Source organism: Mycobacterium sp. P4_H6 (assembly GCF_056400845.1).
The window spans coordinates 1-56,420 of the sequence record NZ_JBFUKN010000016.1; the positions used below are offsets into that span (position 1 = coordinate 1).

At 67.7% G+C, this 56,420-nt stretch carries 56 protein-coding genes, 2 tRNA genes and 1 pseudogene; 26 read left to right on the forward strand and 33 right to left on the reverse strand.

Annotated features, from left to right (window positions below; genetic code table 11):
* The 3 genes from AC1DTF_RS08920 to AC1DTF_RS08930 all read right to left on the reverse strand — a co-directional run.
* Positions 1-1,088, reverse strand: a 1,088-nt coding sequence (locus AC1DTF_RS08920) for an MFS transporter (protein ID WP_477473814.1), incomplete at its 3' end; no start/stop codon positions are given.
* Positions 1,085-1,648 (reverse strand): TetR/AcrR family transcriptional regulator, encoded by a 564-nt coding sequence (locus tag AC1DTF_RS08925; protein WP_057171005.1) that lies wholly within the window; start codon positions 1,646-1,648, stop codon positions 1,085-1,087. The genes AC1DTF_RS08925 and AC1DTF_RS08920, both read right to left, overlap by 4 nt.
* Before the next feature lie 55 nt (positions 1,649-1,703).
* Entirely contained in the window at positions 1,704-2,468 is a 765-nt protein-coding gene (locus AC1DTF_RS08930) for an RDD family protein (protein WP_477473815.1), read from the reverse strand.
* 27 nt (positions 2,469-2,495) lie between these two features.
* Here AC1DTF_RS08930 and AC1DTF_RS08935 point away from each other — a divergent pair, with 27 nt between their 5' ends.
* Entirely contained in the window at positions 2,496-3,488 is a 993-nt protein-coding gene (locus AC1DTF_RS08935) for a stage II sporulation protein M (protein WP_477473816.1), read from the forward strand.
* On the opposite strand, the gene AC1DTF_RS08940 is transcribed toward AC1DTF_RS08935, so the two are convergent.
* From AC1DTF_RS08940 to AC1DTF_RS08960, 5 genes are read right to left on the reverse strand one after another with little or no spacing between them, the layout of a single operon-like run.
* Entirely contained in the window at positions 3,485-4,807 is a 1,323-nt protein-coding gene (locus AC1DTF_RS08940; RefSeq protein ID WP_477473817.1) for a DUF58 domain-containing protein, read from the reverse strand. The two genes, AC1DTF_RS08935 and AC1DTF_RS08940, sit on opposite strands and share 4 nt — an antisense overlap.
* Entirely contained in the window at positions 4,804-5,769 is a 966-nt protein-coding gene (locus tag AC1DTF_RS08945; RefSeq protein WP_057171001.1) for an AAA family ATPase, read from the reverse strand. The genes AC1DTF_RS08940 and AC1DTF_RS08945 overlap by 4 nt, the downstream gene beginning before the upstream one ends.
* Entirely contained in the window at positions 5,766-6,869 is a 1,104-nt protein-coding gene (locus AC1DTF_RS08950) for a DUF4350 domain-containing protein (RefSeq protein WP_477473818.1), read from the reverse strand. Before AC1DTF_RS08950 ends, AC1DTF_RS08945 begins: the two co-directional genes overlap by 4 nt.
* Positions 6,866-7,465, reverse strand: a complete 600-nt coding sequence (locus tag AC1DTF_RS08955; protein WP_477473819.1) for a DUF4129 domain-containing protein — start codon at positions 7,463-7,465, stop codon at positions 6,866-6,868. The genes AC1DTF_RS08950 and AC1DTF_RS08955 overlap by 4 nt, the downstream gene beginning before the upstream one ends.
* Position 7,466: 1 nt before the next feature.
* Positions 7,467-8,516 (reverse strand): DUF7847 domain-containing protein, encoded by a 1,050-nt coding sequence (locus AC1DTF_RS08960; protein ID WP_477473820.1) that lies wholly within the window; start codon positions 8,514-8,516, stop codon positions 7,467-7,469.
* A 34-nt stretch (positions 8,517-8,550) separates the two neighbouring features.
* Here AC1DTF_RS08960 and AC1DTF_RS08965 point away from each other — a divergent pair, with 34 nt between their 5' ends.
* A complete protein-coding gene (locus AC1DTF_RS08965; RefSeq protein WP_477473821.1) occupies positions 8,551-9,015 on the forward strand; it encodes a GatB/YqeY domain-containing protein in 465 nt (154 codons plus the stop codon).
* On the opposite strand, the gene AC1DTF_RS08970 is transcribed toward AC1DTF_RS08965, so the two are convergent.
* The 9 genes and pseudogenes from AC1DTF_RS08970 to AC1DTF_RS09010 all read right to left on the reverse strand — a co-directional run bounded on the left by AC1DTF_RS08970 (position 8,986) and on the right by AC1DTF_RS09010 (position 17,725).
* Positions 8,986-9,195: a three-helix bundle dimerization domain-containing protein gene (locus tag AC1DTF_RS08970; protein WP_477473822.1), complete on the reverse strand. Its 210-nt coding sequence runs from the start codon at positions 9,193-9,195 to the stop codon at positions 8,986-8,988. The genes AC1DTF_RS08965 and AC1DTF_RS08970 overlap by 30 nt on opposite strands.
* 58 nt (positions 9,196-9,253) lie before the next feature.
* Positions 9,254-10,039, reverse strand: a complete 786-nt coding sequence (locus AC1DTF_RS08975) for an acyl-CoA thioesterase (RefSeq protein ID WP_477473823.1) — start codon at positions 10,037-10,039, stop codon at positions 9,254-9,256.
* Between the two features lie 74 nt (positions 10,040-10,113).
* Positions 10,114-11,592: an aldehyde dehydrogenase family protein gene (locus AC1DTF_RS08980; protein WP_057170994.1), complete on the reverse strand. Its 1,479-nt coding sequence runs from the start codon at positions 11,590-11,592 to the stop codon at positions 10,114-10,116.
* 93 nt (positions 11,593-11,685) lie between these two features.
* Complete coding sequence (locus tag AC1DTF_RS08985; RefSeq protein ID WP_057170993.1) at positions 11,686-13,170, reverse strand: amino acid permease; 1,485 nt, start codon at positions 13,168-13,170, stop codon at positions 11,686-11,688.
* Between the two features lie 201 nt (positions 13,171-13,371).
* Positions 13,372-14,274 carry a serine/threonine-protein kinase gene (locus AC1DTF_RS08990; protein WP_057170992.1) on the reverse strand — a complete coding sequence of 301 codons (903 nt, stop codon included), beginning with the start codon at positions 14,272-14,274 and terminating at the stop codon, positions 13,372-13,374.
* Positions 14,275-14,362: 88 nt separating this feature from the next.
* Positions 14,363-15,151 carry a bestrophin-like domain gene (locus tag AC1DTF_RS08995; protein WP_477473824.1) on the reverse strand — a complete coding sequence of 263 codons (789 nt, stop codon included), beginning with the start codon at positions 15,149-15,151 and terminating at the stop codon, positions 14,363-14,365.
* A 134-nt stretch (positions 15,152-15,285) separates the two neighbouring features.
* Positions 15,286-16,834 (reverse strand): annotated as a pseudogene (arsB, locus tag AC1DTF_RS09000) (ACR3 family arsenite efflux transporter).
* Positions 16,831-17,190 (reverse strand): ArsR/SmtB family transcription factor, encoded by a 360-nt coding sequence (locus tag AC1DTF_RS09005; RefSeq protein WP_477473825.1) that lies wholly within the window; start codon positions 17,188-17,190, stop codon positions 16,831-16,833. The pseudogene arsB and the gene AC1DTF_RS09005 overlap by 4 nt, the downstream one beginning before the upstream one ends.
* Positions 17,191-17,257: 67 nt before the next feature.
* The gene (locus tag AC1DTF_RS09010) at positions 17,258-17,725 is read right to left on the reverse strand and encodes an ArsI/CadI family heavy metal resistance metalloenzyme (protein ID WP_477473826.1); all 468 of its coding nucleotides are present in this window, start codon (positions 17,723-17,725) and stop codon (positions 17,258-17,260) included.
* Between the two features lie 103 nt (positions 17,726-17,828).
* Here AC1DTF_RS09010 and AC1DTF_RS09015 point away from each other — a divergent pair, with 103 nt between their 5' ends.
* Positions 17,829-18,188 carry an Rv2640c family ArsR-like transcriptional regulator gene (locus tag AC1DTF_RS09015; protein ID WP_057170987.1) on the forward strand — a complete coding sequence of 120 codons (360 nt, stop codon included), beginning with the start codon at positions 17,829-17,831 and terminating at the stop codon, positions 18,186-18,188.
* A gap of 139 nt (positions 18,189-18,327) precedes the next feature.
* Here the strand turns inward: AC1DTF_RS09015 and AC1DTF_RS09020 are convergent.
* The 4 genes from AC1DTF_RS09020 to ponA2 form a co-directional block, all read right to left on the reverse strand.
* Positions 18,328-18,401 (reverse strand) — tRNA-Pro (locus AC1DTF_RS09020).
* A gap of 225 nt (positions 18,402-18,626) precedes the next feature.
* Complete coding sequence (gene cds1, locus AC1DTF_RS09025; RefSeq protein ID WP_057170986.1) at positions 18,627-19,730, reverse strand: L-cysteine desulfhydrase Cds1; 1,104 nt, start codon at positions 19,728-19,730, stop codon at positions 18,627-18,629.
* Complete coding sequence (locus tag AC1DTF_RS09030; protein WP_477473827.1) at positions 19,727-20,674, reverse strand: metallophosphoesterase; 948 nt, start codon at positions 20,672-20,674, stop codon at positions 19,727-19,729. The genes cds1 and AC1DTF_RS09030 overlap by 4 nt, the downstream gene beginning before the upstream one ends.
* Positions 20,675-20,694: 20 nt before the next feature.
* A complete protein-coding gene (ponA2, locus tag AC1DTF_RS09035; protein ID WP_057170984.1) occupies positions 20,695-23,139 on the reverse strand; it encodes a transglycosylase/D,D-transpeptidase PonA2 in 2,445 nt (814 codons plus the stop codon).
* 255 nt (positions 23,140-23,394) lie between these two features.
* Here ponA2 and AC1DTF_RS09040 point away from each other — a divergent pair, with 255 nt between their 5' ends.
* Complete coding sequence (locus AC1DTF_RS09040; RefSeq protein WP_057171209.1) at positions 23,395-23,721, forward strand: WhiB family transcriptional regulator; 327 nt, start codon at positions 23,395-23,397, stop codon at positions 23,719-23,721.
* Here the strand turns inward: AC1DTF_RS09040 and bagB are convergent.
* A complete protein-coding gene (gene bagB / locus AC1DTF_RS09045; protein ID WP_057170983.1) occupies positions 23,718-24,842 on the reverse strand; it encodes an ATPase BagB in 1,125 nt (374 codons plus the stop codon). The genes AC1DTF_RS09040 and bagB overlap by 4 nt on opposite strands.
* A gap of 28 nt (positions 24,843-24,870) precedes the next feature.
* Positions 24,871-25,899, reverse strand: coding sequence for an ATPase BagA (gene bagA, locus AC1DTF_RS09050; protein WP_477473828.1), 1,029 nt, complete (start codon positions 25,897-25,899; stop codon positions 24,871-24,873).
* 48 nt (positions 25,900-25,947) lie between these two features.
* Here bagA and AC1DTF_RS09055 point away from each other — a divergent pair, with 48 nt between their 5' ends.
* The 3 genes from AC1DTF_RS09055 to AC1DTF_RS09065 are packed head-to-tail and all read left to right on the forward strand — an operon-like array spanning position 25,948 to position 27,328.
* Complete coding sequence (locus AC1DTF_RS09055; RefSeq protein WP_105362063.1) at positions 25,948-26,109, forward strand: DUF4177 domain-containing protein; 162 nt, start codon at positions 25,948-25,950, stop codon at positions 26,107-26,109.
* On the forward strand, positions 26,106-26,561 hold the full coding sequence (locus AC1DTF_RS09060) for a RidA family protein (RefSeq protein WP_057170980.1): 456 nt from the start codon (positions 26,106-26,108) through the stop codon (positions 26,559-26,561). The genes AC1DTF_RS09055 and AC1DTF_RS09060 overlap by 4 nt, the downstream gene beginning before the upstream one ends.
* Positions 26,558-27,328: an MBL fold metallo-hydrolase gene (locus AC1DTF_RS09065; RefSeq protein WP_057170979.1), complete on the forward strand. Its 771-nt coding sequence runs from the start codon at positions 26,558-26,560 to the stop codon at positions 27,326-27,328. The genes AC1DTF_RS09060 and AC1DTF_RS09065 overlap by 4 nt, the downstream gene beginning before the upstream one ends.
* Before the next feature lie 54 nt (positions 27,329-27,382).
* Here the strand turns inward: AC1DTF_RS09065 and crp are convergent, their stop codons facing one another.
* Both crp and AC1DTF_RS09075 read right to left on the reverse strand, forming a co-directional pair.
* Positions 27,383-28,057 (reverse strand): cAMP-activated global transcriptional regulator CRP, encoded by a 675-nt coding sequence (gene crp / locus AC1DTF_RS09070; RefSeq protein ID WP_019510750.1) that lies wholly within the window; start codon positions 28,055-28,057, stop codon positions 27,383-27,385.
* 117 nt (positions 28,058-28,174) lie between these two features.
* A complete protein-coding gene (locus AC1DTF_RS09075) occupies positions 28,175-28,426 on the reverse strand; it encodes a hypothetical protein (RefSeq protein WP_082614522.1) in 252 nt (83 codons plus the stop codon).
* Between the two features lie 210 nt (positions 28,427-28,636).
* On the opposite strand from AC1DTF_RS09075, the gene nth reads away from it, so the two are divergent.
* Genes nth through marP form a run of 4 tightly spaced genes read left to right on the forward strand, consistent with a single transcriptional unit; the run spans position 28,637 to position 31,947 of the window.
* Positions 28,637-29,317: an endonuclease III gene (nth, locus tag AC1DTF_RS09080; protein WP_057170757.1), complete on the forward strand. Its 681-nt coding sequence runs from the start codon at positions 28,637-28,639 to the stop codon at positions 29,315-29,317.
* Complete coding sequence (locus AC1DTF_RS09085; RefSeq protein ID WP_057170758.1) at positions 29,314-29,964, forward strand: TlpA family protein disulfide reductase; 651 nt, start codon at positions 29,314-29,316, stop codon at positions 29,962-29,964. The genes nth and AC1DTF_RS09085 overlap by 4 nt, the downstream gene beginning before the upstream one ends.
* On the forward strand, positions 29,957-30,760 hold the full coding sequence (locus AC1DTF_RS09090; protein WP_477473829.1) for an NUDIX hydrolase: 804 nt from the start codon (positions 29,957-29,959) through the stop codon (positions 30,758-30,760). The genes AC1DTF_RS09085 and AC1DTF_RS09090 overlap by 8 nt, the downstream gene beginning before the upstream one ends.
* Positions 30,757-31,947, forward strand: coding sequence for an acid resistance serine protease MarP (marP, locus tag AC1DTF_RS09095; protein ID WP_057170760.1), 1,191 nt, complete (start codon positions 30,757-30,759; stop codon positions 31,945-31,947). The genes AC1DTF_RS09090 and marP overlap by 4 nt, the downstream gene beginning before the upstream one ends.
* Here marP and AC1DTF_RS09100 read toward each other — a convergent pair.
* Positions 31,935-32,879 (reverse strand): alpha/beta fold hydrolase, encoded by a 945-nt coding sequence (locus AC1DTF_RS09100; RefSeq protein WP_477473830.1) that lies wholly within the window; start codon positions 32,877-32,879, stop codon positions 31,935-31,937. The two genes, marP and AC1DTF_RS09100, sit on opposite strands and share 13 nt — an antisense overlap.
* An 11-nt stretch (positions 32,880-32,890) precedes the next feature.
* On the reverse strand, positions 32,891-33,397 hold the full coding sequence (locus AC1DTF_RS09105) for a phage holin family protein (RefSeq protein WP_057170762.1): 507 nt from the start codon (positions 33,395-33,397) through the stop codon (positions 32,891-32,893).
* Between the two features lie 161 nt (positions 33,398-33,558).
* Here AC1DTF_RS09105 and AC1DTF_RS09110 point away from each other — a divergent pair, with 161 nt between their 5' ends.
* Positions 33,559-34,212, forward strand: coding sequence for a S1 family peptidase (locus tag AC1DTF_RS09110; RefSeq protein WP_235571708.1), 654 nt, complete (start codon positions 33,559-33,561; stop codon positions 34,210-34,212).
* A 14-nt stretch (positions 34,213-34,226) separates the two neighbouring features.
* Here the strand turns inward: AC1DTF_RS09110 and acs are convergent, their stop codons facing one another.
* Positions 34,227-36,200, reverse strand: coding sequence for an acetate--CoA ligase (acs, locus tag AC1DTF_RS09115; protein WP_477473831.1), 1,974 nt, complete (start codon positions 36,198-36,200; stop codon positions 34,227-34,229).
* A gap of 125 nt (positions 36,201-36,325) precedes the next feature.
* Between acs and AC1DTF_RS09120 the strand changes: the two genes are divergently transcribed.
* A complete protein-coding gene (locus AC1DTF_RS09120) occupies positions 36,326-37,066 on the forward strand; it encodes a Fic family protein (RefSeq protein ID WP_477473832.1) in 741 nt (246 codons plus the stop codon).
* A gap of 402 nt (positions 37,067-37,468) precedes the next feature.
* Here the strand turns inward: AC1DTF_RS09120 and AC1DTF_RS09125 are convergent, their stop codons facing one another.
* Positions 37,469-38,344 (reverse strand): HAD-IB family hydrolase, encoded by an 876-nt coding sequence (locus AC1DTF_RS09125; RefSeq protein ID WP_477473833.1) that lies wholly within the window; start codon positions 38,342-38,344, stop codon positions 37,469-37,471.
* Between the two features lie 423 nt (positions 38,345-38,767).
* On the opposite strand from AC1DTF_RS09125, the gene ssd reads away from it, so the two are divergent.
* From ssd to AC1DTF_RS09160, 7 genes are read left to right on the forward strand one after another with little or no spacing between them, the layout of a single operon-like run.
* Positions 38,768-39,808 (forward strand): septum site-determining protein Ssd, encoded by a 1,041-nt coding sequence (ssd, locus tag AC1DTF_RS09130; protein WP_477473834.1) that lies wholly within the window; start codon positions 38,768-38,770, stop codon positions 39,806-39,808.
* Positions 39,805-40,965 (forward strand): TadA family conjugal transfer-associated ATPase, encoded by a 1,161-nt coding sequence (locus AC1DTF_RS09135; protein ID WP_477473835.1) that lies wholly within the window; start codon positions 39,805-39,807, stop codon positions 40,963-40,965. The genes ssd and AC1DTF_RS09135 overlap by 4 nt, the downstream gene beginning before the upstream one ends.
* Complete coding sequence (locus tag AC1DTF_RS09140; RefSeq protein ID WP_477473836.1) at positions 40,962-41,744, forward strand: type II secretion system F family protein; 783 nt, start codon at positions 40,962-40,964, stop codon at positions 41,742-41,744. The genes AC1DTF_RS09135 and AC1DTF_RS09140 overlap by 4 nt, the downstream gene beginning before the upstream one ends.
* Entirely contained in the window at positions 41,741-42,301 is a 561-nt protein-coding gene (locus AC1DTF_RS09145; protein ID WP_477473837.1) for a type II secretion system F family protein, read from the forward strand. The genes AC1DTF_RS09140 and AC1DTF_RS09145 overlap by 4 nt, the downstream gene beginning before the upstream one ends.
* Before the next feature lie 15 nt (positions 42,302-42,316).
* The gene (locus AC1DTF_RS09150; RefSeq protein ID WP_057170770.1) at positions 42,317-42,517 is read left to right on the forward strand and encodes a DUF4244 domain-containing protein; all 201 of its coding nucleotides are present in this window, start codon (positions 42,317-42,319) and stop codon (positions 42,515-42,517) included.
* A complete protein-coding gene (locus AC1DTF_RS09155) occupies positions 42,514-42,837 on the forward strand; it encodes a TadE family type IV pilus minor pilin (RefSeq protein ID WP_477473867.1) in 324 nt (107 codons plus the stop codon). The genes AC1DTF_RS09150 and AC1DTF_RS09155 overlap by 4 nt, the downstream gene beginning before the upstream one ends.
* 19 nt (positions 42,838-42,856) lie before the next feature.
* Entirely contained in the window at positions 42,857-43,174 is a 318-nt protein-coding gene (locus tag AC1DTF_RS09160; RefSeq protein ID WP_156409447.1) for an Rv3654c family TadE-like protein, read from the forward strand.
* Here the strand turns inward: AC1DTF_RS09160 and AC1DTF_RS09165 are convergent.
* Together AC1DTF_RS09165 and AC1DTF_RS09170 are read right to left on the reverse strand one after the other, a co-directional pair.
* Positions 43,171-44,274: a PAS domain-containing protein gene (locus AC1DTF_RS09165; RefSeq protein ID WP_057170773.1), complete on the reverse strand. Its 1,104-nt coding sequence runs from the start codon at positions 44,272-44,274 to the stop codon at positions 43,171-43,173. The two genes, AC1DTF_RS09160 and AC1DTF_RS09165, sit on opposite strands and share 4 nt — an antisense overlap.
* Positions 44,275-44,569: 295 nt before the next feature.
* Complete coding sequence (locus tag AC1DTF_RS09170; RefSeq protein WP_477473838.1) at positions 44,570-46,918, reverse strand: DEAD/DEAH box helicase; 2,349 nt, start codon at positions 46,916-46,918, stop codon at positions 44,570-44,572.
* Positions 46,919-47,203: 285 nt separating this feature from the next.
* On the opposite strand from AC1DTF_RS09170, the gene AC1DTF_RS09175 reads away from it, so the two are divergent.
* The 3 genes from AC1DTF_RS09175 (at position 47,204) to topA (ending at position 50,996) form a co-directional block, all read left to right on the forward strand.
* Entirely contained in the window at positions 47,204-47,407 is a 204-nt protein-coding gene (locus AC1DTF_RS09175; RefSeq protein WP_006243848.1) for a cold-shock protein, read from the forward strand.
* A 73-nt stretch (positions 47,408-47,480) separates the two neighbouring features.
* Positions 47,481-48,062 (forward strand): hypothetical protein, encoded by a 582-nt coding sequence (locus tag AC1DTF_RS09180; protein WP_057170775.1) that lies wholly within the window; start codon positions 47,481-47,483, stop codon positions 48,060-48,062.
* Between the two features lie 111 nt (positions 48,063-48,173).
* Positions 48,174-50,996 (forward strand): type I DNA topoisomerase, encoded by a 2,823-nt coding sequence (gene topA, locus AC1DTF_RS09185; protein ID WP_477473839.1) that lies wholly within the window; start codon positions 48,174-48,176, stop codon positions 50,994-50,996.
* Here topA and AC1DTF_RS09190 read toward each other — a convergent pair.
* Positions 50,993-52,567: an adenylate/guanylate cyclase domain-containing protein gene (locus AC1DTF_RS09190; protein ID WP_057170777.1), complete on the reverse strand. Its 1,575-nt coding sequence runs from the start codon at positions 52,565-52,567 to the stop codon at positions 50,993-50,995. The genes topA and AC1DTF_RS09190 overlap by 4 nt on opposite strands.
* Positions 52,568-52,647: 80 nt before the next feature.
* Between AC1DTF_RS09190 and AC1DTF_RS09195 the strand changes: the two genes are divergently transcribed.
* The 3 genes from AC1DTF_RS09195 to tnpB all read left to right on the forward strand — a co-directional run bounded on the left by AC1DTF_RS09195 (position 52,648) and on the right by tnpB (position 55,453).
* Positions 52,648-53,859 (forward strand): DNA polymerase III subunit delta', encoded by a 1,212-nt coding sequence (locus AC1DTF_RS09195; RefSeq protein WP_477473840.1) that lies wholly within the window; start codon positions 52,648-52,650, stop codon positions 53,857-53,859.
* Between the two features lie 55 nt (positions 53,860-53,914).
* Positions 53,915-53,990: transfer RNA gene (locus AC1DTF_RS09200), tRNA-Thr, on the forward strand.
* 41 nt (positions 53,991-54,031) lie between these two features.
* Positions 54,032-55,453 (forward strand): IS607 family element RNA-guided endonuclease TnpB, encoded by a 1,422-nt coding sequence (gene tnpB, locus AC1DTF_RS09205; RefSeq protein WP_477473841.1) that lies wholly within the window; start codon positions 54,032-54,034, stop codon positions 55,451-55,453.
* A 75-nt stretch (positions 55,454-55,528) separates the two neighbouring features.
* Here the strand turns inward: tnpB and AC1DTF_RS09210 are convergent, their stop codons facing one another.
* Entirely contained in the window at positions 55,529-56,383 is an 855-nt protein-coding gene (locus AC1DTF_RS09210) for a lysophospholipid acyltransferase family protein (protein WP_477473842.1), read from the reverse strand.
* Positions 56,384-56,420 lie beyond the last annotated feature (37 nt).

Sequence of the window (56,420 nt, forward strand, 5' to 3'; positions counted from 1 at the left end):
CCTACCGACAGATCGTGACGGAACAGCAGGATCAAGATGAAGCCGGCAGCGACGAACACCAGGCCGAAGACGATCAGAGCCTGCGCGCTGAAGTGCTTGGCCGCCTTGACCACCGAGATACCCGCGATCATGGACACCACGGCGCCGGGCAGGGTGACCAGACCGGCCGCCAGCGGGCTCAACCCGAGCACCAGCTGCAGGTGCTGGGACACGAAGAAGATGAACCCGATCAGCCCGACGATCGACAGGAAGTTCGCCAGCACCGACGAGGTGAACGGCCCGGAGCGGAACAGCTCCATATCGAGCATCGGTATGGGCCTGCGGTTCTGGCGCCGCACGAACAGCACTCCCGCGCCGATGCCCACCACGACCGCGGCCGCGACGAGCACGGACAGACCGTCGTGCGCGGCCGTCTTGATCGCCCAGACCAGCGGCAGCATCGCCACGAAGGACAGCACCACGCTGAACAGGTCGAGCGGGCCCGGATTCGGGTCGCGGGACTCCGGCACCAGCTTCGGGGCCAGAATCAGCAGCGGCAGCAGGATCGGGACCGCGATCAAAAAGACCGAACCCCAATGGAAGTGCTCGAGCAGCGCACCGCCGACGATCGGCCCGAGAGTCGATCCGGCGGTGAAGCACGACGCCCAGATGGCGATGGCCAACCGGCGTGCCGACGCCTCGGTGAAGATGTTGCGGATCAGCGACAGCGTCGAGGGCATGAGCATGGCGCCGAAGAAGCCGAGCACGGCGCGCGCGAGCACCAGCATCTCGGCACTGGGTGCGAAGGCCGCCACCGCGGACACGATCGCGAACCCGGCGGCGCCGATCATCAGCAATCGGCGCCGGCCGATGCGGTCACCGAGGCTGCCCATGGCGACCAACAGCGCCGCCAGCACCAACGAATACACGTCGACGATCCACAGCTGGGTGGATGCCGCCGGCCGGAAGTCCTCGGCGATCGCGGGGAGCGCGAACGCCAGGACCGTGTTGTCGATCGCGATCAGCATCACCGGCAGGGTGAGGACCGCGAGCGCTATCCAGGAGCGTCGCGGTGTGGTTGTCGGCGGTGTGGCCGACCGGGTGGTCATTTGATGGTTCCTTCGGTGAGGCTGCTCATGATGGCGTCGACGATCTGGTGTCGCGGTGTGCGGTCCTGCTTCATGGCTTCGTAGCCCGACAGCAGCAGTGACCAGAACACCCGTCGCGACCATCCGGGCGGGTACTCCGGCTTGTCCGCGCTTGCGCGCGCGAGGATCTCGGCGATCGCCTCGTCCCCGGTGTCGAGGTGGGCGGCCAGTTCGGGATCGGCCTGGATCGATGGTTCGGTGTAGATGAACAGCGCGATCGGGCCCAGGTCGAGCTGGGATTCCACCACCCGGCGCAATGCGGCGTGCACGGGGCCGCAGGTCGGGTCGGCCGTTTCGATGGCCGCATTGCTGGCGGCGTGCACCTGGATGGCCACCGCGCGGAGCAGATCGCTGCGCTCGGGAAAATGGCGGTGCAGCGTGCTGCGCCCGACGCCGGCGACCTCGGCGATATCGGTCAGCGTGGCCGCCGGCTTGTCCGTGAGGACCGAGATGGCGGCCTCGATGATGGCGCGACGGGTGCGGCCACGCGCACCCGTTTCACCCATGTCAAGGACACTCATGGCGCCAACTGTAGCACCAATATCCCAAAATGGGACACTCATGTCCCATTTTGGGTCAGGCGAGAGGTCTGGCCTGTAACCGCGCCAACTCGCGGCGGTGCCGTTCGGCGAGCACCGCGGCCAGCACGTACTCGGGCGGCGCACCGGGCGGCGGCGCAGGAGCGATGCGCGCCACCACGTCACCGGCGATGCGGTGTGCCATCTGTTCGCGCATACCGGGTTCCAGCTGGCCGGCCCGGGACAGGAACTGCCGTGCCATATCGGCCTGCTCGCCGGCCAGGCCGGACAGCTGCAGGCTCGCCGCCCACCAGGCCAGTTCCGGCGGCATCATCGGCGGCGGGTTCAGCTTCGGGGCGCGCTCGCTGATCACCATGGTGCCGGCGAACACGTCGCCGATGCGCTTACCCCGCGGTGAAATCATGCTGCAGATCACCGCCGGCCCGCCGGTCAGCATCCAGATCTCGATGACGCTGGACAGCGCACGAAAAACCGCCTGCCGCAACCGCTCCGGGCCACCGTCATCGGAGACCACCCGCAGTCCCAGGGCCATCTTGCCCAGCGATCTGCCACGGGTGGCCGTCTCGAACACCACCGGATACCCGACCAGGACCAGCACCATGAAGATCAGCAGCACCGCGGCCGAAAGCGCCGGGTCCAGCTCGGACAACGTCAGCGCCCACAACACGGCCAGCACCCCGTAACCGGTGGCCATCACCGCGACGTCGATCAGGGCCGCCGCGGCCCGCACCGGCAGTTGGGCGATCGACACCTCGAGCTGGACGGCATCACCGGTCACCATGGGTTCTGGCTGGAAGACCATTCGATGAACGCTACTAGGATCGGAACCGTGGATGTCGACGCGTTCGTGCTCGCCCACAGCCCGACCTGGGACCGCCTCGAGCAGTTGGTCAAGCGCCGCCGCAGGCTGACCGGCGCCGAGGTCGATGAGCTCGTCGACCTGTATCAGCGGGTGTCGACCCATCTTTCGATGGCGCGCAGCGCGACCGGTGACGCCGTCCTGGTGGGCAGGCTCTCGGGTCTGGTCGCGCGGGCGCGCGCCGCCGTCACCGGTGCGCACGCCCCGCTGGGCAGTGAGTTCGTCCGGTTCTGGACGGTCTCGTTCCCGGTCGTCGCCTACGACTGCCGGCGCTGGTGGCTGGGTTCGGCGCTGAGCTTTCTGGTCGTCGCGATCGTGATCGGCTTCTGGGTGGCCGGCAGCCCGGAGGTGCGCGCGACCCTGGGCACACCGGCCGAGCTGGAGCAGCTGATCAACCACGACTTCGAGTCGTACTACAGCGAGAACCCGGCCGGGTCGTTCGGGCTGCGGGTCTGGGTCAACAACGCGTGGGTGGCCGCGCAGTGCATCGCCTTCGCCGTCCTGCTGGGCCTGCCGATCCCCTGGGTGTTGTTCCAGAACGCCGCCAATGTCGGGGTGTCCGGGGGCCTGATGTTCGGTGCAGGCAAGGGCGACCTGTTCCTCGGGCTGCTCACTCCGCACGGCCTGCTGGAGTTGACGGCGGTGTTCCTGGCCGCGGCGGCCGGTATGCGGTTGGGCTGGTCGGTGATCGCACCGGGGGACCGCCCGCGCGCGCAGGTGCTGGCCGAGCGGGGCCGCGCCGTGGTCTCGGTGGCCGGCGGACTGGTCGTGGTGCTGCTGATATCCGGGTTGATCGAGGCGCTGGTGACGCCGTCACCGCTGCCGACGTATGCCCGCATCGCGATCGGTGTGGCCGCCGAGATCGCCTTCCTGGCCTATGTGTTCCACTTCGGGCGCAAGGCCTCCCGGGCCGGGGAGACCGGTGACCTCGACGATGCACCCGACGTGGTGCCCACCGGTTAGAGCTTCCCGGCGGCCTTCATGGCCAGGTAGCGGTCCGCCAGCGCCGGTGCGAGTTGCTCGGGGAGCGCGTCGATGACGTCGACGCCGTGGTTGCGCAGCCGGGTGGCGATCGTGTGCCGCTCATTGCGGGAGCGTTCTGCCGCCGCGGCGTCGTACACCTGCGCCGCATCGGCGCGGCCGGCCGCCAGTGCGTCCACCCGCGGATCGGAGACCGCCGCCAGCAGCACCTGGTGTTTCGCGGACAACTGCGGCAGCACGCTCATCAATCCCTCGTCGAGAGCCGAGGCGTTGAGGTCGGTGAGCAGGACGACCAGCGCCCGGCGGCGCACCCGGCGCAGGACCGCGGCGACCATCGCGGTGGCATCGGACTCCACGAGTGCGGGCTGCAGCGGCGCCATCACCGTCACCAGCTGGGCCAGCAGTTCGCGGCGGGATGCGTTGAACAGCCCGGCCCGGGAGATCCGGTCGTGGGCAAGAAAATCCACGTGATCACCGGCCCGGGCGGCCAATGCCGCAAGCAGCAGTGCCGCATCCATCGACCAGTCCAGCCGCGGCCAGCCGGCGGGATCCGACGACAGTGGGTCCACCCCGATCCGGCCCGCCGATGTCCTGCCGGTATCCAGCACGATGACCACCCGCCGGTCGCGTTCGGGACGCCAGGTGCGCACCACCACATCGGCCCGCCGGGCCGTCGCGCGCCAGTCGATGGATCGCACATCGTCACCGACGACATACTCACGCAACGAATCGAATTCGGTGCCCTGTCCGCGAATCAGGATCGGCACCATCCCGTCGAGCTCGCGCAGTTTGGCCAGTCGCGAGGGCAGGTGCTTGCGCGACAGGAACGGCGGCAGGACGTGCACCTGCCAGGGCACGTCATGGGAGCGTTGCCGCCCGGCCAGCCCCAGCGGGCCGACGGCACGCACGGTGACCTGGGCGCCGTCCTGGTCACCACGCCGCGCGGGCGCCAAGGTGGTGACCATACGCGCCCGCCCGCCGGCCGGGATATCGACGGGCCGGGTGCGCGGAGACGCGCGGGCGCTGGGCGCCCAGGCATCGCGGATCTGCCCGCGCAGCCGCCGTGACCCCGGATTGTGCACCTCGAGGTGGATGTCTATCGCCTGTCCCAGCCGTGCCGAGGTATCACCCGAGCGGGCCAGGACCAGCCGCCCCGGGGCGGCGGCCAGGGCGGTGTCGACGATCAGTGCGGTGGCGATCACCGCCAGCACGATGACGAAAGTGACCGCAGGCCAAGGTGATACCGCGATCGGCAGGATGCCGATCAGCGCCAGCAGGCAGGCCCGGCCGGTCAGGATCACCAGCGCGGCACCGGGACCGAAGACAGGATGCCGTCGAGCACGCCGTCGGGGCTGGCGCCTTCCAGCTCGGCCTCCGGTCGCAGCGCGATCCGGTGGCGCAGGGTCGGCCTGGCCATCGCCTTCACATCGTCGGGGGTCACGTAGTCGCGTCCCGACAGCCAGGCCCAGGACCGCGCCGTCGCGAGTAGCGCTGTCGCACCGCGCGGTGACACCCCGAGCTGTAGGGCCGGCGAATGTCGGGTGGCCCCCGCGATGTCGACGATGTAGCCGAGGAGCTCCTGGGCCACCAGGACTTTGCGTACCGCCTCGCGGCCGGCGGCCAGTTCGGCGGGCCCGGCGACCGGGGCGAGCCCGGACAGATCGCGGGGGTCGAATCCGGCGGCATGTCTGCCCAGGATGGTGATCTCCTGATCACGCGGCGGCAGCGGCACATTCAGCTTGAGCAGGAATCGGTCCAGCTGGGCCTCGGGCAGTTGGTAGGTGCCCTCGTACTCGATGGGGTTCTGGGTGGCCGCCACGATGAACGGGTCGGGCAGCGGGCGGGCCTGCCCGTCGACGGTGACCTGTCGCTCCTCCATCGCCTCCAGCAGCGCCGCCTGGGTTTTCGGCGGGGTGCGGTTGATCTCGTCGGCCAGCAGCAGGTTGGCGAACACCGGGCCGGCGCGGAACTCGAACTCCGCGGTGCGGGCGTCGTAGACCAGGGATCCGGTGACATCGCCGGGCATCAGGTCCGGGGTGAACTGCACCCGTTTGAAATCCAGCTGCAGGGCGGCGGCGAGGCTGCGCACCAGAAGGGTCTTCGCCACGCCCGGCACACCTTCGAGCAAGACGTGCCCGCGGCACAGGAGCGCGATGACGAGCCCGCTGACCACGGCGTCCTGCCCGACCACGGCCTTGGAGATTTCGTTGCGCAGCGCGAGCAGCGCCTCCCGTGCGGCGTCCGGGTGCGAAGGTGACGTCACGACTGTGCGACCTGCCTTTCGAGATCATCGAGTTGGTGGGCGAGTTCGAGAAGTTCGGCATCGGTGCCGGGGGCCGGCCCGAACAGCACGGTGCCGGAGTCCCGGCCGATACGTTGGGCGACAGCCGCGGTCACCGCCGACGGCGCCGCGGTGCGTCCGAGGCCCAGCCGCGGCAGCAGGCGGGCACGTGTCGCGGTGCGCAGGGCGTCGGCCGCGCGGTCGCGTGCGCGGTGCGCGCGGTACAGCCGGGCCCGGCCCTCCACCGTCTCCGATGCCCGCACCACGACGGGTAGGTGCTCGGCGACCAGCGGCCCCAGCCTGCGCCCGCGCCACCAGGCCACCAGCGCCACCGCGAGGCACAACTGCAGTACCGCCCAGCCGACCTGGCTCGGCGCCAGATCCAACAGCGATGCCTCCCCGGACGATTCACCCTGCAGGCGCTGCGGCGCATACCAGATCACCCGGTCGCGGGTGCCGGCCAGATTCATCGCCAGCGCCGCGCTGCCCACACCGAGCAGGCCTGCGTTGGTCATGAAGTCCGAGCTGCCGACCACGGTGGTGGTGCGCCCGGATTCGGTGAAGCGCACCAGCGCACCGTCATAACAGCGGGCGACCGGCAGATCACCGTCGCTGCGGTAGCTGTCGCTGATGCCGAACTGCACGTCACCCGATGTCACGGCCTCGCGCAGGTCGCAACCCGGTGGGCCGCCGAACTGGACCGAACCGTCCAGCCGGATCGTCGGCGCCAGTCGTTCCCGGGTGCGTGCGGAGGGGGCGACCAGTAGCCGATCACCGGGAAGATCGGCCAGCGTGTTCAGGCCGTCCTCGTCGAGCAGGAAGAAGGTCTGGGCGATGAGGATCAGCGTGTCTGGACGGGCTGCCGCGGCAACATCATTGACGTCCTCGGCGACCACCACGTCGACGCCGTGGTCCTCCAGCAGCGTGACCAGCGCGTGCGCACCGTCGGGAGAGGTCGAGCCGGCCTCCATCGGTCCGCCCGGGCGCGGTGCGGTCAGGTAGGTGCTGAGCGTGGACACCAGCGTAATCACCACCAGCGCCAGCAGGACCCAGCGTGCCGTCCGCCAGCGTTGTCGTGTCACGCCTGGACCGCCCGGAGCACATTTTGGTCCAGCTCGGCGATCTGGCGGTACTCGGTCTCGGTGCCCTGAAGTTCCCCGTAACTGACATCGTTGAATGTGTCTGCGGCATGACGGAACTCGGATCCCAGGTCGGGTCGCGCGGCCGCGCCGTCGCGGGCCAGTTCGGTCGCGGTGCGTCCGGGAATTGGGTTCAGGATGCCCGCCTCCTCGAGCCCCCGCGCCACCGCGCGCAACCGGTGCCGGATCGCCAATGCCCAATCACCTTGTGCGGCAGACCTCTCGGCTTCGGCACGGTGCTGCGCGGCGCTGAGGTCATGGGCGCCGAACAGCGATTGCGCCGATCCGCGGTTCGTCCGCATGGTGCGCCGGGCGACGCGGATCGCCACGAAGACCGCCATTGCGAGGACCGTCAGCAGCAGCGCCAGGGTGATCCAGCCGCCGGGTAACCATGATCCGTTCGTGAAGACCTTGTAGAGGATCTCGTCGAGCCAGGCCATCAGTTGTTCGGTCAGTGAGGGCCGGGGGTAGATGGGTTTGCCGAGCTCGCGCTGGGCAGCATCGTGCGCGGCGTCGCTGTCGATGTTGATACCGGTCACGTCAGGGCCGGCGGGTCAGCCACAGGTAGTCGGTGGAATCGGCGGGTGAGGCCGGACCGATACTGGCGCCGGTCTGCAGCACGAGGTCGAAGGCCTCGGCGCGGATGCGGCGATCGGTGTACTGCAGCACCACCACCCCGGCGGTGAAGGGGGCGGTGAGGATCTGCCCGATCGCGCCGCCGATGGAGGCGAGCGCCAGCCCGGCGAGTGCGGTGCCGGCCGAGCCGCCCATGATGATCAGGGCCTGCGATCCGAGGCTGAAGGGCATGGCGACCGCCCCGGAGATCAGCCCGGCGACCAGCACGGCCAGCAGCCGGATGCCGAGAACTCGCCAGAAGTCGTTGCGCACCAAGGCGAAAGACCGCTCGATCGCGGCGATGACGGGGAGTCGCTCCAGCACGATGAGGGTGGGAGCGAAGCTGAGTTTGGTGAAGAGGAACGCCAGCGCCACAATCGAACCGAGCACCAACGGGAGGCCGACCGCGAACGCGACCCAGCCGTTCAGGGCGAAGGCGACCGCCGTGATGACTCCGGCCACCGCCGCCACCAACAGGACCACGCCCAGCGATTCCAGCGCGGTGTAGACCAGCAGGGCGACCAGCCTGCTCTTCACCCGCTGCCACGCTTCGCCGATGGTGATGGGCGAGCCGAACACCGCCCGGCCCACGATGACGGTGAGCAGTCCGCTGAGCAGGATCATCGAGATCCAGGTGGCCAGACCACCGGCGAGCGCGCCGAGGACCGACCCGACCAGGATCGAGACGTCGGGATCCGGGCCGGTCAGATTCGGGGGCTCCAGAATGCCGCTGGTCGCCAGAGGCCCGAACTGCAGCAGCAGCGCCAGCAATTGAGCGATGACGACGACGATCGTCGTGACGCCCAGGGTGGTCTTCGGGTTGGCCCGGATATAGGCGAAGGCGCCGTTGAAGATGTCGGACAGGTTCAGCGGGCGCAGCGGGATGATGCCGGGCTTGATCGGAAGCGGGTTGTACGGCGGTTGGTAGGGCGGTGGCGGGTAGTACGGGTGGTACCCGCCTGCGTCACTACTCATGGCTCCATCCTGTCATTGGCGTAGCGTCGCAGCCATGTCGGAATTGAAGGACAGGTTGCGTGCCGACCTGACGGCGGCGATGAAGGCCCAGGACAAACTGCGTACGGCGACGCTGCGCATGTTGCTGGCATCGATCCAGTCCGAAGAGGTTTCGGGCAAGCAGGCGCGCGAGCTGTCCCATGAGGATGTGCTCAAGGTGTTGGCGCGGGAGGCGAAGAAGCGCGGCGAGGCCGCCGAGATCTACACCCAGAACGGGCGCGGCGAGCTGGCCGCCAATGAGCACGCCGAGGCGCGCATCATCGACGAGTACCTGCCCACTCCGTTGACCGATGCGGAGCTGGCCGACGTGGTGGACACCGCGCTGGCCCAGGTCGCCGAGGAACTCGGTGAGCGGCCCGGGGTTCGGCAGATGGGTCAGGTGATGAAGGCGGCCAATGTCATCGCCGCCGGCAAGGCCGACGGGGCACGGTTATCCGCGGCTGTGAAGGCTCGCCTGTAGCTCCGCGTGGGCACGGCGCTCGACGAGCAGCGCGACGTAGTCGCGGACCGTGCTGGTGATGAAATGGCTGTGGGCCTCGGCGACGGTGGCACTGACCGTCTCCGCAGGCACCTCGGTGAAACGTTTCATGAGTCGATCTTCGACGTTCGCGATCTGTTCACCCTCATCGATCTTGAGCACGTCACGGATCTTTGTTGACAGTCGACTCGCCGGTCAAGTCTGCCCGGCGAGTCTTTGCTCACACGCGCCAAAGAGCCTGTTGGCTGGTGTTCGCGATCAGCGAGCCGGCCTCGTCATACAACCCGCCGACGACCAGTCCGCGGGAATGGCTGTTGCCCAGCGAGTCGACCTCGTAGCGATGCCACGCATCGGGGATGAACGGGCGGTGGAACCACACCGAATGATCGAGGCTGGCGGCGTAGCCGACGTCCTCACCGACCGGGGTGCCGGGCGGGCGGGCGGCAGGGACCGGCCCCAGGTCGGACATGTAGGTCAGGGTGCAGGCCCGGATCAACGGATCGTCCTCGATCCGGTCGCGGGTGCGGATCCAGAACGGCGGGACCGCGAACGGCGAGTCGTCGTCGGGATTGCAGCGCAGTTCGAACCGGTCCACCACGTCCAGATCCGGGTTCTTCTCGATGGCGTCGTCGAACTCCACGCCCGGCGGCCGCGGCGGGAACCAGTCCGCGCCCGCCTCGTCGACCTGGAAGGACGCGATCATCTCCAGGATGACCTTGCCCTGCTGGCGGGCGGTGACCCGGCGGGTGTCGAAGGATCGGCCGTCACGGGTGCGCTCGACCTGTAGTTCGACGTCGACCCCGTGCCGGCCGCCGCGCACGAAGTAGGCGTGCAGGGACTGCGGATGCTTGTCGGGATCGACGGTCGCGCCCGCGGCGCCCAACGACTGGGCGGCGATCAGGCCGCCGAACAACCGCTCGCCCGGCCCACTCCACTGCGGCGCGATGAACACATCGCCATCACGGTCGAAGTCGAGCAGGCCGGCGATCCAGCTCTCGGTGGTCATCCCCGGACCGTATCAACCGCTTGGTTGGGCGAGCGAAGCGACGGGGGATTGCAGCAGAGCCCGGTCTCGGGTCGCTACAGCTGAGCCCAGATGCTCTTCGTCTTCAGGTACGCCTCGATACCTTCGTAGCCGAACTCCTTGCCGAGGCCCGACTGCTTGTACCCGCCGAACGGCACATTGTGGTCGAAGGTCAGCTGGCAGTTCAGTCCGACCATGCCGGCCTGCAGGCGCTTGCCGAGGCTGTGTGCGCGGGCCAGGTTGGTGGTCCAGACGGTGGCCGCCAGGCCATAGCTGGTGTCGTTGGCCATGGCCACCGCCTCGTCGTCACTGTCGAAGGGCAGGATCGTCACCACTGGACCGAAGATCTCCTCCCTGTACAGCCGGCTGGTGGCCGGGTCGACGTCGGTGACGACGGTCGGCTTGACGAAGTAGCCCTTGCGATCCAAGCGGTAGCCACCGGAAACGATCTCGGCGCCCTCTTTCTTGCCCTGCTCGATGTAGCCCAGCACCCGGTCGAGCTGCTTCTGGCTGACCAGGGGGCTGATCATCGCGCCCTCGTCCTTGGGTCCGCCCAGCACCAGGTTGTCGCCGATCATCGAGATGCCGGCCACCACGCGCTCATAGACGCTGCGCTGCACGAAGATTCGCGAGCCGCAGACACAGCCCTGACCGGAGTGCACGAAGATACCCATCGAGGCCATCATGATCGCCATGTCCAGATCGGCGTCCTCGTAGATCAGCACCGGGGACTTGCCGCCGAGTTCGAGCGTCACCTTCTTGAGGTTGTCGGCCGAGTCGCGCATGATCTGCTTGCCGACCTCGGTCGAGCCGGTGAAGGCGACCTTCTCCACATCGGGGTGGGCGGTGATCGCGGCACCGGCGGTGGCGCCGTAGCCGATCACGAAGTTCGCCACACCGTCGGGCACGCCGGCCTCCCGGATCAGCCGCTCCAGCAACACCGCCGACAGGGGTGTCTCCTCGGCCGGCTTGACCACGATCGAGCAGCCGGCAGCCAGCGCCGGGGCGATCTTGGCGCATGCGTTGAACAGTGGTCCGTTCCACGGATAGATCAGTCCGACAACGCCGTAGGGCTCTTTGGTGGTGTAGGCGTGCAGGTTGGAGAAGTTGCTGTTGACGCCACCCTCCATCTGCACCTGGTAGCTGTTGCCGTTGATCTTGGTGCACCAGCCGGCGTAGTAACGGAAGAACTCGGCGCAGGTGGACACGATCATCCCGGCCTGGAACGGGGGCATGCCGGCGTCCAACGACTCCAGTTGGGCGAATTCCTCGGCGTGCTCATCGATCAGGTCGCCCAGTTTCCACAACACCTTGGCGCGCTGCCGGGCCGGGATGTCGGTCCAGACGCCGGACAGATAGGCCGCCTTGGCGCTGGCGACCGCCTCGTTCACGGCCTCCACCCCGCAGTCGCGGAACTCGGTGATCTGTTCTTCGGTGGCGGGGTCGATGACGGGGATGAGCTCGCCGCTGCCCGGTCGGTTCCGCAGGTCGTCGATGACGCTCTGCAGTGCACTGTCGGGAATCGTGGATGTCATCTGTGGCCCTTCGTCGCCTGTTCGTAAATGCTGAGCACCTGCTTAGCATTGCGGCGACGGCCGGGTCAATAGCGCGGCATCAGGCGGCGAGGGTTACTTGTCGTCGCCGTGTCCGCGTTCCGGGATGGGGGGCTGCGGGACGACGGGGTAGTCACCGGTGTAGCCGATGCGCTCCTGTGCCATCGTCATGACCTTGCCGCGGACCACGTACCAGCCGCCCACCAGCATCGGGCCGATGACCAGGATGGCGATGAGGTTCCAGTAGTTCTCGTAGCACATGAGCACCGTCACCGCGGCGAGGAAGACCAGGGTCGCGTAGCTGGTGTACGGCGTGCCCGGCAGCCGGAACTTCGGTCGTTGCAGGATGCCCTTCTGCTCCCAGCGCCACAGTTGGAGCTGACAGGCCACGATCATGGCCCAGGTGGCGATGATGCCCAGCGCCGAAAGATCGAGCGCGATGTTGAACGCCTCCTCCGGGACGAAGAGGTTCAGGATCACGCCGAGCAGGGTCAGTGCGCCGGTCAGCGCGATGCCACCGAACGGCACCCCGTTGCGGTTCATCTTGCCGGTGAACGCGGGGGCGCTGCCGTTCATCGCCATCGAGCGCAGAATGCGGCCGGTCGAGTACAGGCCGGCGTTGAGGCTGGACATGGCGGCGGTCAGCACCACCAGGTTCATGATGCCGCCGGCGGCGGGGACGCCGATCTTGGAGAAGAACGTGACGAACGGGCTCTCACCGGCCTGGTAGGTGGTGTACGGGAGCAGCAGTGCCAGCAGGATCAGCGATCCGACGTAGAACACCGCGATGCGCACGATCACCGAGTTGATGGCGCGCGGCATCACTTTCGCGGGTTCGGCTGTCTCGCCGGCCGCGATACCGACGAGTTCGACTGCCGCATAGGCGAAGATGACGCCGGAGGTGACGATCACCAGGGAGAACATCCCGGTGGGCAGTAGCCCGCCGTTGTCACTGATCACACTGAAACCGGTTGATGCACCCTCGATCTCGAAGCGTCCAGCGAGGAACACGATGCCGACGACCAGGAACGTCACGAGCGCGGCGACCTTGATGATGGACGCCCAGAACTCCATCTCGCCGAACAGCTTCACCGAGATGATGTTCATCGTCATCACGATCGCGAGCGCGACCAGGGCGATGAGCCACTGCGGGATGGCCTCGAACATTCCCCAGAAGTGCACGTAGAGCGCCACCGCGGTGACATCCACAATGGCCGTTGCCGCCCAGTTGAAGAAGTACAGCCAGCCGGTGACGTAAGCCGTTTTCTCACCGAAGAATTCGCGCGCATAGGAGACGAAGGAGCCGGACGACGGCCGGTGCAGCACGAGTTCGCCGAGTGCGCGCATGATGAAGAACACAAAAACGCCGCAGAACGCGTACACCAGGAACAGGCCGGGGCCGGCGTCGTGAAGTCGGCTTCCGGCGCCCATGAACAGGCCGGTGCCGATCGCCCCGCCGATGGCGATCATCTGGATCTGCCGGGGTTTGAGGGACTTGTGGTAGCCCTCGTCCTCGTGTGTCAGTGCCGAGTTGTCATACGTTGAAGCGTCGGTCGACATGTCGCCCCCGATGAATGTGCGCAGTGGTGAGGCACGCTCACCGTTGGGCGCACACTGTGGTTCCTGGCTGAGCGTAGGCCTGGTTGGCGAGGGGCGATACTTGAGCGTGTAAACATTGCGTCAACTGACACGCTGTTCATCAAGATCAATCAACACCATTGCCGGGCAGTGGGATTCGGCAGGGTCAAGTGTCAGGCGCTGTCAGTTCCGGTCCCATGGCCATCGGTGGCCGGCAGGGCGGGACACTGGCGCCGGAACATCGCGCAGCATATGCGAGACGATCTCGACGAGCTCGGTGCACGAGTCGTAGCGTGCTGCAGCATCTTTCGCCAGAGCTTTGGTGAAGATGGAGTCGAGTCCGCTGGGCAGCCAGCGGACTCGCCGGCTGAGTGAGGGGACGGGATCGTGCAGGTGTGCGTAGGTGATCGCGAATGGTGTGCCGCGCGGATATGGCGGTACCGATGTGATCCACTCGACCATGGTGCAGGCCAACGCGTAGAGATCTGTTGCCGGCGTCAATTGTTGGCCCTGAAGCAGTTCCGGTGCCGCGTAGGCGATCGAGCCGCTGATGCGCCCGTTGCGCGCCAGCGGCAATACGTCATCGATCAGCTGCGCGATCCCGAAGTCGTTCAGAAAGGCATCGGTGTGATCGGCGCTGAGCAAGATGTTGGCGGGCTTGACATCTCGATGCAGCACATCCATCGAGTGGGCGTAGTCGAGGGCGTCGGCGATCTGGCGTGAGGCCCGCAGGATGGACGCGATATCGGGTTCGTGTCCGGGCTTGGGCACCAGCACCGAGGATTCTGGGCCGTCGATGTACTGCATTGTCATCCACAGGGTGGGGTGGGCCAGCGGCCGGGCCGGTATCTCACCCTGCTGATACATGGCCACGATATGTGGGTGATCGAGCATCGCGGCGATGGTGAACTCGCGGGCGAACCGCTCGCGCGTCCGTGGGTGGCGTGTCGGATCCGTGTGCAGAACCTTGCACGCCACCGCATCGGTGCGCCCGGTGTGATGCACGAGGTAGACATCGGCGCTGGCGCCACGGCCCAACAGGGCGTCGACGGTGTAGTCGGCGATGACGTCACCGGGTTCCAGCACAGGGAAAGGGTAGTCAGCGAATGCCGCCGGCGCAGCGCGATCACGGCCGCCGGGACGCTGATGGCAATCGCGACGACGCCGCGTGTTGCTAGCGCGGTTTCGTGAGTACCTGGACCACTGCCTGCAGCGGGTCGGACGATGTCGCGATCTCGCCGACGTAAGGGTGTGACAACTGAAGGACCAGATAGAGATTCATCGCGATGATGGCGCCGACGATGGCCACGATGGGATAGTGCTGGCCGGGCTTCTCGACGCCGTAGATGATCACCGTGCCGAGCACCATCGCGCTGGTCAGAAAGATGACCGCCCACAGCGGCCACGGGGGTCCGACATCTGACCTGGCGGTCGAGATTCTGGCGGTGCGGGCCTGACTCATCTTGTCGAGGTTGGAAAACGACGTTGAGAGAAAGGTCTTCTGGACGTCGGTCTTCGCCTGGACTTGTTGGTAGACGTTGTACACCTCGGCGAGGGCTCTGTCGGCCTCTTCGGAGATTGCGGCATGGGCGTTGGTCCATTCGGCGACAGCGGCCTGCTCGTAGGCCAGCAGTGCTTTCCGGATCCGGTCCTGGTCTGCCTGCTCGAACACGGTGAGGTCTCTGGCCATCTGGACCGCCGCGGCACCTTCAGCGCGCGCCGCGGTGTCGGCGCTGCTGATCTGGCTCCACATGGCGGAGACGACGAACCCGATGAAGAAGGCGTAGACGAATCCGATGAAGCCGTAGGTGAATTTGGTGACGTCGTTGTGTTCGCCTAGTGCGAGTTGGGGGTATCGACGGCGTATCAGCTTTTGGCTGAGGACCGCCCCGCCGGAGATGATCACGATCAGGCCGATCAACAGAGCGAGGGACGGAATATGACTTACCAGCCATTGACTCATCGGTGAAGTTCCTCGGCTCGGCCAGCACGGTGTTACTGGTTCGGTTGGCGCAACGCGCAACCATCGCTGCCAATCTAGGGCGTCCGAACCTCAGGTGGCGACGTTTGTGAGTTTGTCGTGCGGCCTGCGCACGGTCAGCCCTGGCGTGTGGTCACGTTGAGTTCGGCCAGCAGGCGCCGCACGCGTTCTTCGATGTCATCGCGGATGGGACGCACCGCGTCGACGTCCTGGCCGGCCGGGTCGGGCAGTTCCCAGTTCAGATAACGCTTTCCGGGAAAGATCGGGCAGGCGTCCCCGCAGCCCATGGTGATCACCACATCGGCGGCCCGCACGATCTCGTCGGTCCACGGCTTGGGGAACTCGCCGGTGATATCGATGCCCACCTCGGCCATGGCAGCAATGGCGGAGGGGTTGATGTGGTCGCCGGGTTCGGATCCACCCGACCAGGCCACCGCTTGATCGCCGGCAAGGTGAGTGAAGTAACCCAGCGCCATCTGGGAGCGGCCGGCGTTGTGGGTACACAGGAACAGCACGGTGGGCTTGCCGTCGTCGACCCAGGCTGCGTGGCTGTCGGGCATGGTGTTAGGAATCCTTCGTCGTCGATGTGGCGGCTGAGGCCGTGGGGTCGGCGAACCGCTTACGCAGAGCAAGTGATACATAGACAAGTGCGACAAGCACCGGGACTTCGATGAGAGGGCCGACCACGCCCGCCAGGGCCTGACCCGAGGTGGCACCGTAGGTGGCGATCGCCACCGCGATGGCGAGTTCGAAGTTGTTGCCGGCGGCGGTGAATGCCAGAGTGGTGGTGCGTTGGTAGCCGAGGCCTATTGCGGCGCCGAGCAGGTAGCCGCCACCCCACATGATCGCGAAGTACGCCAGCAGGGGAAGCGCGATGCGCACCACGTCGAGAGGCCGGCCGGTGATCTGTTCGCCTTGCAGCGCAAAGAGAATCACGATGGTGAACAGCAGCCCGTAGAGGGCCCACGGTCCGATCCGGGGCAGGAATGTCGACTCGTACCAGTCGCGGCCCTTGGTCTTCTCGCCGATCCGGCGGGACAGGTAACCGGCGAGCAGCGGTACGCCCAGGAAGATGAGCACCGATTTGGCGATCTGCCACGGTGAGGTGTCGATGGTGGTCTGTTCCAGGCCGAGCCAGCCGGGCAGCACCGACAGGTAGAACCAGCCCAGGACGGCGAACATGACGACCTGGAAGATCGAGTTCAGCGCCACCAGGACGGCGGCGGCCTCGCGGTCGCCGCAGGCGAGGTCGTTCCAGATGATGACCATCGCGATGCACCGGGCGAGTCCGACGATGATCAGGCCGGTCCGATATTCCGGCAGGTCCGCCAACATCAGCCAGGCCAGGGCGAACATCAACGCCGGCCCGAACACCCAGTTCAAGAACAGCGAGCTCAGCAACAGTCGCCGGTCGCCGGTCACCGTGTCGAGCCGGTCGTATCGAACTTTCGCGAGCACCGGGTACATCATGATCAGCAGACCGACAGCGATCGGGAGCGAAATGCCGTCGAGCTGAACGCTTTCCAGGGCAGTGTTCAGCCCGGGGATCGACCGGCCCAGGAACAGACCGGCGACCATCGCGATGCCGATCCACACCGGCAGGAACCGGTCGAGGACGGACAGCTTCGCGACCACGGGCGACGCCGACGTCTGCGCCGAAGTCACGCAGGCACCAACGTGTCGGGGTCCAACAACACGGACAGCTCGCGTAATGCTGCGGGGATCACGGCGTAGTACACCCACGAGGCCCGGCGCTCGGAGGTCAACAGGCCGGCGTCGCGCAGCACCTTCAGATGGTGAGACACCGTCGGCTGCGACACATCGATGCCGCCCGAGATGTCACACACACAGGCCTCACCGCCGGCATGACTGGCAATGGCGCTGAACAAGCGCAGCCGCACCGGGTCGGCGAGCGCCTTCAACTTCTTGGCCATCTCGGTGGCGGCCTGCTCGGTCAGCGGCTCATTCAGCAGGGGTGGAGTGACGCAACACGCGTCTCCCGCCTCGGACGAGTTCGACATGCATCGATATTGACACCCATCGAATCGGGTAGCAAGCGAACAGCTGGTGTACGACCCGTCGGGTGGGTCAGCAGCAGGAGGTCTCCGTCGCAGTCGGTGCAGTGGTGTGCTGACTGCCGCAACAGACGTCGGTGCTGTCTTCAAGATGCTGCGGGCTGGAACCGTAGCTGTCGGAGTCGGCGAGCACCGTGTAGATCTCCCACTTTTCGCCGGCCGGCCCGGTCACCCACACCTTGTCCTGAGTGGCGAAGCAGCACGTGGTGCCGATCTCCTCGTCGGTGAACAGGCCCGCGTCGCTCAGGCGGGCGATCTCGGCGTGGACGGTCTCGCTGGACGCGACCTCCACGCCGAGGTGGTTGATTGTGCCGCCCTTGCCGGGGTTCTCCAGCAGCACCAGCTTCAACGGCGGATCCGCCACGGCGAAGTTGGCGTAGCCGGGTTTCACCTTGGCCGGATCGGTGCCGAACAGCTTGCGGTAGAACGCGATCGCTGTGTCGAGGTCATCGACATTGAGCGCCAGTTGTACACGGGACATGAACTCATCCTCCTGGGGTTGTTTGACATATATCGAAGTGGCGTGTCACGGCCCAGCTTGCCACCTTTTAGATATATGTCAATCTATCTGGCAGACTGGGGTCATGCCCAAAGCGCTGCCTGTCATCGATACGTCCGCACCGGTGTGCTGCGCCCCGGTCGCGGCCGGGCCGATGACCGATGACGACGCGCTCAACGTCGCGTTGCGGCTCAAGGCGCTCGCCGAACCAGCGCGGGTGAAACTGATGTCGTACCTGTTCTCGTCGTCGGCGGGGGAGCAGAACAGTGGCGACCTCGCCGCGGCGCTGGGGCTGACCGAATCCACGGTGAGTCATCACCTGGCCCAACTGCGCAAGGCCGGCCTCGTCCTCTCGGAGCGCCGCGGTATGAACATGTTTCACCGCGCGCACCCGGAGGCCCTGCAGGCGCTGTGCACCGTGCTCGACCCGAACTGCTGTCGCTGATCGCCGTGTGCTGCTACGGCGCGGCACTCTGGGCGGAACCGGCGGCACCGCACTACCTCTCGGCCGCCCGCTCATCCGCTGACACCCCGACAGCAAGAAGGCCCTGACCCGGTGGAACCGGATGAGGGCCTCTCATGTGTCGGGGTGACAGGATTTGAACCTGCGACCTCTTCGTCCCGAACGAAGCACGCTACCAAGCTGCGCCACACCCCGCGTGAAGCCACGACAGCGTATCGCACCGGGCGGGCGGAAAGCCAAACGGCCACCGCCTCCCGGGAAGGATGTCGGACCCCAATGGTGTTGTAGATGGCAAGGACGCCGTCGGGGGCGGTCCATGACATGAAGTGAGGCAGATATGACCGGGTTGGGAGCGGCGATCTACATCGGGTTCTTCGTACTGGCGGCGCTGTGGCTGTACCTCAGCGGGCGGCGCGAGGATCAGGCCCAGCGTCCCGAGGATTCGAACTGGGCCAGCACCGAGGCCGGTTCGGACGGGTTCAGCCCCTGGCTGGCCAGCCACTCACTGTCGAAGTAGGTGTCGGCGTAGCGGTCGCCGCTGTCGGCCAACAACGTCACCACTGAGCCGCTCTGCTGCTGGGACATCATCTCGGCCAGCAGCCGGAACGCGCCCCAGATGTTGGTGCCTGTCGACGGCCCCACCCGGCGGCCCAGGACCCGGCTGACGTGCTGGGACGCCGCGACCGAGGCCGCGTCGGGCACCGTCATCATCCGGTCCACCACGCCGGGCAGGAACGAGGGTTCGACCCGCGGCCGCCCGATGCCCTCGATGCGGGAGGAAGCCCCGGTCTCGACTGCCGGGTCGCGCTGGGCGTAGGACGGGAAGAAGGCCGAGTTCTCGGGATCGACGACGCACAACCGGGTGCGGTGCCGGCGGTAGCGCAGATAGCGGCCGATGGTGGCGCTGGTGCCTCCGGTCCCGGCGCCCACCACGATCCAGTCCGGTATCGGGTGCGTCTCCTGGCCCATCTGCTCGAAGATCGACTCGGCGATGTTGTTGTTCCCGCGCCAGTCGGTGGCGCGCTCGGCATTGGTGAACTGGTCCAGGTAATGCCCGCCGGTCTGCTCCGCCAGCCGCTCGGCCTCCGCGTACACCTGGGATGACGCCGCGACGAAATGGCAACGCCCGCCCTGTGATTCGATGAGTGCGATCTTCGACGGGCTGGTCGAGGACGGCACCACCGCGATGAACGGCAGGCCCAGGAGCGCCGCGAAGTACGCCTCGGACACCGCCGTGGAGCCTGAGGAGGCCTCGATGACGGTGGTGCCCTCGCCGATCCAGCCGTTGCACAGCGCGTACAGGAACAGCGAACGCGCCAACCGGTGCTTGAGGCTGCCGGTGATATGCGTCGTCTCATCCTTGAGATAGAGCTGGACGTCGAACTCGTCCGCCCATGCCGCCGGCAACGGATAGCGCAGCAGGTGGGTATCAGCGCTGCGTCGTGCGTCGGCCTCGATCAATCGGACGGCGTTGTCCACCCAGTCCCGCGGCCGACTACAGGCGATATCGCCTCCGGCGCTCACCGTGCCGATACGGTCGGATGTGCCTGCCCGGCACGGGTACCCACCACCGAACCCTTGGTGGGTGTGGCCACCAGAGTCAGCAGGGTGGCCTCGGGCCGGCAGCAGAACCGCACCGGCGCGTACGGGGAGGTGCCGATCCCCGCCGACACGTGCAGCTTCATGGTGGCGCCCCACTGCGACGGGCCCTTGGCACGTGTGCGGTCCAGTTCGCAGTTGGTCGCGATGGCGCCGTAGAACGGCAGGCAGAGCTGACCGCCGTGCGTGTGCCCGGCCATCACCAGCTGGTAGCCGTCCGCGGCGAACCGGTCCAGCACCCACGGCTCGGGGGAGTGCGTGACGCCCAGGGACAGGTTCGCCGTCGGGCTGGGCGCTCCGGCGATGGTCTCGTAGCGGTCCCGCTTGAGGTGCGGATCGTCCACCCCGGCGGCGGCGATCCGCAGCCCGGCCACATCGAACTCGCGGCGGGTGTGCGTCATGTCCAGCCAGCCCCGCTCGGTGAACGCGGCCCGTAGGTCCTGCCAGGGCAGCGGATCACCGTGGATGCGGCGCTTCTTGTTGAACAGGTAGTTGGCCGGGTTCTTGGGCCTGGGCGCGAAGTAGTCGTTGCTGCCGAACACGAACACGCCGGGCACCGACAGCAGGTCACCGAGCGCCTGCACGACGGCGGGCACCGCCTTCTGGTGCGAGAGATTGTCCCCGGTGTTCACCACGAAGTCGGGCGCCAACGTCGCCAGCTCGCGCAGCCAGGCCTGCTTGCGCCGCTGACGCGGCAGCATGTGCAGGTCGGACAGGTGCAGCACCCGCAGTGGGGTCGATCCCGGTGTCAGCACCGGCATCGTCAGTTCCCGAAGCGCGAACGCATTGCGCTCGATCAACGACGCATAGCCGATCCCTGCGGCCAGGGTGCCGGCGGCGATCGCGGCAGTGTTCTTCAGGTGCGACATGTGAGCAGCTTACTGCTCCGTCACGGCACCGGAGGGGGTGGCGGCGGAGGAGGCGGCCCGAGCACCGGCACCGTGATGGGCGGTAGCCCGGGGATCTGGATGACCGTCTCCCCGACCGGTGCGGGCAGGCCCGGGATGCCCACCGGCGGTGGCGGCGGAGGCGGCGCGATGCCGTTGCTGGTCTGGATCGTGATGATCGAGCCGGGGATGGTCTGCCCGGACGGCGAGGTGCCCACCACGTATCCGGCCGGCGACGTGCTGTTCACCGGCTGCGGTTCGTCGGCGACCTGGAAACCGGCTTCCCGCAGACGCTGGCGGGCCAGGTCCAGGTTCATGCCGCCCACGCTGGGCACCCGGGAACCCGGCCCGCCCTCGACGTAGCGCGGATCCGTCGGCGGGAGCACCACGGTGTCCGGGGTGATCGGCTTCATCGCGGCGAACCACGTCCTGGCCGGTTCGTTACCGCCGAACAGGTTGCCGGAGCCGCACTGACGCAACGGGAACGAGCACAGCTCACTCGGGGTGGTGGAATCGTCGTAGATGTAGTTGGCGGCGGCGAACTCGCTGGTGAAACCCAGGAAGGCCGACGAGCGGTTCGACTCGGTGGTGCCCGTCTTACCGGACATCGGCAGGTTCCAGCCCACCGAACCGGCGGCCCCGGCGGCGGTGCCCGCACCGGTGTCGTCCTTGCTCAGCGCGTTGGCCAGGGTGTTGGCCAGGCCCTCGGGCACGACCTGCTCGCAGGTCTCGGTGGTCACCGCGACCTCGGTGCCGTTGCGGTCGAAGACCTTGTCGATCGGGTTCGGCGGGCACCACGTCCCACCCGAGGCGATGGTGGCGGCGACATTGGACAGCTCGAGGCCGTTGACCTCGATGGGGCCCAGGGTGAAAGAGCCGATGTTCTGCCGTTTCACGAAATCGGCGAGGCTCTCATTGCTGTCAGGGTCATAATCGCGGGCCGTGCCGGGCAGCGCGTAGGACCGCAGGCCCAGCCGCACCGACATGTCGACGGCTTTCTGCACGCCCACCTGCGAGATCAGCTTCGCGAACGCGGTGTTCGGCGAGGTGGCCAGTGCATCGGTCACGTTCATCGAGCCCTGGTAATTACCGGCGTTGCGCACACACCAGGTGGCCGGGGGGCAACCCGGCGAACTGCTGCTGCCCAACCCCTTGGCCTGGAATGCCGGCGGCACCGGAAGCTGGGTGTCGATGCCCATCCCCATCTCCATGCCGGCGGCCACGGTGAAGATCTTGAAGACCGAGCCCGCGCCGTTGCCCGCCAGCGAGAAGGGCTGTGGCTGCATGGTCTCGCCGGCGTCGGTGTTCAGGCCGTAAGTGCGGTTGCTGGCCATCGCGACGACCGGATGGGCTTCCTTGCCCGGCCGCACGACGCTCATCACGCTGGCAACGCCGTCGATGTCCGGCGGGGCGAACTGGTTGACGGCGGATTTGATGTTGGCCTGCACGTCGGGATCCAGCGTCGTCTTGATCAGATAGCCGCCCTTGGCGATCTGCTCCTTGCTGATTCCGGCGCGGGCCAGGTAATCCAGCGCGTAGTCGCAGAAGAAGGCGCGGTCCCCGGCCGCGATGCAGCCGCGCGGCAACTCGTTGGGCGTCGGGAGAACGCCGAGTGGCTCCTGCTTGGCGGCCCGTAGAGCCTCGGCTTCCTGCGGGACGTTCTCGATCATGGTGTCCAGCACCAGGTTCCGGCGGGCCAGTGCCCCCTCGGGGTTGGTGTAGGGGTTCAGCACGCTGGTCGACTGGACCATGCCGGCCAGCAGCGCGGCCTGCTGCCAATTCAGCTCGGAGGCATTGACACCGAAATACGTCTGGGCGGCGTCCTGGACCCCGAAGGCGCCGTTACCGAACGACACCAGGTTCAGATACCGGGTCAGGATCTCCGGCTTGGTCAGCGTCTTGTCCAGCGTCAGCGCCATCCGGATCTCGCGCAGCTTGCGGGCCGGGGTGGTCTCGATGGCCGCACGCTTCTCGGCGTCGGTCTGCGCAACCACCAGCAGCTGGTAGTTCTTCACGTACTGCTGCTCGATGGTGGAGCCGCCGCGGGTGTCCAGGTTGCCGGACAGATAGCCGGACAGGCCGGTCAGCGTGCCCTGCCAGTCCACGCCGTTGTGCTCGGCGAACCGCTTGTCCTCGATGGAGACGATGGCCAACTTCATGGCGTTGGCGATCTGGTCGGTGGGCACCTCGAAACGGCGCTGGGTGTACAGCCAGGCGATCGGGTTGCCGCGGGCGTCGGTCATCGTCGAAACAGCAGGAATGTCACCCTCGACCAACTGGGCCGATCCGTTGGCCACCACATCGGAGGCCCGGTTGGACATCAGGCCGATTCCACCGACGACGGGGAACATCAATCCGGCCGCGATGACCGCGGCCAGCAGGCAGCACCACATCAGTTTGATGACCGTCACCGCTACCGGTGGACGTGTCGGGGGCTGCTCTGGCATGAGTTACAGAGTAGCCAGGGGGTCCAATCGGGGCCCGCGAGCCGGGCAAATATCGATTTTGGGGGCCTGACGGCACGGTCGTCCCAAAAAAGCGTGATCTGACTGTTGCGTAAAAGGCCACTGACCACCTAGCTTGGACACACAATGCGATTCAGGTAACACTCTTGACGCAATGTGGCGCAGATTACATCTACGTGTTATGTAGTCCGGACGAAGGGATCGCTGGTGTCAGTTACATCATCTGTCACGCACAAGATTGGCGTTAGCCCCCAACTCCACGCAGCCGCCCCCGGAGCTGAGGCCGAGGCCAGGATCGCGTGGGTTTCGCAGGCGCGCTGCCGGCAGGCAGACCCGGATGAGCTTTTCGTGCGTGGAGCAGCCCAACGTAAGGCCGCAGTCATCTGCCGGCACTGCCCCGTCATCGCCGAATGCGGCGCCGACGCCCTGGACAACAAGGTCGAGTTCGGTGTCTGGGGCGGTATGACCGAACGTCAGCGCCGCGCCCTGCTCAAGCAGCATCCCGAGGTGGTTTCCTGGGCGGACTTCTTCGCCGCCCAGCGCAAGCACCGCAGCGCGGTCTAGACGCCCGCGAGCTGATCGCCGATGGCGCGCAGCGCTTCCAGATCCGATACGTCGAACGGAAGTGACGGCACCCCGACGATCGCCACGTGCGGGTTGGCGCCGGTGAACCGGGACAGCAGCCGTACCTCGCGCTTGGCGGTGGCTGCCCGCGCCGCGTGCACACGTAACACCGCCGCGGTCAACCCGCCCTCGCCCTGGCTGGCGTCCAGCTGATCGGCGGCCTCGGCCGCCTTCTCTCCAGCCAGCCCGGTCAGTGTCGGGTGGGTGCGGTTGAGGATCAGACCGGCCAGCGGCATCTTCTCCTGCGACAACCGGTCGACGAAGAACGACGCCTCGCGCAACGCATCCGGTTCGGCCGCCGACACCACGACGAACTGGGTGCCCCGGCGCTTGAGCAGCTCGTAGGTCTTGTCCGCCTTCTGCCGGAAACCGTCGAAGGTGGCATCCAGCGCCTGCACGAAACCTGCTGCGTCAGAAAGCATCTGGGATCCGAGCACCGTGGACAGCGCCTTCATCGCCAAACCGACAGCCCCGGTGACGAGCTTGCCGATGCCGCGGCCCGGGGCCAGCAGCAGTCGCCACAGCCTGCTGTCCATGAAGCTGCCGAGCCGCTTCGGTGCGTCCAGGAAGTCCAGCGCATTGCGCGACGGCGGAGTGTCGACCACGATCAGGTCCCACTTGTCCTCGGCCAGCAGCTGGCCGAGCTTCTCCATCGCCATGTACTCCTGCGTGCCCGCCAGTGACGTCGCCACCGTCTGGTAGAACTGGTTCTCCAGAATCGCCTCTGCGCGTTCGGAATCCGACGAATACTGCAACACCATCTCATCGAAGGTGCGGCGCATGTCGAGCATCATGGCGTGCAGTTCACCGGTCACCTCGGGTGCCAGCGGCACCCGCTGCGGGTTGTTGCCCAGGCTCTCGATACCCAGTGCCTGCGCCAACCGCTTGGCCGGGTCGATGGTCAGAACCACGACGGTGCGACCACTTTCGGCCGCCCGCAATGCCATCGCCGCCGCGGTGGTCGTCTTGCCGACGCCGCCGGCGCCGCAGCACACGACGACCCGGTTGGATGTGTCGGCGAGGATGGCGCCCAGGTCCAGGACGGGAGGCGTGCTACTCATGATTGACTCCTCTTCGCGCAAGCGCTCATCAGCGGACTCCCTGGGCGGCAAGTGCTTCGGCGAGTTCGTACAGGCTGCCGAGGTCGACGCCGTCGGCGATGGCGGGAAGTTCGAGGCGGGCCACGTCGAGATCCTCGAGTAGTTCCGCGCTCTCGGCGCGCGCGGCGATCCGGGTGGCGTGCTGGATGGATTCGGTGAGCAGGCCGGCGAAATCATTGTCCGACAACGTGATACCCGCCGACGCGAGACCGGAACGGACTGCGTCGGCGTCGATGTCGCCCTCGGCGGCCTTGGTGAGGTCCGCGGCGGGCAGATGTGAGGGGATGTTGCGGTTGACGATGACGCTGCCGATGGGCAGATCCAGCTCGCGCAGTTCGCTGATCGCCTCGATGGTCTCCTGCACGGGCAGCGCCTCCAGCAGGGTCACCAGGTGGATGGCGGTCAGATCCGAATGCAGGATCTTGACCACGCCGTCGGCCTGGGAATGCACCGGGCCGCCCTTGGCCAATTCGGACACCGCCTTGGTGACATCGAGGAAGCGCGAGATCCGGCCGGTCGGGGGAGCGTCGACGACGATCGCGTCGTAGGCGGTCTGGCCGCCTTTGGCCGGTTTGTCGTTGCGGACGACGATCTCTTTGATCTTGCCGGTGAGCAGCACATCCCGCAGGCCCGGCGCGATGGTGGTGGCGAATTCGACCGCACCGATACGGCGCATCGCGCGCCCGGCGATGCCCAGGTTGTAGAACATGTCCAGGTACTCCAGGAACGCCGCCTCGGTGTCGATGGCGAGCGCGTTGACCTGCCCGCCACCGTCGGCGGTGGCGATCTTCACTTCCTTGTAGGGAAGCGGTGGCACATCGAAGAGTTGCGCGATGCCCTGGCGCCCTTCGACCTCCACCAGCAGCACCTTGCGGCCCCCGGCGGCCAGCGCCAGCGCCAGGGCCGCCGCGATCGTCGACTTCCCGGTGCCACCCTTGCCGGTGACGAAGTGCAGCCGTGCCTTGGTCAGGCGGGACGGCCAGCCGACCGGTTTGCGGTCGTTGGATTCTTGTTCCACGACTGCATGCTATCCATGCGTACCGCGCGTCCGGATAAGCTCGCCCACATGAGCGAGTTAACCCGTTGGGAATACGCCACAGTTCCGTTGCTGACGCATGCAACCAAGCAGATCCTCGACACCTGGGGTGTCGACGGCTGGGAACTGGTGTCGGTGCTGCCCGGTCCGACCGGTGAGCAGCACGTCGCCTATCTGAAGCGACCCAAGTGACCGTCTCGTCGAAGCTCGCCGAACTGGGCATCGAGCTGCCTGCCGTGGTGGCGCCGCTGGCGGCCTACGTTCCCGCGGTGCGCACCGGAAACCTGGTCTACACCGCCGGGCAGCTGCCGATCAGCGACGGTGCACTGCTGGCCACCGGCAAGGTCGGCGCCGAGATCACCGCGGAGCAGGCCAAGGAACTGGCCCGCCAATGCGGGCTGAACGCGCTGGCCGCCGTGCACTCGCTGGTGGGCATCGACTCGGTGGTCAAGGTGGTCAAGGTCGTCGGCTTCGTGGCCTCGGCGCCGGGATTCGACGGACAGCCCGGCGTCATCAACGGCGCCTCCGAACTGTTCGGTGAGGTCTTCGGCGAGGCCGGCGCGCACGCGCGCTCGGCCGTCGGGGTTTCCGAACTCCCGCGCAACGCCCCGGTCGAGGTCGAGGTGATAGTCGAGGTTTCGTGACCCATCCCGCGTACGGCGTCCTGAGGCCGGTCACCGCATCGGCCTCGGTGCTGCTGTGCGACAACCCGGGCATCATGACGCTGGACGGCACCAACACCTGGGTGCTGCGCGGCCCGCGCAGCGACGAGATGGTGATCGTCGACCCCGGTCCCGACGACACCGAGCACATCGAGCGGATTGCGGCACTGGGCAAGATCCCGCTGGTGTTGATCAGCCACAAGCACGGCGATCACACCGACGGGATCGACATGCTGGTGGAGCGCACCGGCGCCGTGGTCCGTGCGGTGGGCAGCGGGTTCCTGCGGGGTATGGGCGGACCGCTGACCGACGGCGAGGTCATCGACGCGGCCGGTCTGCGCATCACCGTGATGGCCACCCCGGGCCACACCGTGGACTCGCTGTCGTTCCTCGTCGATGACGCCGTCCTGACCGCCGACACCGTGCTGGGCCGCGGCACCACCGTCATCGACGATGAGGACGGAAGCCTGGCGGCCTACCTGGAATCGCTGCGCCGGCTGCAGGGACTGGGCCCGCGCACCGTGCTGCCGGGCCATGGACCCGATCTCGCCGATCTGGCCGACGCCACCACGAAATACCTGGCCCACCGCGAAGCCCGCCTGGGGCAGGTCCGCGCAGCGCTGCGCGTTCTGGGTGAGGACGCCACCGCGAAACAGGTCGTCGCACACGTCTACACCGATGTGGACAAGAAGCTGTGGCCGGCCGCCGAGAAGTCGACGCAGGCCCAGCTGGATTACCTCAGACAGTGATTTGTGGAGTCTCAGTCGGAATCATTCCGACTCAGACTCCACAAATCGCAACGTTTAGCGAGCTCGGCGGGCCAGACGCTCGGAGTCGCTGATCAGCACGCTCTTGCCCTCGAGCCGGATCCAGCCGCGGTGCGCAAAGTCGGCCAGCGCCTTGTTCACGGTCTCGCGGGAGGCGCCGACGAGCTGGGCGATCTCTTCCTGCGTCAGGTCGTGGGTGACGCGCAGCGCGCCGCCCTCCTGCGTGCCGAAACGCTGGGCCAGCTGCAACAGCTGCTTGGCGACCCGGCCGGGCACGTCGGTGAAGATCAGGTCGGCCAGGTTGTTGTTGGTGCGGCGCAGACGACGGGCCAGCACGCGCAGCAGCTGCTCGGCGATCTCCGGCCGGTCCGCGATCCAGGCGCGCAGCGCCTCACGGTCCATGGAGACCGCACGCACCTCGGTGATCGTGGTGGCGCTGGAGGTACGCGGGCCGGGATCGAAGATCGACAGCTCGCCGAACATGTCCGACGGGCCCATGATCGTCAGCAGGTTCTCCCGACCGTCAGGGGAACGCCGGCCGATCTTCACCTTGCCGGACGTGATGATGTAGAGCCGGTCACCGGGCTCGCCTTCGGCGAACACCGTGTGTCCGCGCGGAAAGTCGACGGGCTGCAGCTGTTTGGTCAGTGCAGCGACCGCAGTGGGTTCTACCCCTTGGAAGATTCCGGCCCTGGCCAGGATCTCGTCCACGTTGCCCCTCTTAAGCTCATCGGGTGATATGTCATGCGTATCAAACCTGCGGTGGCTGACCGCCTAGCTTGTTAGCGAATTCAGTCTAGAGGTTGGCCCGCCGACGACGAGCCAACGCTACACACGATTGGGCTGGCGAGTCGCCGGAAACTGCGGATTGCTCTCGCCGGACGGCGCCAACCGGGTCGGCAGACCGGTGAACGCCTGCGGTTCGCGCGGGGCCGGGCGCTTGCGTTCCAGCAAATCCGTCCCGACATTGCGGCGCAGGGTGGTGGTGTCATCGGTCTCCAAGCTGGCTTCCAGGCGCTCGAGCCCGAAGGTCGCCAGCATCAGCAACCCGGGGATGAAAGCGACCAGCAACCAAGACACACAGGGAAGTAAACACGGCGAAGGTCTCAGCAGGATCACGGTTTGTCACCGGTCGGAACCGGTCTGGCCGGCATTCTTCCCCGTCGCTTCGCTCGCCCATGTCCGCATGTCAGTACGCTGATCCGGGTGAGCGCGAGCACTGTCCGGAGCAAGTCGTCTGCGGCATGGGACCGGGAGACCCATCTCGGTCTGGTCCGCCGGGCCCGGCGGATGAACCGGTCGCTCGCGGTGGCCTTTCCACACGTGTACTGCGAGCTGGATTTCACCACCCCGCTGGAGCTCACGGTCGCGACCATCCTGTCGGCCCAGTGCACCGACAAACGGGTCAACCTGACCACCCCGGCGTTGTTCAAGCGGTACCGCACCGCGCTGGATTACGCCCAGGCCGACCGGACCGAACTCGAAGAGCTGATCCGGCCCACCGGCTTCTACCGCAACAAGACCAACTCACTGATCAACTTGGGCCAGGAGTTGGAGGCCCGGTTCGACGGTGAGGTGCCGAACACCCTGGCCGACCTCGTCACGCTGCCCGGCATCGGCCGCAAGACCGCCAACGTGGTGCTCGGCAATGCCTTCGACATCCCCGGCATCACCGTCGACACCCACTTCGGCCGGCTGGTCCGGCGCTGGCGCTGGACCGCCGAAGAGGACCCGGTGAAGGTCGAGCACATCGTCGGTGAGCTGATCGAACGCCGCGAATGGACGCTGCTGAGCCATCGCGTGATCTTCCACGGCCGCCGCGTCTGCCATGCCCGCCGCCCGGCGTGCGGGGTGTGCGTACTGGCCAAGGACTGCCCGTCCTTCGGCGCCGGCCCCACCGACCCGGTCACCGCGGCAGCGCTGGTGAAAGGTCCCGAGACCGAGCATCTGCTGGCGCTGGCCGGACTGTGAGCCGCTCGGCCCGCTGGACCGCGGCAGTACTGATCATCCTGGTGGCGTTGGGCTACGCGCTGTGGCGTGAACTCGGCACCGACACCTCCGGTCCGGTCGACGCCGACCGACCCGCCGCGCGCGATCATCGCGATGCCGACACCCCGGAAGCGTTGGCGCAACCCCGGGCGCGTGCCGACCTGGCACCCTGCCCGAGCGCACGTGCCGGCGCCGGGCCGCAGTCGTTGCGCGGGATCACCCTGGAATGTGCGGGGGACGGTTCCATGATGGACCTCGCACCGGGGCTGGCGGGCCGGCCGGTGCTGCTCAATCTGTGGGCCTACTGGTGCGGGCCGTGCGCGGACGAACTGCCCGCGCTGGCCGAGTACCAGCAGCGGATGGGTGATCGGGTGACGGTCCTGACGGTGCACCAGGACGAGAACGAGACCGCCGGTCTGCTGCGGCTCGCCGAGCTGGGCGTCCGGCTGCCGACGGTGCAGGACGGGCGGCGCCTCGTCGCGGCGGCCCTCAAGGTTCCCAACGTGATGCCTGCGTCCGTCGTCCTGCGGGCGGACGGTAGCGTGGCCGAAATCCTGCCGCGACCGTTCACCGACGCCGACGAGATCGCCGCGGCGGTGAATCCGTCGATAGGAGTTCCGGTTGAGTAGCACCCGCGGCGGGCAGGAGCGCAGCGACCCGGGGAGTGTTCTGGCGCCGGATGCTGCGCCGCACTGGCTCCGGCCCCTGGTCGACAATGTCGCCGCGGTGCCCGATGCCTACCGGAGCCGTGTCCCCGCCGATGTGTTGGCCGCCATCACCGCCGCCAACGAAACCGCCACCCGCGCCGGCACCAAACGCGATGCCGCGGTGCTGGTGCTGTTCTCCGGCCCGGCCGAGGCGCCGGCAGACGTACCGCCGCCCGACACCGACCTGCTGGTCACCGTGCGCGCCTCGACGCTGCGCAACCACTCCGGGCAGGCCGCTTTTCCCGGCGGGGTGTCCGACCCGGAGGATGACGGCCCGGTGTCCACCGCGCTGCGCGAGGCCCGCGAGGAGACCGGCGTCGACACCGACCGGCTGATCCCGCTGGCCGTCCTGGACCGGATGTTCATCCCGCCGACCGGTTTTCACGTGGTTCCGGTGCTGGCCTATTCGCCGGACCCGGGTCCCGTGCGGGTGGTGGATACGAAGGAGGCGGCCATCGTCGCGCGGGTTCCGCTGCGCGCGTTCATCAATCCGGAGAATCGGTTGATGGTTTATCGCGAGGCCAACACCAGCCGTTTCGCCGGCCCGGCCTTCCTGCTGAACCAGATGCTGGTGTGGGGTTTCACCGGTCAGGTGATCTCGGCGATTCTCGACGTCGCCGGGTGGGCGCAACCCTGGGACACCGACGACGTGCGTGAGTTGGACGAGGCAATGGCACTTGTCGGACGCGTCAGCCAGTACCGTGAGGCCCAACAATGACACCGTCACAGTGGCTCGACCTCGCCATCCTCGCCGTCGCCTTTGTGGCCGCGGTGTCCGGCTGGCGCTCCGGTGCGCTCGGCTCGCTGCTGTCGTTCATCGGCGTGGTGCTCGGCGCCGTCGCCGGGGTGCTGCTGGCACCGCATCTGGTCGGCAACATCGACGGGCCCCGCACCAAGCTGTTCGCGACGCTGTTCCTCATCCTGGCCCTGGTGGTCATCGGTGAGATCGCCGGTGTGGTGCTGGGGCGCGCGGTGCGTAGCGCCATGCGCAACCGCGGTCTGCGCACCATCGACTCGATCATCGGCGCGGCCCTGCAGCTGCTCACGGTGCTGGTGGCGGCCTGGCTGCTGGCCACCCCGCTGACCAGCCAGCCCACTCTTGCCGGGGCCGTCCGCGGTTCCAAGGTGCTCAGCGAGGTCGACGCCCTGGCGCCCGAGTGGCTCAAGAAGGTGCCCGCCCGGCTGGCCGGTCTGCTCGACACCTCCGGGCTGCCTGCGGTGCTCGAACCTTTCAGCCGCACCCCCATCGTCGCCGTCGACGCCCCGGACGCCGCACTGACCGCATCGCCGGCCGTCGAGGCCACCAGGAACAGCGTCGTGAAGATCCGAGGGGTCGCACCCAGCTGCCAGAAGGTGTTGGAGGGCAGCGGATTCGTCATCGCGCCGAACCGGGTGATGTCCAACGCGCACGTGGTCGCCGGCGCGGAGACCGTCACCGTGGAGGTCGGCGGCCAGTCCTATGACGCCAGCGTGGTCTCCTATGACCCCAACCAGGACATCTCCATCCTGGCCGTCCCCGAATTGCCCTCGGTCCCGCTGATCTTCGACGATTCCGAGGCCGAGCCGACCACCGATGCCATCGTGATGGGCTACCCGGGCGGTGGGGACTTCACCGCGACCCCGGCCCGCGTCCGCGAGACGATCGAGCTCAACGGTCCCGACATCTACAACTCGACCACGGTGAACCGCAACGTCTACACCATCAGGGGCACTGTCCGGCAAGGCAATTCCGGCGGCCCGATGATCGACAAGGACGGCAGGGTGCTCGGTGTGGTGTTCGGGGCCGCCGTCGACGACCCGGACACCGGGTTCGTGCTGACCGCGCAGGAAGTGCTGCCGCAGCGGCTCAAGGTCGGCAGCACCGCGCCGGTGCCCACCGGCACCTGCATCGGTCAGCCGGGATAAACCTCATCCAGGAAATGCTGTAGCGCGGCGTTGATCTGCACCGGCGTCTCCTCGTGTGCGAAATGCCCGGCGCTGGGCACGGATACGAACTGGCCGCGGGGTACGAAGGGTTCCGTGCGGCGCACCGAATCGGCGAGCACATATGGATCGGCCGCGCCGCGCAGATGCAGCAGCGGAATGTCCAGGGGCCGTTTCATCGACTGCATGAAGCGTCGTCCCTCGGTGCGGAGCTGACTGCGCACCGCCCAGCGCTGGTACTCCAGTGTCGAATGAGCCGCACCCGGAATCTGAATCGCCTGGCGCAGGTGCCGGACCGTCTCGGCGAAATCCTCGGTCGCCAGCCAGGCGTCGCCAGCCCGGGTGCGCACCACCCGCTCGACTTCGATGGCGTTGTGGCGCATCAATTTGCGCTCCGGCCAGATGGGCAATTGGTAGCGCAGCAGCCACGGCAGCAGCGCCCGGCGTTGCGCGGAGTTGGTGAGCACCGATTCGCGCAGCGCGACGGGGTGCGGTGAGCTGACCAGAGCGACGGCATCGACGGCACGGGGATGCAGGATCGAGGTGGCCCAGCAGACCAGCCCACCGTCGGCGTGGCCGACCAGGGTCGCCGAGCTGTGGCCGAGCGCGCGGATCAGGCCCGCGGTGTCGCCGGCCAGCGTCCAGCCGTCATACCCGCGGGGCGGTTTGTCGCTGCCGCCGTACCCGCGCAGATCGACCGCGACCACCCGGGCGCCCGTCAGGGAGCGCAGCTGGTGACGCCAGGACCACCAGAAGGAACCGAAGCCGTGCAGCAGGATCACCAGCGGGCGGTCGGCCTGCTCGGAATCGGCAAGTCCTTCCACGACATGGAAACGGATCCCGTTGGCATGGATCTGCAGGTGTCGCCATGGTCCGTCAATGCGTACAACCGACGGATCCGGCCGGGGTGCCATGAGGCGGTGGGCTACCAGCCCGACGGGTCGGTGGTCAGCGCGGGACGTGGCGCCTCGGGCTTGTCGTGGCCCGGCGTCAGCGCCTCCTTGGTTTCCCGCACCGACTCGATGGTCTGCTGCGGGCCCCGGATGCGGCGCACCTTGAGATAGCCGAACAAGGCCAGGGCAACCGTCGTCAGCACCATGACCCCGAACACGATCAGGAACGCGGCCCAGCGCCACAGCCAGGTGTCCAGCAGCTCGGCGATGAAGAAGAACAGGAAGAAGGTCGAGTAGAACAGCACGACCAGCGCCGCGATGAAGAAGACGCTGCCGGTGAGGCCCTTCTTCACATCGCGGGTGATCTCGGCCTTGGCCAACTCCACCTCGGCGCGCACCAACGTCGAAACCTGTGCGGTCGCGTCCTTGACCAGGTCGCCGATCGACGGATCGACCTTCGGTGCGTGCGGGTCGACGAGCGGAATCGATGTGACGGTGGCAGGCACGCCGTTCTTGCGGTCCCCGTTGCTCGAGCTCATGGGGGCTATGTTGCCATGGTCCGGGGGCGAGCGAAGCGACGGGCAAGCCTCCGAGCAGCTGAGGTCGCCCTTCCGGCCCGACATAGAATGGCGAGTACCGATTGAACGGGGAGATCTTGAGACACCGCTGGCGGTACCTGGCGCGTTTCGTTTCACTCGCGGTGCTGGCCCCCCTCGCAGTGCTGGCGGGACCGGTGGCCCACGCCGACGGACCGGTCGATCTCGGCGGCGGATCGGGCATCGTCATCGACGGTCACGCGTTCTGCACGCTGACCGCGATCGGTCACGACGCCGCAGGAAAGCTCATCGGGTTCACCTCGGCACACTGCGGCGGTCCGGGCGCGGTGGTTGCCTCCGAGGCGGCGCCGACCGCGGGAACGCTGGGGGTGATGGTCGCCGGCAACGACGGCCTGGACTACGCCGTCATCGAGTTCGACCAGCAGAAGGTGCGCCCGGTGAACACCGTCAACGGATTCTCGATCTTCGGGCTCGGTCCCGATCCGGCGTTCGGCGAGGTGGCGTGCAAACTCGGCCGCACCACCGGCTATTCGTGCGGCGTGACGTGGGGCCCGGGACAGGATCCGGGCACCATCCTCAACCAGGTGTGCGGGCAGCCCGGCGACTCGGGCGCACCGGTCACCGTGAACAACCGGCTCGTCGGGATGATCCACGGCGCGTTCACCGAGGATCTTCCGACGTGCGTGGTCAAGTTCGTGCCGCTGCACACGCCCGCCGTCACCGTGTCGATCAACTCGGTACTGGCGGACATCACCACCAAGAACCGGCCGGGCACCGGGTTCGTCCCGGTCTCCTGACCGATTCCCGCAGGCTACTTGCTGGCGCGGATCGCCTCGAACACGCTGGGGTCCACCAGCGTCGAGGTGTCACCGAGCTCGCGGCCCTCGGCCACATCGCGCAGCAACCGGCGCATGATCTTGCCGCTGCGGGTCTTCGGCAGCTCCGGAACCACATGGATCTCCCGGGGTTTCGCGATCGGGGAGATCTCCTTGGCCACTTCGGCGCGCAATTCATCGACCATCCCCTCGGCGCCACCCTGGGCGCTGGCCTTGAGGATGACGAAGGCGCAGATGGCCTGCCCGGTCTGCTCATCGGTGGCGCCGACGACGGCGGCCTCGGCGACCCCGGCGTGCCCGACCAATGCGGACTCGACCTCGGCGGTCGAGATGCGGTGCCCGGAGATGTTCATGACATCGTCGATGCGTCCGAGGACCCAGATCTCGCCGTCGCTGCCGTACCGCGCGCCGTCACCGGCGAAATACCAGCCCTGCTCGGCGAATCGCGACCAGTAGGTCTCCTTGAATCGCTCCGGGTCGCCCCAGATACCGCGCAGCATCGACGGCCACGGCTTGTCGAGCACCAGGTAACCGTTGGCCTGCTCACCGTGATCGGTACCCGGCTTGAGTTCGTTGCCCTCGTCGTCGACGATCTTGGCCGAGATGCCCGGCAGTGGCCGCATCGCCGAACCCGGTTTGGTGGATGTCACGCCGGGCAGCGGGGAGATCATGATGGAGCCGGTCTCGGTCTGCCACCAGGTGTCCACGATCGGGGTCTTGTCATCGCCGAAAACGGTGCGGTACCAACGCCACGCCTCGGGGTTGATCGGCTCGCCGACCGAACCCAGCAGCCGCAGGCTGGACAGGTCGTGCTCGGCGGGAATCTGACGTCCCAGCTTCATGAATGTGCGGACCAGCGTCGGCGCGGTGTAATAGATGGTGACACCGTACTTTTCGATGATCTCGAAGTGGCGGTGCTCGGTGGGCGAGGTGGGGGTGCCCTCGTAGACCACCTGGGTGACACCGTTGGACAGCGGCCCGTACACGATGTAGGTGTGCCCGGTCACCCAGCCGATATCGGCTGTGCACCAGTACACGTCGGACTCGGGCTTGACGTCGAAGACGTTGTGGTGGGTGTAGGAGCTCTGGGTCAGGTAGCCGCCGGTGGTGTGCACGATGCCCTTGGGCTTGCCGGTGGTGCCCGAGGTGTAGAGCAGGAAGAGCGGCTGCTCGGCATCGAAGGCCTCGGGGGTGTGTTCGGTGGATGCCTTGGGCACGGTCTCGTCCCACCAGAGGTCGCGGCCCTCGGTCCACGCGACGTCGATACCCGTGCGGCGCACCACGAGTACGTGTTCCACGGTGCTCTTTTGCGTCGAACTGTCTCCTACCGCTTCGTCGACGGCCTCCTTGAGCGAGGCCGCCTTGCCGCGTCGGTACTGGCCGTCGGTGGTGATGACGAGCTTGGCCTCGGCATCGTCGATACGGGCCCGCAGTGCGGACGCGGAGTAGCCGGCGAACACCACGGAGTGCATGATGCCCAGCCGCGCGCAGGCCAGCATCGAGACGATGGCCTCGGGCACCATCGGCATGTAGATGGCCGCCCGATCGCCGGCCCGCAGGCCCAGCTCGGTGAACGTGTTCGCGGCCTGGTTCACCTCGTCCTGCAATTGGGCGTAGGTGATGTCGCGGGCGTCGCCGACGGGCTCGCCCTCCCAGTGGATGGCGACCCGGTCGCCGTTACCGGCTTCGACGTGGCGGTCCACACAGTTGTAGGCGACGTTGAGCTTGCCGCCGACGAACCACTTCGCGAACGGGGCTTCCGACCAGTCCAGCACCTCTTCGAACGGGGTCTCCCAGGCCAACCGATTCGCCTGCTCGGCCCAGAAGGCCAGCCGGTCGGCCTCGGCCGCGTCGTAGAGGTCACTGGTGGCATTGGCGTTGGCCGCGAAGTCCGCCGGCGGCGGGTAAGCGGACGGGACGCCGGTCTGCGTGGCGGTGGTGTTGCTCATGGATGTGAGCCTAGTCACCAAACGTTGCACCGTCGTTGGTGCCTCACAAGATGCGCTGCGGGCGGTCCGCCTACTGCGCCGAACGTCGAAGATTGCGAGCCCAGCGGTCGGCTAGCGTTACCGCAATGACCGATCCACTCGCCCCGCTGATGGCGCTCGAAGGGGTAACGGCAGCCGGTGAAGAGGCCCGCGAGGAGCTGGGCCGGGCCCACCGTCACCGCACCAACCTACGCGGATGGCCGGCCACCGCAGCCGAAGCGGCGCTGCGGGCGGCGCGGGCTTCCTCGGTGCTCGACGGCGGCTCGCTGAGTCTGTCCGAGAACGGCGAGCCCGACGCGGTGCTGGCCGGTGCGCTGCGGGTGTCCGAAGCGCTGGAGGGCGGGGCGAACGCGCTGACCGGGGTCTGGCAGCGTGCGCCGCTGCAGGCGCTGGCCAAATTGCATGCGCTGGCAGCCGCGGACCTGGTCGACGACGAGCATCTGGGCCGTCCGCGGCCGGCGCCCGAGGTGGGGCCGCGACTGGAGATGCTGGCCGAGCTGGTGACCGGTGGGACCAATGTGCCCGCCTTCGTCCTGGCTGCCGTCGCGCACGGGGAACTGCTGACGCTGGCGCCGTTCGGCACCGCCGACGGTGTGGTGGCGCGGGCGGTGTCCCGGCTCATCACGATGTCGAGTGGTCTGGATCCGCACGGGCTCGGGGTGCCGGAGATGTTCTGGATGAAGCAGTCCGGCAACTACCGGGCGGCCGCCCGTGGGTTCGCGTCGGGAACGCCGAACGGGCTGGGTGCGTGGTTGGTGCTCAGCAGCCAGGGGTTGCATGCCGGTGCGCGCGAAGCGCTTTCGATCGCGCAGGCCGCGAAGGGCTGACCCAGCAAATAAAAGCGGGCGACGATCCGTGATCGGACTCTCGTCCGACTCGGCTCGCCGCCCGCTAGCACGGACTCCGGTTACCAAGCGTGCTCTGGTGGGTTGTGTGGGTGGCCTCGGCGTTCTCCCGATGCGCTACGACTGCAACCCCACCCAAGGGGTCGTCGCGCCATTCGCTTTTCGGAATTCCGCAGGCCCACAACGCTTCTGCCTGTATGGCGGCATGTGCTCCGCGTGGGTTCCGGTGATCCGTGCTAGGACGCTCGACTCGGGAGATCACACCTTCTCTTCTGGTGTGGTCTTGGCCTTGCCAAGCTTCCGTGCCTCCTTTGTACTCCGTGACCGCGGTCACAGCAAGTACCAAACGGGTGCGAATCCGGATCGTTACGGGCCGGTTTGCAGCTACCGACGGGTAGCGGTGCGCGGCAGCACCTTCCGGAGCAGCGAATAGGTGAGTGCTCCGCCGGCCAGCGCGCTCAGTCCGACGGCGACGGTCGTGGCGACGGCAGCGCCCGACGGTGCGGGCAGCCGGTCCCGCAGCGGCACTGGGCGGCTGAAGGTCAGCACCGGCCAGTCGCGGGTGGCGGCCTCCTTGCGCAGGCCGCGGTCGGGATTGACCACCGACGGATGGCCGACGGTCTCGAGCATCGGCAGGTCGGTGATCGAGTCGGAGTAGGCGTAGCAATGCTCCAGCGAGTAACCCTCGCGGGCGGCGAGTTCGCGGATCGCTTCGGCCTTGCCTTCGCCGAAACAGTAAAAGGCAACCTCGCCGGTGTACTTGCCGCTTTCCACGACCATCCGGGTGGCCATCGCATGGGTGGCGCCGAGGGCGGCGGCGATCGGCGCAACGATCTCTTCGCCGGAGGCCGACACGACCACCACGTCGCGCCCGCACAACTTGTGGTCGGCGATCAGGTTGGCGGCCTCCGCAAAGACCAGCGGATCGACGATCTCGTGCAGGGTCTCGCCGACCACGGAACGCACCTGTTCGACGTCCCAGCCGGTGCACATGTCCGTCAGGTAGGTACGCATCCGGTCCATCTGATCGTGATCGGCTCCGGACATCAGGAAGAGGAACTGGGCGTAGGAGGACTTGAGCACGGCGCGGCGGTTCAGCAGCCCCTGATCGAAAAACGGTTTGCTGAACGCGAGGGTGCTGGACTTTGCTATGACGGTCTTGTCGAGGTCGAAAAACGCCGCCGTCCGGACCGGTGGAGGGGTGTGCGCTGCGGGTTCCGGCACACCGTATTCGTCGGCGGGCCCCTCGGATGCCGTCACGGGATCCAGCATAGGGGGAGGGGCAGGGAGTACTTTCCCAACGCTGGGAAAGTGGCAGCTCAAGACACCTGTCGCAAACTGCACAAATTTTCGCAAATCGGGTAAACGTCCTGCATCGCTACTTGCGCCGGCGGCCAATCCCGTGTGTATAGTGGGCCTTACTCGGCTATGTCCGAGTGTGGATCAGCCCGACCCCCCGGGGCTGATACACGACGACCTCCGCCTCCTCCCCCCTGGCGGGGGTCGTCCCTTTTTCCGGGTAAGTTCACCCCCGCACCGAAGATTCCAGCACAGCTGAGAATCGTTGCGGAACGGGATTTTCACAAGATCAGACGCCCGTCGAGTTGTGCACAATTGCCGATCCATCCACAGATCGGCCGCACCCTCTGGCGCTGTCCACACACCCCTGGGCACGGTGGACGAATGACGCCTGCGACCGCAGTACTCGCCCTGGTCGATGACCGCGCGCTGCGCGAGGACGTCGACCGGGTGGCGGCCGCTGCGGAGGTCCGGGTTGTTCACGTACAGCGCCCGTCCAGCCGCACCGTGTGGGTGAGCGCGCAGGTGGTGGTGCTCGACGCAGCGGCGGCCCGCCGGTGCGCGGATGAGGACCTGCCGCGGCGCGACCGTGTCTACCTGGTGGGGTCGGCCGAACCCGACGGCGGCCACTGGGAAGCGGCGGTATCCGTTGGAGCGCAACGGGTTATCCGGCTACCCGATCAGGACGGCGAGTTGGTGGATGCGTTCGGCACGGCAGCGCAGAGCACCGGGTCGAGTACCCGCCGGGGGGCGGTCATCGCGACCGTCGGCGGGTGCGGAGGCGCGGGCGCCTCCCTGTTCGCTGCGGCATTGGCGCAGGCCGCACCACAATCCCTGCTCGTCGACACGGACCCGTGGGGCGGCGGCCTGGACCTGGCGATGGGCACCGAGGGCCTACCCGGTCTGCGGTGGCAGGACCTCACCTTGCGCGACGGCCGGCTCGGATACGACGCGCTACGAGCCGCGCTGCCTGCGCGGGGTGGCGTCTCGGTGCTCTCGGGTGGCCGGCAGGGCATCGATATCGAGGCCGGGCCGCTGAGCGCGGTGATCGATGCGGGTCGCACCGCCGGGGTGACGGTGGTGTGCGACGTTCCGCGGCGGGTCACCTCCGCGGTCGAGGTGGCGCTGGAGTCGGCGGATCTGGTGGTCATGGTCGTGCCGGCCGATGTCCGCGCGGCGGCGGCCGCCGGTGCGCTCGCCGGGTGGGCCCGGACGGTGAATCCGAATGTCGGACTGGTGGTGCGTGGCCCGGCGCCCGGCGGGCTGCGCGCCGTCGACATCGCCGAGACCGTGGGGCTGCCGCTGATCGCGGCGATGCGGCCGCAGCCCGGGCTGGCCGACACCATGGAGCGCGGCGGCCTGCGGATGCGGGCCCGGTCCCCGCTGGCGCGGGCGGCGGCGGGTGTCCTGGGGCTGCTGTCGTGACCGGGTCGCTGATCGACCGGGTCCGGGAGCGGCTCGCCGTCGAGCAGGCACCGCTCCACCCCACCGTCGTCGCCGACGCCATCCGTGCCGAATCCGGCGGTCTGCTCGGTGACACCGAGGTGCTCGCCGGCATGCGGATCCTGCAGACCGAGCTGACCGGCGCAGGGGTGCTCGACCCGCTGCTGCGCGCCGACGGCACCACCGACGTGCTGGTCACCGGTCCCGACGCGGTGTGGGTGGATGACGGAAACGGTCTGCGCCGCAGCCAGATCCGATTCCCTGACGAGGATGCGGTGCGCAGGCTGGCCCAGCGGTTGGCGCTGGCGGCGGGCCGCCGACTGGACGACAGCCAGCCCTGGGTGGACGGGCAGCTCAGCTGCCTCGGCGAGGACCTGGTCCGGTTGCACGCCGTGCTGCCCCCGATCGCGGCCGCTGGGACCTGTATCTCACTGCGCGTGCTGCGGCCGGCCCGACAGGATCTGGCGGCGCTGATCGCCACCGGCGCGATCCCCGGTACCGCCGCCGAACTGCTCCGGCGGATCATCGCCGCCCGGCTGGCCTTCCTGATCTGCGGCGGAACCGGGTCTGGGAAAACTACCCTGTTGTCGGCGGCCCTGGGTGCTGTCGTCGCGGCAGAACGCATCGTGTGCGTCGAGGACGCACCCGAACTCTCGCCGCGGCATCCGCACGTGGTGAACCTGGTGGCCAGGGGCGCCAATATCGAAGGTGTAGGCCAGGCTACGGTACGTGACCTGGTGCGTCAGGCGTTGCGGATGCGCCCCGACCGCATCGTGGTGGGCGAGGTGCGCGGCGCCGAGGTGGTCGACCTGCTCACCGCGCTGAACACCGGCCACGACGGCGGCGCCGGCACCGTGCACGCCAACAGCCCCGCCGAGGTCCCCGCCCGCCTGGAGGCACTGGCCGGTCTGGGTGGTCTGGACCGCGCGGCGCTGCACAGCCAGCTGGCCGCCGCGGTGCAGGTGGTGCTTCACGTGGGGCGTGACTCGGCCGGACGCCGGCGACTCACCGAGATCGCGGTGCTGAGCCGCGGCCCTGACGGCTGGGTGGCCGCGCGCACCGCGTGGCACGCAGATCACGGGTTCGGCTCCGGTGCACAGACATTGAACGATCTGCTCGATGTGCGGAGTCGACGGTGACGGCCGCGGCGGCCCTGTTGGCGGCGGCGCTGCTGGTGGCGCCGGCACCGGCGCGGGCCAGACTGACAGGACCGGGCAGTCCGCGCACCCTGCCGCCCTGGGCACCGTGGTGCGCAGCCGTGCCGCCTGTCCTCGTGGCGATCATCGCGCTGGAACCGACCGTGATGCTCGCGGCGGCCATCGTGGCCGGCACGGTCCTCGCCCGCCGGCGCGGCTCATCGGCACGGCGGCGACGGGTTGCCGAAGCGGCCGCGTTACGGGACGGACTGGACATCCTGGCCGGTGAGTTGCGGGTCGGCGCCCACCCGGTGGCGGCCTTCGACGCGGCTGGCACTGAGGTGGGCGACGACGTGGGCGAGCGGTTGCGGGTGGTGGCCGCGCGGGGTCGTCTCGGGGCCGACGTCGGTGCCGGGATCCGTGCGGTGTCAGCGATATCCGCGCAGCCGGACTGCTGGGAGCGGCTCGCGGTGTGCTGGGAGTTGGCGCAGTCGCACGGTCTGGCGATCGCCACGCTGATGAGGGCCGCACACCATGACATCGTCGAGCGGGAAAGATTCCGGGTCCGGGTCGATGCCGGGCTGGCGGGGGCACGGACGACGGCTGCCGTGCTGGCCGGGATGCCGGTGCTGGGCATCGCGCTGGGTCAGGCGATCGGTGCGGATCCGGTGGCCTTCCTGCTCTCCGGCGGCGCCGGCGGTGTTCTGCTGGTCATCGGGATCACGCTGTCCTGCCTGGGCCTGCTCTGGTCCGACCGCATCGTCACGGGATTACCCACATGAGTTGGGCCGCACTGCTGCTGGCCGCCGCATTACTGGTGGGCGCCGGTCCGCGAAGGATCCAGGGCAGCGCCGGCACTGCCGCCGCGTCGCCCGGACTGCGGGCCGACCCGCTGGCGGCTGCCTCCTGTTTCGATGTGCTGGCAGCCTGCCTGTCCGCGGGGATGGCGACGGCGGCGGCCGCCGCTGCGGCAGCGGACCTGGCGCCACCGGCACTGGCGGACCAGCTGACCCGGGCCGCGCATCTGCTCGCACTGGGTGCCGAATCCGAACGGGCCTGGGCCGATCCGGGGGCCTCGGGCGACCGGCACGGCGCGGTGCTGGCCCGGCTGGCGCGGCGGTCGGCGAGCTCGGGTGCCGCGCTGGCAGGCAGTGTGGCCGAACTGGCCGACCAGGTTCGCGTCGATGCCGGGTCCGCGGCCGACGCCGCCGCCGAACGGGCGTCGGTGCTCATCGCCGGTCCGCTCGGACTCTGCTACCTGCCGGCGTTCATATGCCTGGGAATCGTCCCGGTGGTCGCCGGACTGGCCGGTGACCTGATGTGGTCAGGACTGTGGTGAAAGGGAAAACAGAACATGCTCAACATAATTCGGGAGCTGCAGGTGCGGCTGATGGTGGCGGCCGGGGACGAGTCCGGGATGAGCACCGTGGAATACGCCATCGGCACAATCGCCGCGGCAGCCTTCGGCGCGATCCTGTACACGGTGGTGACGGGGGACTCCATCGTCAGTGCCCTGTCCAACATCATCACCCGCGCGTTGAACACCAGCGTCTGACCGATGACACCGGGGCCGTCACCGTCGAGGCCGCGTTCGCGATCGCGGCGCTGGTATCGGTCCTGGTGGTCTGCCTGGCCGGGCTCAACGCCGCGGTGCTGCAGATCCGGTGTGTCGACGCCGCCAGGGAGGCGGCGCGGCTGGCCGCCCGCGGGGATGACGGTATCGCCGCCGCACGGCGGGTCGGTCCGGTCGGGGCTGTGGTGTCGTTGCACCGCGAGGGTGAGCTGCTGGTCGCCCGGATCAGCACGACATCGGCTCTGCTGCCGGGGATCACCATCGCCGCCGAAGCCGTGTCGGTGGCCGAGCCGGGCCGCTGAGGACGCCGGATCCGCGAGCCTGGCCGCGCTGGCCATGGTCGTGGTGCTACTGGCTGTGACCGCCGGCGTGACGGTGCTGGGCTCGGTGGTGATCGCGCGGCACCGGGCCCAGTCCGCGGCCGACCTGGCGGCGCTCTCGGCGGCCGCCGCGCTGACCTCCGGGCATCAGATCGCCTGCGCACGTGCGATATCGGTGGCCACCGCCATGCGCACCACGGTGACAGACTGTGCGGTGCACGGCTTGGACATCGTCATCGCGGTGGCGGCCGACGCGGGTGTGCCGGGCTGGCGGGCATCGGCGCGAGCCAGGGCCGGGCCCGGCGAACCGGGTGGCTAACCGGCCGAGTCCGCCGATTTGGCCTTGCGCAGTATCGATTTGAGACCGGTACGAGCGACCGGCTCGGCGCCGTCGACCACGGTGGCACCGTGCTGCGATGCGGCGAGCTCCTCGTCGGTGGGCAGCCGCATCGACAGCAGGGCGGCGTAGGTGTCGTCGTCGAGTTCGACCTTGTTGGCGGTGATGTGGATCGGGGTGAAGCCGCCGCCGACGGCCGGTAGCCGCAGCACCCGCGCAGTCGGGCCGTGCATGAATTCCTGCATCATCGAGGCGACCAGAGGTTCGTCGGCGGGATCGAGGGCGGGTTCGCCCCGCTCGCGGGCGCGCCAGTCGTAGTGCGGACTCGGCCGGTCCAGCCATTTGAGCAGCCGCCAGTGGTTCATGTCGACCAGCGCCCGGTGCACGCCGGGCGCGGCCAGTCCGTTGAGGATCCGCTGCGCCAGATCGTCGGGGCGCACCACCGGGCCCTCACGCACGCTGCGCCAGTTCATCGCCCGGCAGATCAGCCGCTCGCCGCCGTCCTCCTGCTGTTCCTGGACCGCCCGGGCGACGAAGCCCACGGTGATCGGCTGCCCCTGGTAGTCGGTGACATTCCAGGTGCTGCACAACGTCATGCCCGGTTTGGCCTTGATGACCATGGACAACACCTTGGACTCATGGGGGTTGAGCTCACGGGCGGGCAGGTCCTCGGCGAATGCCCGGCCATGGGTGGCCTCGGTGGCGATGTCGCGGCCCGCGTTGGTCAGCGATTCCGGGGTGTCGGTGGCCACCCCGGAGGTCAGATCCCATTTGAGCGGCCCCGGGATCGGGCGCTGCGGGGGCTCGGCATCGGGTGGTCCGATCCACAGATGCACGCCGTGGATCACCCCGTCGGACATGTGCACCACCTCGGTGCGGATCACGCGGTCGTGTTTCGGCGTGATGATGCTCAGCGCGTGACCGGCCCGCACGGTCTCCCCGATGGCCGACTGGATGGCCATCAGATGCGGGTTGCGTCGCAGGAAGCTGCTGGTCGGTACCAGGTTCTTGGTGCGGGAGCCCTGCGCGACGACGGCGGGCTCGTCCCCGAGTGTCTCCACGAGCAACCAGTCGTGGTCCATGGGGGCAGTTTAGCTGGCAGGTGGCGCACCACCCGCAATTCTGCAGCCTTCGGAATCAGTCGAACCACACGGCCGGCGGGCGATTGTAGACGCCATTTCGGCGTCCGCGTGCAGCGATTATGAGTTGCAGATGGCCGAGTTCAGAAGGTACTTTGCCCTCTGCGCCCGGATCTCCGGGGTTGAAAACGGATCGCGTTGTCCGACCGTTTTGTCGCGAAGCCTGTGTGCTCGGCGTCGCTGGTGTCGGCACATTGCTGGACGAGGCGGTCGACGAGGGGTGGACCGCTGTGCGGTATCAGTGCCGCGCCAGCGCGTCGAGCACCAGGCGCAGCACCCGCACCGCCCCGACCTTGTCCAGCGGGTCGTTTCCGTTGCCGCACTTGGGGGACTGCACGCACGACGGGCAGCCGGCCGGGCAGTCGCAGGCCTCGATGGCCGCGGCGGTCGCCGCCCACCAGGTTTCGATCTGCCGGTAACCCCGATCGGCGAACCCGGCCCCGCCGGGATAGCCGTCGTAGACGAAAATCGTCGGCAGGCCTGCCAGCTCACCCGGCCCGGGCCCCAGCGCCGTGGACACACCGCCGATGTCGCCCCGGTCGCAACTGGCCACCAGCGGCAGCAGACCGATCGCGGCATGCTCGGCGGCATGCAGTGCGCCGGGCACCGACAGCGCCTCGACACCGTTGTCGGCCAATGCTTCCGGTGTGATCGTGCACATCACCGCGACGGTGTCGAGAGTCCGGGTCGGCATCTCCAGCTCGATGAAGTCGATGACTTCGCCGTCGAGAGCACGCCGCAGATAGCCCGTCACGGTGTTGGACACCGACACCGGCACCACGCCGACCGTCACCGGGCCGTGGCGGTGCAGCTCTCCGTCACCGGTGACCGCGATGTCGGTCAATTCCCGAGCCGAGGTGGTGTACCCCGGGTCCCCGGCGTGCACCAGGGCGATGCCGTCCTCGAAGTCCAGTGCGTCGACGACGTAGGTCTCGCCCTGGTGCAGGTAGACCGCCCCGGGATGCACCGACGCCGGGGCCTGCCCGGTCCCGGTGGTGCCCAGCACCCGGCCGGTTCCGTTCTCCAGGATGGCGATCTGGCCGCCCGAGGAACCGCGGATGTCGACGGCCGGGTGCGGGTCGACACCCGGTGCCGGAAAGTAGCCGCCCGGCCTGCGGCGCAGCAGCCCATCGTCGATCAGCGTCGCGGCCACCGCCTCGGCGTCCCAGATACGCACCTCGGCATCGGTGAGCGGCAGTTCGGTGGCCGCACACAGCAGTTGCGGCCCGAGCACATACGGATTCCGTGGGTCGATGACGACGCGTTCGATCGGCTTGTTCAACAACGCCTGCGGGTGATGGACCAGATAGGTGTCCAACGGGTCGTCGCGGGCGATCAACACGATCAGAGCGCTCTGCCCGCGCCGCCCCGACCGACCGGCCTGCTGCCAGAACGAGGTGACGGTGCCCGGGAAGCCGGCCAGCACCACCGCGTCGAGGCCGGCGATGTCCACCCCGAGTTCCAGGGCGTTGGTGGTGGCCAGGCCGCGCAGCTCACCGTCGGACAGCGCCCGCTCCAGGGTCCGGCGATCCTCGGCGAGATAGCCGGCGCGGTAGGAGGCGACGGTGTCGACCAGATCCGGGGCCACCTGTTCGAGGCGGGTCCGCGCCCCGAGTGCGGTCAGCTCGGCGCCGCGGCGGGACCGCACGAAGGTCAGGGTGCGCGCCCCCTCGGCGATCAGGTCGGCCATCACCCGGGAGGCCTCCGCGCCGGCCGATCGCCGCACCGGTGCACCGTTCTCCCCGACCAGGTCCTCCAGCAGGGCGGGCTCCCACAACGCCACCGTCCGGCCACCCTGCGGCGAGCCGTCCTCGGTGACCGCGGTGACGGTCTGCCCGATCAGCTCGGATGCGGTCTCGGCGGGCGCGGCGGTGGTGGCGCTTGCGAAGAACACCGTCGGCGATCCCGAGTAGCGCTCGCACAGGCGCAGCAGACGGCGCAGCACCATCGCCACGTTGGAACCGAAAATGCCCCGGTAGTAATGGCATTCGTCGACGACGATGAACTGCAGATTGCGCAGGAACACCGCCCACTTGGCGTGGTTGCGTAGCAGCGACAGGTGGATCATGTCCGGGTTGGAGAAGATCCACCGCGACCGTTCGCGGGCGAACCGGCGCAGATCGGTGGTCGCGTCACCGTCATAGGCGCTGGGTGCGACATCGCGCAGGCTCGGTACCGCATCGGTCAGCGCCTGCGCGGCGCGCAGCTGATCGTGCCCGAGAGCCTTGGTGGGGGACAGGTACAGCGCCCGGGCCCGCGGGTCGGCGGCCAGCGCGGTGAGGATGGGTAGCTGATATCCCAGGGACTTGCCCGACGCCGTGCCCGTGGACAGCACCACATGCCGTCCGGCATGGGCCAGATCTGCCGCGGCCGCCTGGTGTGACCAGGGTGTGCTGACGCCGCGGTCGGCGAACGCCGCGACGATGTCGGGATCGGCCCAGTGCGGCCAGTCCCGGCTGTCGCTGCGCCGCGCCGGCAGGTCCTCGACGTGGCGCACCGGATGTTCGTCGGGGGCGGTGCCCTCGATCGCGCGCGAGAGCAGGTCCCGGCCGAAATCGGACCCGGAATCTGCCGCGGAACCAGACAACTGTCGCCTCTCAAGATCTTTTTGATGTGTACCCAGCTGAATTGTTAACTACATGATCATTTTCGAGACTGTCGCAGACGCGTTGAACGTGGTTGACTGATCGTGGTCGCAGCTTCTGTGTTCGTGTTTCAGCACCCGCAGGATCGAACGTTGCGATCGCGGTTCCTGCGAGGTTGTAGGTCGGGTCGAGTTCCGGCGACACACGCGTTGGTATGGCGGTCGGAACGGGCCCGGTACACCGGAAGTCGGTGAACCGCACCCGGTAAGAGAAGGAATGTACGAGAGATGCCACAGGGAACTGTGAAGTGGTTCAACGCGGAGAAGGGCTTCGGCTTCATCGCCCCCGAGGACGGCTCCGCTGACGTGTTTGTCCACTACACGGAGATCCAGGGGTCGGGCTTCCGCACCCTTGAGGAAAACCAGAAGGTTGAGTTCGAGGTCGGCCAGAGCCCCAAGGGGCCGCAGGCCACCGGCGTTCGCGCCGTCTGAGCCATCGCAATAGGGAGACACCCCCGGCCCAGCCGGGGGTGTTTTCGTATCGGACGCCGATAGTGTCGAGCGTGTGAGCCAGCTGTCGTTCTTCTCGGCAGAGTCGGTACCGCCGGCCGTCGAGGACCTGACCGGGCTGCTGGCTGCCCATGGTCAGGTGGTCATCACCGGTGGTGAGGCCCGCCTGTCCATCGTGGTCGATCAGCTCTGGCGCGCCCGGGAACTGGCCGCGATGATCACCGAGGTCGGCCTGGAGCCCGAGATCCTGCGGACCGACGAGAGCACACCGCTGGTGCGCACCGGCATGGACAGTCGGCTGGCGGGTATCGCCGCCGAGTGGACCCGCGGCGCGGTGAAGACCGTTCCCGGCCATTGGCTGCCCGGTGCGCGGGAATTACGGGCCTGGACGCTCGCCGCGGGGACCCCCGAAGCGTCCGACCGGTACTTGCTGGGATTGGATCCGCACGCACCCGACACCCATCCGGTGCTGGCATCGGCGCTGATGCGGGTGGGTATCGCCCCGACATTGATCGGTACCAGGGGTTCGCGCCCGGCGTTGCGGATCAGTGGTAGGCGACGACTATCACGGCTGGTAGAGAACGTCGGGGAACCACCCGGCGACACCGACGCGTTTGCACAATGGCCGAGAATATAAGGAATGCTGACGGGCGAGCCAGTTTGCGTTGGTTCGCCCAGGATGCGAAATTGTCAGTTGCCAGCGTGCCGTACGGCGGCTTGGCAACAGAGAAGTGGAGTGTAAGAGCAGGTGGCTGACGACGACCGGAGCCGGGCAGGCGCCGGTAACGTTCGGCGGCTCGTAATAGTCGAGTCGCCGACCAAAGCGCGCAAGATTGCGGGCTACCTCGGCTCCAACTACGTCGTCGAGTCCTCGCGCGGCCACATCCGTGACCTGCCGCGAGCGGCCGCCGACGTGCCCGCGAAGTACAAATCCGAGCCGTGGGCGCGCCTCGGCGTCAACGTCGATGCGGATTTCGAACCGCTCTACATCGTCAGCCCCGATAAGAAGAGCACGGTCACCGAGCTCAAGGCCCTGCTCAAGGACGTCGACGAGCTCTACCTCGCCACAGACGGTGACCGCGAGGGCGAGGCCATAGCCTGGCATCTGCTCGAAACCCTCAAGCCGCGCATCCCGGTCAAGCGGATGGTGTTCCACGAGATCACCGAGCCGGCCATCCGCGCGGCCGCCGAAAACCCCCGCGACCTCGACATCGACCTGGTCGACGCGCAGGAGACCCGCCGCATCCTGGACCGGCTCTACGGCTACGAGGTTTCCCCCGTGCTGTGGAAGAAGGTCGCGCCCAAGCTGTCGGCCGGCCGCGTGCAGTCGGTGGCGACCCGCATCATCGTCCAGCGCGAGCGCGAGCGGATGGCCTTCCGCAGCGCCGGGTACTGGGATGTCACCGCCGAACTCGATGCCAGCGTGTCCGACCCGCAGGCCACCCCGCCGCGGTTCACCGCGAAACTCAACACCGTCGACGGGCGTCGGGTGGCGGCAGGCCGCGACTTCGACTCCCTGGGTGGGGTCAAGAAGCCCGACGAGGTCCTGGTGCTCGACGAGGCCGCCGCAGGGGCGCTGGCCAGTGGCCTGCGTGGGGCCCAGCTGGCCGTCTCGTCGGTGGAACAGAAGCCCTACACCCGCAAGCCCTATCCGCCGTTCATGACGTCCACGCTGCAGCAGGAGGCCGGCCGCAAGCTGCGGTTCTCCTCCGAGCGCACCATGAGCATCGCGCAGCGGCTGTACGAGAACGGCTACATCACCTACATGCGTACCGACTCGACGACACTGTCGGAGTCGGCGATCACTGCGGCGCGCAACCAGGCCGGCCAGCTTTACGGCCAGGAGTACGTGCACCCGACCCCGCGCCAGTACACCCGCAAGGTGAAGAACGCGCAGGAGGCCCACGAGGCGATCCGGCCCTCCGGTGACGTGTTCCAGACCCCGGGACAGCTGCACAGCGCGCTGGACAACGACGAGTTCCGGCTCTACGAGCTGATCTGGCAGCGCACGGTGGCCTCGCAGATGGCCGACGCGCGTGGCACCACTCTGAGCCTGCGGATCGCCGGGCAGGCGTCCTCGGGTGAGCAGGTGGTCTTCAACGCCTCCGGTCGCACGCTGACCTTCCCGGGCTTCCTCAAGGCCTACGTGGAGAGCCTCGACGAGCAGGCCGGCGGCGAGGCAGACGACGCCGAGAGTCGGCTGCCCAACCTGACCCAGGGCCAGCGGGTGGATGCCGCCGACCTGACCGCCGACGGCCACACCACCTCACCCCCGGCGCGCTATACCGAGGCCTCGCTGATCAAGGCGCTGGAAGAACTCGGCATCGGGCGCCCGTCGACGTACAGCTCGATCATCAAGACGATCCAGGACCGCGGCTACGTGCACAAGAAGGGCAGCGCCCTGGTGCCGTCCTGGGTGGCGTTCGCGGTGATCGGCTTGCTGGAGCAGCATTTCGGGCGCCTGGTGGACTACGACTTCACCGCTGCCATGGAGGACGAGCTCGACGCGATCGCCTCGGGCAATGAGCGACGTACCAACTGGCTCAACAACTTCTACTTCGGTGGCGAGCACGGCGTCGAAGGATCGATCGCCCGCGCGGGCGGCCTCAAGCAGCTCGTGGGCGGCAATCTGGAGGAGATCGACGCGCGACTGGTCAACTCCATCAAGCTGTTCGACGACGAAGAGGGTCGCGCCGTCAACGTCCGGGTCGGCCGCAACGGGCCGTACCTGGAGCGGATGATCGCCGATCCGGACAATCCCGGCGAGCTGAAGCCGCAGCGCGCCAACCTCAAGGACGAGCTGACGCCCGATGAGCTGACTCTCGAGTTGGCCGAAAAGGCTTTCGCCACACCGCAAGAGGGTCGTTCGCTGGGTGTCGATCCAGAGTCCGGGCACGAGATCGTGGCCAAGGACGGCCGTTACGGTCCGTACGTGACCGAGGTCCTGCCCGAGCCGCCGGAGGATCCCGAAGACGGTGTGGCGGCGAAGAAGGGCAAGAAGCCGACCGGTCCGAAACCGCGCACCGGTTCGTTGTTGCGCACGATGGACCTGGAGACGGTGACGCTGGAGGACGCCCTCAAGCTGCTGTCGCTGCCGCGCGTCGTCGGTGTGGACCCCGCCAACAACGAGGAGATCACCGCCCAGAACGGCCGCTACGGCCCGTATCTGAAGCGCGGCAACGATTCTCGTTCGCTGGCCACCGAAGAGCAGATGTTCACCATCACTCTGGACGAGGCGCTGAAGATCTACGCCGAGCCCAAGCGGCGCGGCCGGCAGGGTGCGGCCACCCCGCCGCTGCGTGAACTCGGCAACGATCCGGTGTCGGAGAAGCCGATGGTGATCAAGGACGGCCGGTTCGGTCCCTACGTCACCGACGGCGAGACCAACGCCAGCCTGCGCAAGGGCGATGACGTGCTGTCGATCACCGATGCCCGCGCCTCCGAACTGCTCGCTGACCGGCGCGCCCGCGGCCCGGTGAAGAAGGCGGCCAAGAAGGCGCCGGCGAAGAAGGCCGTCAAGAAGGCCGCCGCGAAGAAGGCGCCCGCCAAGAAGGCCGTCAAGAAGGCTTAGCTCGACAACGCGCGGTGGTACGACCGCGCGGGCCGGGCCAGCTGAGTGGGGGCCTTACGGCCGCGCAGCTCGACGATCTCGCCGACATCCCAGCACAGGGCTTCGGCGTCGAGCGCACCGCTGACCGCGATGGCCGAGGCGAGCACATGGCCCACCTCCAGCTTCGCCAGCTCGGTGAGCCGGGCGGCCTCGTTCACCGGATCGCCGATCACGGTGTACTCGAAGCGGGCCTGCGCGCCGATATGGCCGGCGATCGCCCGTCCGGCCGAAACGCCGATACCGAACTCGGTCTGCCCCAACACGTTCACCAGTTCGTCGTGCAGCTCGCGGGAGGCCGCCAGCGCGGCCCCGGAGGCGTCGGGGTGTTCGATCGGGGCGCCGAAGATGGCCAGCGCGGCGTCACCCTGGAACTTGTTGACGAACCCGCCGTGCTTGTTCACGGTGTCGACGATGACGCGGAAGAACTCGTTGAGCAGGTTGACGACCTCGGAGGCGGGGATCGTGGAGGCCAGCTGCGTCGAGCCGACCAGGTCGACGAACAGCACCGCAACATCGCGTTCCTGGCCGCCCAGTTCGGTCCCGCGTTCCAGCGCGCGGCGGGCCACATCCTCGCCGACGTACCGGCCGAACAGATCCCGCAGGCGCTGCCGTTCGGCCAGATCGCGCACCATGTCGTTGAAGCCGGCCTGCAGCAGGCCCAGCTCGCTGGCGTCGTAGATCTGCATGTGGGCGTTGTAGTTTCCGCGCTGCACCTCGCCGAGGGCCCAGCGCAGCTGGCGCAGCGGGTCGGCGATAGACATCGAGACCAGCACGGTGCCGACCAGGCCGATGAGCAGCGCAGCGATGGCCAGCAGCAGGATCGGGGTGGTCAGCTTCTCGGCGGGCGCATTGAGGACACCGAACTTGCTCGCCACCACCGCCAGCACGATCGCCAGGATGGGCACCCCGGTGGACAGCACCCAGGTGAGCACCTGGCGCAGGATGACCCCGGGTGCCCGGAAGTTCTCCGGGACGCCGGTGCGCAGCGCGGCGACCGCCACCGGGCGCAGCACTCGCTCGGACTGCAGATAGCCGATGATGGCGACCGCGGTGGCGCCCAGCGCGGTCGCGACCGCGACGACGGGGGCCGACTTACTGGCCACCGGCCAGCTCGCCACGATGAAGACGATGGAGCCCAGGCACCAGTTGGTGACGTTGATGACCGACCGGTAGAAGGGCATCTTCAGCGCCCGGACCCGGGCCACCTCGGTGATGGTGGTGGAGGTGTCACCGAGCAGCGTGTCGCGGCGTTGCCAGCGGATCACCGGGATGAGCATCCGCAGGGTGATGTACGCGGCGATGGTGAACGAGACGAAGAGGTAGGCCAGGAAGACCGCCAGGTTGAACGCCGGAAGCTCCTGGAGCTGGATGCGGTCCTCGGGCGGCAGACCGTAGCGCAGGAAGCCCAGGACCAGCAGTGCACCGATGATATCGGCCTGCACCATGCCCAGCCCGAACACCGGCCATGGCGTGCGGGCCACCCAACGGACGAACGCGCTGACGCGTCCTACCAGTGTCACCTCCGCACTCACCCGTTCACCGTATCGGTCAAGGGGGACGTGTTGCGCCGGTGAGCCCGTGTCGTGTCGGCCGGTGCCACTACTGTTGACCGGTGCATAGCGGTGTTTTTTCGCGTCTGGTGGGCCAACACCTCGTCGAGGAGGAGCTGCTCGCAGCCGCCAGATCCGCTCGTGGTGAAAAGTCTCACAGCGGACTCACAGCCGGCGGTATGACGCATGCCTGGCTGATCACCGGTCCGCCCGGTTCGGGCCGTTCGATCGCCGCGCTGTGCTTCGCCGCCGCGCTGCAGTGCACATCGGAGGGTGAGCCGGGCTGCGGTGAGTGCCGCCCGTGCACCACGACCATGGCGGGCACCCACGCGGATGTGCGCCGGATCATTCCTGAGGGGCTGTCCATCGGGGTGAAGGAAATGCGCGAGATCGTGCAGATCGCGTCGCGGCGGCCCGGAACCGGACGATGGCAGATCGTCGTGGTCGAAGATGCCGACAGGCTTACCGAGGGCGCAGCGAATGCACTGCTCAAGGTGGTGGAGGAGCCACCGCCGTCGACGGTGTTCCTGTTGTGCGCGCCGTCGGTGGATCCCGAGGACATCGCGGTCACCCTGCGGTCGCGGTGCCGGCACGTCCCGCTGGTGACACCGCCGACCGCGTCGATCGCCGAGGTGCTGACCGAGCGCGACGGGATCGGCGTCGAGATGGCGACCTGGGCGGCGTCGGTCAGCGGGGGACATGTGGGCCGCGCCCGGCGGCTGGCGACCGATCCGGAGTCCCGGGTGCGCCGCGAGCGCGCGTTGAGCCTGGCGCGGGACGCCGCGACGCCGTCGCGCGCGTTCGGCGCCGCGGAGGAACTGGTGGCCACCGCCGAGGCGGAGGCCAAGGCGTTGACCGTCGACCGCAACGAGAGCGAGGCCGAGGAACTGCGGACCGCGCTGGGCGCCGGCGGCACCGGTAAGGGCACCGCGGGCACGATGCGCGGTGCCAGTGGCGCGATGAAACAGCTCGAGGCGCGGCAGAAATCTCGGCAGACGCGGGCCGGCCGGGACGCGCTCGATCGGGCGCTGATGGACCTGGCCACCTACTTCCGCGACGCGCTGGTGGTGTCGGCGGGCGCCGGCGGCGTTGCGGCGAACCACCCGGACATGGCCGAGAAGGTGGGCGCGATGGCCGCGCACGTGGCGCCGGACAAGCTGCTGCGCTGTATCGAGGCCGTGCTGGACTGCCGGGAGGCGCTCGCGATCAATGTGAAGCCGAAGTTCGCCGTCGACGCGATGGTGGCGACGGTCGGGCAGGCCCTGAAAACCTGAGTTGGGTCGTGGGTGGGCGCTGTCGTAGACTCGTCCCGCCTGCTTAGGCAGGCGCGCCACCTTAGCTCAGTCGGTAGAGCAATTCACTCGTAATGAATAGGTCAGGAGTTCGATTCTCCTAGGTGGCTCCACTCAGCACAGAGTTGTCGTACACCTGTGCGATGGTGACATCATGGCGGTCGATACGACGAGGTCACCCACCTACCAGGCCGGTGTCGCAGCGACTTCGTCGAAATCGATCATCAGGTCCTACAGGTTTGCGTTGGATCCGACACCTCTGCAATGCGATGCGCTTCGATCGCACTGCGGCGCTCAGCGGTTTGCCTACAACTGGGGACTGCGCGCCGTACGAGCAAATCTTGAGCAGCGCGCCGCCGAGCAGACCTATGGTCTAAGCGGGGACGAACTGACTCCGTACGTCAACTGGTCGGCCTACGGACTTCGCAAGCATTGGAACACCGTGAAGGACGGTGCGGCGCCGTGGTGGCGGGAGAACTCCAAGGAGGCCTATGCTTCTGGCCTCGCGAACCTTGCTGCTGCGCTGCTGAATTGGCAACGATCGAAATCACTGAATGGCAGGGGGCGGGCGGTACGGTTCCCTGTCTTCAAACGCCGGACCGATGCGCTCACGTGCAGGTTTTCCACAGGCGCGATGGGATTGATCGGCGCCGACAGGCGGCATGTAAGGATTCCGCGGGTGGGAATTGTCCGGACGCACGAATCTACTAGGAAACTCGCACGGAGAGTGAGTAGTGGTTCCGCCCGAATACGTTCCGCGACGGTGAGTTTCTCTCGCGGAAGGTGGTTCGTTTCGTTCTCGGTCGAAATTCACGCACCTGCTGTAGTTGGTGGACACGCACGCCCTGCAGTTGGCGTTGACCTGGGACTGACAAATTTGGCGGTCGTTTCGATTCCTCTTCCTCCGGTGTCGGATAGCGACGGAGTCGTGGTGAATCCGCAGCGGCTGGAGACCGGGCAGGCGAAGCTCCGCCGGTTGGAACGACAGGCCGCACGACGCCGAGGCCCGGACAAGGTCAAGCGGATACCGCCATCGAAGCGATGGCTGAAGTCGAGGCTCAAGAGCGAAAGAACACACGCTCGAATAGCCAATGCTCGATCTGACACCCTTCACAAGGTCACGACCGCGGTTGTTCGCGCCGCTGGAACCATCGTGATCGAAGACCTCAACATTGCCGGGATGATTCGGAATCGCAGTCTCGCTCGTCGTATTGCGGGGGCATCTTGGGGTGAGATGCGGCGGCAATTCACCTACAAAGCGGCTTGGAATGGAGTGGAGCTCGTAGTAGCTGATCGCTATTATGCCAGCACGAAAATTTGCTCTGCATGCGGCGCAGTGAAAGCCAAACTGCCGCTATCAGAGCGCACATATCGTTGTGGGCATTGTGGATTGGTACTGAACCGAGATGTCAATGCCAGCCGCAACCTTGTCGCACTAGCGGCAGAAACTACTGGTGTCACGTCCTCCCCGAGTTGCGGGGCGACGTTAAACGAGCCCGCTGGAAACTCTGGTAAGACCGATGTTGTCGGCAATGGGTATCGCCACGGGAAGTCCCAAACGGACAATGTCGCTTAGTAATACGCGGCTGCCAGTTGAGCTTGCTTACTGGTAACGGTTCGATTCCCCTGGGTGGCTCCTCCACCTTGCCTTTCAGGGCCTTATGGCCTCGCGCCAGGCCAGCGGATTCAACTCCCGGTACGGGTCGTCTTCGCGAATCTCCTGTAACTCGGAAAGCACCGTCTCCAGCGACGTCTGGGTCCGTTGTTTGACGGTGTCCGCCCACTCCGACGCGGACACTCCGGCCGGCCTGGTGGTATCGATCGGTTCGGCGAAGCGCAGGTACATCCGCTGTGGGCGGGGAATCATGGTGGGGCCGACACCGTGCAGCAGTGGCATCGCCATATCGCTGGGCGCACCGAGCACCTTGGCGAGGCCCTGGCTGAACCGTCCCCACAGCCCGTCGCGGGTGGTGAGGCTGCGATACACGTCGTCGCCGCCGAGGAGCCCGGCCGGCACGATGGGGTAGTCGTGCTCGGCGGAGATGCGGGCGAATCCGGACCGCCCCTGCCAGCGCAGGGTGTTCTCCTCGCCTTTGAACTTCGCGATCTCGCGTCCGCCGCCGGGGAACACCAGGATCGTCTGGTCGTGGGCCATCAGCGCACCCGCGGATTCCGGTGAACCGACCGTCGCGCCGCAGGCAGCCAGCAGATCCGCCGCCGGGCCGGGCATCCTGCCGAAACCCCGGTCGGTCAACGGCCTTACCAGCGTGCCGATTTCGCGGCGCACCACATACGGGATCAGGAATCCCTCGGTGCCGGACTGGGTGTGGTTGCCCACCAGGAGGAATCGTCCGTCCCGGGGCAGATGCCCGAGTCCGTCGACATAGGGCCGCCAGAGGTCGATGAGCGGGGCGGCGTTGTCGGCGACCGTCTCGACCACCCGGCGAATCGCCTGGATGCGGCCGGGCTGGTCCATCAGCCTCTGGGAGTCGGTCATGACGGTCATGACTCCACGGTATCGACCAGCGGGATTACCGCCGGTC

What these genes read in the sequence shown, in the direction of transcription:
- AC1DTF_RS08925 (WP_057171005.1), bottom strand. Translation starts at nt 1,648, where the DNA reads ATGAGTGTCCTTGACATGGGTGAAACGGGTGCGCGTGGCCGCACCCGT.
- AC1DTF_RS08930 (WP_477473815.1), bottom strand. Translation starts at nt 2,468, where the DNA reads ATGGTCTTCCAGCCAGAACCCATGGTGACCGGTGATGCCGTCCAGCTC.
- AC1DTF_RS08960 (WP_477473820.1), bottom strand. Translation starts at nt 8,516, where the DNA reads ATGAGTAGTGACGCAGGCGGGTACCACCCGTACTACCCGCCACCGCCC.
- AC1DTF_RS08965 (WP_477473821.1), top strand. Translation starts at nt 8,551, where the DNA reads ATGTCGGAATTGAAGGACAGGTTGCGTGCCGACCTGACGGCGGCGATG.
- AC1DTF_RS08975 (WP_477473823.1), bottom strand. Translation starts at nt 10,039, where the DNA reads ATGACCACCGAGAGCTGGATCGCCGGCCTGCTCGACTTCGACCGTGAT.
- AC1DTF_RS08980 (WP_057170994.1), bottom strand. Translation starts at nt 11,592, where the DNA reads ATGACATCCACGATTCCCGACAGTGCACTGCAGAGCGTCATCGACGAC.
- AC1DTF_RS08985 (WP_057170993.1), bottom strand. Translation starts at nt 13,170, where the DNA reads ATGTCGACCGACGCTTCAACGTATGACAACTCGGCACTGACACACGAG.
- AC1DTF_RS08995 (WP_477473824.1), bottom strand. Translation starts at nt 15,151, where the DNA reads ATGAGTCAATGGCTGGTAAGTCATATTCCGTCCCTCGCTCTGTTGATC.
- AC1DTF_RS09005 (WP_477473825.1), bottom strand. Translation starts at nt 17,190, where the DNA reads ATGTCGAACTCGTCCGAGGCGGGAGACGCGTGTTGCGTCACTCCACCC.
- AC1DTF_RS09010 (WP_477473826.1), bottom strand. Translation starts at nt 17,725, where the DNA reads ATGTCCCGTGTACAACTGGCGCTCAATGTCGATGACCTCGACACAGCG.
- AC1DTF_RS09015 (WP_057170987.1), top strand. Translation starts at nt 17,829, where the DNA reads ATGCCCAAAGCGCTGCCTGTCATCGATACGTCCGCACCGGTGTGCTGC.
- AC1DTF_RS09030 (WP_477473827.1), bottom strand. Translation starts at nt 20,674, where the DNA reads ATGTCGCACCTGAAGAACACTGCCGCGATCGCCGCCGGCACCCTGGCC.
- ponA2 (WP_057170984.1), bottom strand. Translation starts at nt 23,139, where the DNA reads ATGCCAGAGCAGCCCCCGACACGTCCACCGGTAGCGGTGACGGTCATC.
- bagB (WP_057170983.1), bottom strand. Translation starts at nt 24,842, where the DNA reads ATGAGTAGCACGCCTCCCGTCCTGGACCTGGGCGCCATCCTCGCCGAC.
- AC1DTF_RS09055 (WP_105362063.1), top strand. Translation starts at nt 25,948, where the DNA reads ATGAGCGAGTTAACCCGTTGGGAATACGCCACAGTTCCGTTGCTGACG.
- nth (WP_057170757.1), top strand. Translation starts at nt 28,637, where the DNA reads ATGAACCGGTCGCTCGCGGTGGCCTTTCCACACGTGTACTGCGAGCTG.
- marP (WP_057170760.1), top strand. Translation starts at nt 30,757, where the DNA reads ATGACACCGTCACAGTGGCTCGACCTCGCCATCCTCGCCGTCGCCTTT.
- AC1DTF_RS09100 (WP_477473830.1), bottom strand. Translation starts at nt 32,879, where the DNA reads ATGGCACCCCGGCCGGATCCGTCGGTTGTACGCATTGACGGACCATGG.
- AC1DTF_RS09105 (WP_057170762.1), bottom strand. Translation starts at nt 33,397, where the DNA reads ATGAGCTCGAGCAACGGGGACCGCAAGAACGGCGTGCCTGCCACCGTC.
- acs (WP_477473831.1), bottom strand. Translation starts at nt 36,200, where the DNA reads ATGAGCAACACCACCGCCACGCAGACCGGCGTCCCGTCCGCTTACCCG.
- AC1DTF_RS09120 (WP_477473832.1), top strand. Translation starts at nt 36,326, where the DNA reads ATGACCGATCCACTCGCCCCGCTGATGGCGCTCGAAGGGGTAACGGCA.
- ssd (WP_477473834.1), top strand. Translation starts at nt 38,768, where the DNA reads ATGACGCCTGCGACCGCAGTACTCGCCCTGGTCGATGACCGCGCGCTG.
- AC1DTF_RS09145 (WP_477473837.1), top strand. Translation starts at nt 41,741, where the DNA reads ATGAGTTGGGCCGCACTGCTGCTGGCCGCCGCATTACTGGTGGGCGCC.
- AC1DTF_RS09150 (WP_057170770.1), top strand. Translation starts at nt 42,317, where the DNA reads ATGCTCAACATAATTCGGGAGCTGCAGGTGCGGCTGATGGTGGCGGCC.
- AC1DTF_RS09165 (WP_057170773.1), bottom strand. Translation starts at nt 44,274, where the DNA reads ATGGACCACGACTGGTTGCTCGTGGAGACACTCGGGGACGAGCCCGCC.
- AC1DTF_RS09175 (WP_006243848.1), top strand. Translation starts at nt 47,204, where the DNA reads ATGCCACAGGGAACTGTGAAGTGGTTCAACGCGGAGAAGGGCTTCGGC.
- tnpB (WP_477473841.1), top strand. Translation starts at nt 54,032, where the DNA reads ATGGCGGTCGATACGACGAGGTCACCCACCTACCAGGCCGGTGTCGCA.
- AC1DTF_RS09210 (WP_477473842.1), bottom strand. Translation starts at nt 56,383, where the DNA reads ATGACCGTCATGACCGACTCCCAGAGGCTGATGGACCAGCCCGGCCGC.